Genomic DNA, 57671 nt, shown 5'->3' with positions numbered 1-57671 from the left:
TAATGCAGCCGCGCCTTCCAATTGCTGCATTGATTGCGCATCGGGCAGGACCTGTTGTTCAAGATTGAGGTTGATATCGTCCAACTGGTCGAGGAAGACTTCGCTGAAACGCTGCCCTGTCGTTTCCGCCAGCTCTTGCATGCGCAGCCTTGCCCGAATCGCCTGCTGGCGCGCCTCGGCATAAGCCTGAAACGCCTTCAGGTAACGATCGGATGATGTCGCGAGCGCCTCTATGAAGTCCTCTCCCAAAAGAGGCGTCGGCCCGACCTGTAGCAGGCGTAAAGAGTCCTCGACCTGCGCAGCGGATTCTCGTGACGCCAGCAAACCGAAATCCTTTTCTGCAAGTCGCGCCTGGGCCAGACCGGCTTTCTGGCGATCCAGCTCCCGTAACTGCAAGGTACTCGATTGCGTGACCCGCACTGAATACCAAGCGGTGAGCGCCATGCCCATCGTGCAGATCAGCACCAGACCGAAACCGAGTGACAATTTGCCACCGACACTGAGACGGTTCAGCAAAGCACCCAATAGAGAGCTTCTCACTTGCTCGACCTGGACGCGGCGATAAAGCGATTAGCCATCGACCGAACCCCTTTATTGTTTTAATTGGGGTCAAAGGTTGACGTGACACAGGGGGGCTGACCAATCGCTTGTCGGGATGCGACCTATCGGCAATCGCGATACCTGAAAAGTCGATAACGCGACGCCGGTCGAAGGTTCAAGCGTCTTGCGGGTCGTACTCGTTCACGTGGGTGACCTGGGAATGCAGCCGGCCCAACAACTCGACGAGGGTGTCCACTTCCGAGGCAGAGAGCCCGCTGAGCAAGCGCCGCTCTCGCTCCAGTGCAACCTTCAATACTCGTTCGTGCAAGGCTTTGCCGCTGTCCGTCAAGCTGACGGTGTAGCGCCGCGCATCCGTCGAATCCACTTGGCTGCGAATGTGCCCTGCTGCTTCCAGGGACTGGAGTGAGCGACTGACCGCGCTCTTGTCGAGCCCGATCGTCTGACAGATTCGGTTGGCGGTGATGTCATTTTCAACGGCGAGCATCGAAAGCATTCGCCACTCGACCACACCGATACCGAAGTGTTTGCGATAGCAATGCGAGGCCCCGGCAGAGAGTTTGTTGGACAAAAAATTCAACAGGGCTGGGACATAACGCGTCAGGTTCAGTTGGGATTCTGCGGACATTCGGTGAACACCTATCGGCGGAGCTTTTGAATATTAGTTGACACCGCAACTAAATAATCGGAGGATTTCTCAACCGAACGTCACGGGCGATTCGCTGCATGATATGCCGTCGCCGTGCCTCATAAAAATAATTATCAGGTGTTGGTCATGAAGCCCTCCAATCTCGTCGCCTTCTTCTTCCTCGCGCCAAAACCCGGCTGATCCGTCCCCGGCCAGTGCTCTAACCAATGCATTTTTTTCAGCAGCCACTTCAATGTGGAGGGACAAGTCATGCTTCAAGTCAACGTCACTCGCAAAGCAGACGAAGCCGAGGGCATCTGCAGTTTCGAATTATGTGCGGCCGATGGCAGTACGCTGCCAGCGTTCGAGGCCGGGGCCCATATCGACATTCACATTGCCGATGGCCTCACCCGACAGTACTCCTTGTGCAACGACCCAAGGGAACGTCACCGCTACCTGATCAGTGTGCTTAAAGACCCGAGCTCACGGGGCGGCTCCATCGCCATGCACGAGCAGGTACGGTCAGGGCAAACGCTGACCATCAGCGCTCCGCGCAACCTTTTTCCGCTTGATAGCTCGGCGCAACGACACCTGCTGTTTGGCGGAGGCATCGGCATCACCCCCATGCTGGCCATGGCTTGGGAGCTATCGCATCAAGGGGTCGACTTCGAGTTGCACTACTGCTTCCGTTCAAGCCAACGCGCAGCGTTCGTGCAGATGCTTGCTCAGACCCCTTTCGCTGATCGCATACGGTTGCATGACGACAGCGGCCCCCACATCCAGAAGCTCGATGCGTCTGCCCTGCTGAAAACCCCAGATGACGTCACCCATCTTTATGTGTGCGGGCCGGCCGGATTCATGAATTACATCCTCGATGCCGCGCAGAGCGCTGGCTGGCCGCAGGACCGGGTACACAAAGAGTTCTTCGCCGCCGACCCTGTTGATCAAAGCGCCAATGCGCCCTTCGAAGTTGAATTGGCAAGCAGTGGCCAGGTTTTTCGGATCCCTGCCGAACGTACGGTGTTCGAAGTGCTCGACGAGGCTGGTATAGCGATCGAGTCATCTTGCGAACAAGGCGTCTGCGGCACCTGCGTAACCCGCGTACTGAAGGGTATTCCGGAACACCGGGACAAATTCCTGACGGTGGCCGAACACGCCGCAAACGACCGCTTCACCCCCTGCTGCTCACGCGCCAGATCATCGCGCCTTGTTATCGATCTGTGATTTCAAAACAACAACATCAACCGTGCCTTCTGGAGAACACCATGAACACCTCCACTCTCCAACACCTTGCCGAAGAAATTCCGGCGCCTGCCTTGCCCAGCTTTCCCCTCAACCAGTGGTACGTCGCCGCCCTGGGTTGGGAGTTGAAGGACAAACCGGTGGGTCGGACATTGCTCAACAAGCCTGTGGTGCTGTTTCGCAAAGCCAACGGCGAGGTCGCGGCGCTGGAAGACCGCTGCTGCCACAGGGCAATGCCACTGTCGCACGGCACGCTCGAAGCATCGGGCATTCGTTGCGGCTATCACGGGTTGCTGTTCGATGAACTTGGAAAATGCGTCGAAATTCCGGGTCAGGATAAAGTCCCGAGCAAGGCCAGGGTTCCTGCTTATCACGTACGTGAGCAGGACCAGATCGTGTGGATCTGGTTTGGCAGCGTGACTCAACCTGAGCCGAACTGTGAACCACCGATTTACCAGGTTCACAGCAACGGCAAATACCTGTTTGACGGCAGCGTGTACCACTACAACGCGCCTTATCAACTGATTCACGACAATCTGATGGACTTGAGTCACCTGGGGTATGTCCATCTGCACACCATTGGTGGCAACGCCAGCATTCATATGAATGCGCGCATGAATGTGGAAAGTGATGACAACGTCGTCAGAGTCGTGCGCCACATGCCGGACTCTGTTCCACCGCCCACTTATACGGCCGCCTACCCATTCAAAGGTACCGTGGACCGCTGGCAGGAAATCGAGTTTCACGTCAGTCATCTGCGTATCTGGACCGGTGCGGTGGATGCCGGTACCGACTCACTGGATAACCCCGATCGCGGCGGCTTCCACATGCGCGGATTCCACGGCGTAACGCCAGAGACCGACACCACCACTCACTACTTCTGGACCATTGCAACCAACCCGGCGAGTGACCCGGAAGCCATCAAGGCCAAGGTCGTTGAACAAACCATCCTGACCTTCGATGAAGACAAGGAAGTGATTGAAGCCCAATACCAGAACATGTGCCGGTTCGGTGCGCGCCCGATGATCGACATACACGTCGATGTCGGCGCCAATCGCGCCCGCCGGATCATCGAGCAACTTCGCCAGTCCACCTGTTGAGTCCTTCAAACCAGACTCAACGCTCCCGGAATTTTTGCTGCTCCGAAGGCAGCACGTTGCACCGCTACATAACAACAACATTCCTCGAGGGAAAAAAGCATGTCAGGCAATCGTGGTGTGGTGTATCTCGGCGCTGGCAAGGTCGAAGTACAAAAAATCGACTATCCGAAAATGCAGGACCCGCGCGGTCGCAAGATCGAACACGGGGTCATTCTCAAGGTTATTTCCACCAACATCTGCGGCTCCGACCAGCACATGGTGCGCGGTCGCACAACGGCTCAAACCGGCCTGGTGCTGGGCCATGAGATCACCGGTGAAGTGATCGAGAAAGGCAGCGACGTCGAGAACCTGAAAATCGGTGACCTGGTGTCCGTACCGTTCAACGTGGCTTGCGGGCGCTGCCGTTCCTGCAAGGAGCAACACACCGGCGTCTGCCTGACCGTCAACCCGGCCCGCCCCGGTGGTGCTTACGGTTATGTCGACATGGGCGACTGGACCGGTGGCCAGGCCGAATATGTGCTGGTGCCATACGCCGACTTCAACCTGCTGAAACTGCCGGATCGCGACAAGGCCATGGAGAAAATCCGTGACCTGACGTGCCTCTCCGACATCCTGCCGACCGGTTACCACGGTGCCGTCACTGCTGGCGTCGGCCCGGGCAGTACTGTCTACATTGCTGGCGCTGGTCCTGTCGGCCTGGCCGCTGCCGCCTCGGCGCGTCTGCTCGGTGCAGCAGTGGTGATCATCGGCGACGTCAACACCATTCGCCTGGCCCACGCCAAGGCGCAAGGGTTTGAAATCGTCGACCTGTCCAAAGACGCGCCGCTGCACGAACAGATCGCCGCACTGCTGGGCGAACCGGAAGTGGATTGCGCAGTGGACTGCGTCGGCTTCGAAGCACGCGGCCACGGCCATGACGGCGTCAAACACGAAGCCCCGGCTACCGTGCTCAACTCGCTGATGGGCGTGGTACGGGTTGCCGGCAAAATCGGCATCCCTGGCCTCTACGTCACTGAAGACCCGGGCGCTGTCGACGCTGCAGCAAAAATGGGCAGCCTGAGCATTCGCTTCGGCCTCGGCTGGGCTAAATCCCACAGCTTCCACACCGGCCAGACCCCGGTCATGAAGTACAACCGCCAACTAATGCAGGCAATCATGTGGGACCGCATCAACATCGCCGAAGTGGTGGGCGTGCAGGTCATCAGCCTGGATCAGGCGCCTGAGGGATATGGCGAGTTCGATGCCGGTGTGCCGAAGAAGTTTGTGATCGATCCACACACATCTTTCAGCATGCCCTGAATGACAGGCTTCCCGACCGGACCAGGCGCGCCCGCGTCCTGAACCCGTCGCCGCCCCGGAGCCGTGTTGCCGGCTCCGAGGCGCCTTGCATGTACCACTGACCAACAAAAACAAAAAGGTATCGACATGTACACACTGCACCCCTTGCACAGCAGGGCGGCTTTGGCTGCCCGTCGTTCACAGCATTTCTCTACCCACCGCTGCGGAGTCTGACGCCATGAGCCAGACGATTGGGCAACAGCTGGACGAGAAACCCATGGTCAGCTTCCAGTGGGGCGTGATTGCGCTCTGCTTTCTGATCAACATGCTGGATGGCTTCGATGTATTGGTGATGGCCTTCACCGCGGCGTCCATTTCCGCCGAATGGGGCCTGAGCGGTATTCACCTCGGCTACCTGCTCAGTGCAGGGCTGGTCGGAATGGCAATCGGCTCGTTGTTCATTGCCCCCTGGGCTGATCGCTTCGGTCGACGTCCACTCATTCTGTTGTGTGTGGGTATCACCGGGCTCGGCATGCTGGCATCTTCGAAGGCGACGTCAGCCGAGATGCTCGCGGTGTTGCGCCTGATTACCGGACTCGGCATCGGTGGCATCCTGGCGAGCAGCTATGTCATTGCGGGAGAGTACGCCAACAAGAAATGGCGCAGTCTGGCCATCAGCCTGCAATCAACGGCCTACGCACTGGGCGCAACGATCGGCGGCCTCATCGCGGCGCAGATCATTCCGTCCCTGGGTTGGCGTTCGGTGTTCTTTTACGGTGGCGTAACAACGCTGCTGATCCTGCCGATCCTTGCATTATGGCTACCCGAGTCCCTGGCGTTCCTGTTGTCTCGCCAACCCAGGCGCGCGCTGGTGCGTATCAATGCCCTGCTGCAACGAGTAGCGATCACTGCCCTGGAGCAGTTACCCGCGGCGTTGCGCGAATCCAGGAAACCGCTACGCGCCACGTTTGCCGAGCTCTTCTCGCCGGCTCTACTGCGTTCAACCTTGTTGGTGTGGAGCGCGTTCTTTCTGGTGATGTTCGGTTTCTATTTCGTGATGAGCTGGACGCCGAGGCTACTGGTTTCGGCCGGCTTGTCGAACACCCAAGGAATCACTGGGGGTGTACTACTCAACGTCGGTGGCATTCTCGGCACTTCGCTGATCGGTTTGCTGGCGGCGCGCTTTCGTTTATCCCAAGTACTAATGACCTACCTGCTGGTCAATGCAGTATTCCTGGCCGTCTTTGTGCAATTCACTGCCAACCTGACGCTGGCCTTCGCCCTGGTGTTACTGATCGGTATTTTTGTCAACGGCTGCGTCGCCGGGCTGTATGCACTTACCCCTGGCATCTACAACGCCACCCAGCGCGTTACTGGCTTGGGTTGGGGCATCGGCATCGGGCGCGCCGGTGCGATTCTCTCGCCATTAGTGGCTGGCCGACTGATCGATGCGCAGTGGCAGCCCGCCGACCTTTACCTGTTGTTCGCCCTGTCCTTCGTCCTCGCCGCCCTCGCCGTTTGGCTCTTGAAGCCGCAAAAGATGCTCCAGCTCAACACCGTCAGTAACATCTGAGTCGACCGTCCATAACAATAAAAGCAGGACACATCACATGCAAAAAACCCTTGAATGGCCTTGGCGTTGCAGCCTGGGCATGGCGATAGCCTGCGCGTCTTCCACCGCCTGCGCAGGGTTCGTGGACGAGAGCAGCGCGACCCTTACCACGCGCAATTACTACCTGGACCGGGACTACAAAGGCGACAGCCCTTATTCGGCCGCTCGCGAGTGGGCACAGGGATTCATCCTCAAAGCCAACTCCGGATTTACCGGCGGGACCGTCGGCTTCGGCGTTGATCTCACGGGGTTGCTGGGACTCAAACTTGACTCGTCGCCCAATCGGACCGGCACTCAACTCCTGCCTTTTGACCCGACGACCCGAAAGGCCGAAGACGAATATTCTGAACTGGGCGTGGCGCTCAAGGCGAAAATCTCAAAGACCCGGTTATCCGTTGGAACGCAGTTCCCTGCCCTGCCGGTCATCACCGCGAGCCCTGCTCGTTTGGTTCCGCAATCCTTTCGCGGCGCGTACGCGATTTCCGATGACATCAATGGCCTTACGTTACACACGGGTCGAATGGATCGAGTGAACCTGCGTGATTCCACTGACTATCAGCCAATCACACTGGCGTCACCCAATGGCCGCTTCAAAAAGGGCGCCAGCTCGCAGCGTTTTGACTTCATTGGCGGCGACTATCAGTGGTCTGACACGTTAACCCTTCGCTATTTTCACGCCGAGCTAAAGGACCTGTACACCCAGGACTTTGGGGGCGTCATCCACCTGCTTCCCCTCGGCCCAGGCAAACTGAAGACAGATGTGCGGGTCTATAACAGTCAGGAAAACGGCCATGCCGAAGCCGGCAAGGTGGACAACTTGAACGTCGGAGCCATGTTCAGCTACCAGGTCGCTGCCCACACCCTGGGAATGGGTTACATGCACCAGACAGGCGACACGGCAATGGCCTACATCGCCGGCGGTGAGCCAACAGTGCTCAGCGACGGCACCATGAGTGCGGACTTCGTTAACCCGAAGGAGCGGACATGGGTGGTGCGATATGACTACAACTTCGCGGCCGTCGGTTTGCCGGGGTTGACCGGCATGGCCCGCTATCTGAGGGGGAGTAACATCGACCTGCCACACTTGGGAGGCAGCAATCTGACGGAGTCGTCGAAGGATCTCGAGTTGGCTTATGTCATACAGTCAGGCCCGGCAAAGGGTCTCGCGCTGCGCCTGCGCCATGCGTTGTATCGCAATGAGCAGAGCGCGGAATCGACATTCCGCAGTGATAACGAAACCCGGATTAACGTCGACTACACGCTTAAAGTCTGGTAGTTGATGGTCAAAAACCACACGCGAGGTCAAGGCATACTGAGGACTGAGCCCTGCGACGCGGGCTTCTATCCTAGATAGCCCGGCCTCAAATAAACGCCAACTCTGCTCGCGCCCCACGCACCGCAGCCATGTGCTGCTTGGTTTGGGGCAGCAGGTAGCTGAAGAAAAACCCGGCTGTTTCAAGTTTAACGGCACGCAGTGGATCGTCCTCAGGCAATTGCCGCGAGACCCTGGCCGCCCGCGCCCAGGCCAGCGCGAGCAGGGTCAGGCCGCAAAGCTGAAGGAAGCTCCCTGCAGCTCGATACGGGTACTCAATATCCTTGAGCGATCGTTCACGCACCTCGCGAACCAGCACGTGAAGCTCACCACACAGGTTCACCAATTGCTCAGCAAAGCCCGCGCACTGTGGCGTTTCGGCGCCCTGCCTGGACTCTTCGCGCAATTGCGCCAGCAACAGGCCAAATGTTTGGCCCTGATCGCCCAACACCTTGCGTAACAGCAGGTCGTTGGCCTGAATCTCGTTGCTGCCTTCGTAAATCATGGCGATGCGGCTGTCGCGCAGGGTTTGCTCGATGGCAAATTCGCAGACATAACCGTAACCACCAAACACCTGCAAGGCGTTGCTGGCCTGGCGAAAACCCTGTTCGGTAAAAAACGCCTTGATGATCGGTGTCAGCAGTTGCGCCAGTTGCCCGGCTTTTTGTCGAGCCAGTAGCTGTGGGTCATGTTCGGACTGGTCCAACAGGTGCGCGGCCCAATAGCCAATAGCGCGCATGCCTTCGCTGGTGGCGCGTAATTCGAGCAGGACGCGGCGCATAGCCGGATGGTAGTGGATCGGGTCGGCTGCCTGCGCCGCAACCCCGGCCGGTCTTGACGGTGCGCGCATCTGCAGCCGCTCACTGGCGTAGCTACGACAGTTCTGCCAGGCCGCTTCGCTGTGCCCCAGACCCTGTAGGCCTACATGAAGACGTGCTGAATTCATCATCACGAACATCGCCTTCAGACCGTGATTGACCTCGCCAATCAACCAGCCCTGGGCCGCTTCGAACACCATGGAACAAGTGGAGCTGCCCTTGATCCCCATCTTGTGCTCGATACCGTTGCAGGCCACGCCGTTGGCCTGACCCTGACTCAATAACTTCGGCACCAGAAACAGCGAAATCCCGTGGCTGCCAGCTGGCGCTCCCGGTACGCGAGCCAGCACCAGATGCAGGATGTTTTTGGTGAGGTCGTGCTCGCCGCCAGAGATAAACAGCTTGTTGCCGCTGAGCCGATAACTGCCGTCGTCCTGGGGGTCGGCGCGACAGCGTAGCAGGCCGACATCACTGCCAGCCTGGGGCTCAGTCAGGCACATGGTGGCCAGGCTTTCGCCACTGATTATTGCGGGAAGAAAGCGCTCCTGCAGCCACGCGTCTGCGTGGACCTTCAGACAAAGATAAGCGCCGTGGGCAATGCCGGTGTACATGGCCCAAGCGTGGTTACTGGCGTACAGCATCTCTTGCAGCGCCGCGTCGAGCACTTGCGGCAAGCCTTGTCCACCGAGCGCTTCGGCACAGGCCAGGGCCGGCCAGCCGCCTTCGACATAGGCCCGATAGGCCTCGGCAAAGCCATCCGGAGTGATGACCTGCCCCTCGGCCAAACGGCAACCCTGACGATCTCCAATGCTGTTTAACGGCGCCAGGATGTCACTACTGAAACGCCCGGCCTCCGTCAGCACCTGTACGGCCAGCGGTAAATCCAGCGCCTTGAATACCGAACTCCGACGCCACGCCCTGGGCGCCTGTAGCCAGTGCTCAAGAACAAATTGCATATCGCGCAAGGGCGCCTGATAGCTCCACATGTGAAACCTCATAGGGTAGAGAACAAGTGACATCCGTCGTTACGAGTGGGCTTCTAATGTCGCACGTGCCAGGACGGGTTCTCGATCAGCAGGGCCATACCCTGCCCGCCACCGACACAGGCCGCGGCAATCCCATAGCGCAAATTGTGCTCGCGCAGTTGCCGGGACAAGGTCAATACCAGGCGCAGACCACTGGCTGCCAACGGGTGACCGAGGGCCAGCGAGCCGCCCTGGACGTTGAGAAGGGAGCGGTCCAGCTCCAACTCCTGAGCCACGGCGAGGACCTGGGCTGCCTGGGCTTCGTTGATTTCAAAGCGGCCAATCTGATTCAGGCTCAGGCCGCTGCGCTGCGCCAACAGACGAATCGCCGGTGCAGGACCGATGCCCATGAACTCCGGCGCCACCCCCACCACAGCACTGGCCCGCAGCAAGGCTAACGGCGTATCGCGGCCAGCCGAAGCAGGTCCGACCAGCGCCGCTGCCGCACCATCGACTACCGCACAGCTGTTTCCGGCCGTTTGTACGCCTCCCTCGTGCACGGCGCGCAGCCGGGCCAAGGCGGCCAAATTTCCGTGTCGAGGGTGGCTGTCGTCACTCACCGAGTCGACACCACGTGGCAGGCGAATACCTCGAGATTGATAGCCTTTGAGTTCAAAGATTTGAGGAACTACATCAACAATCTCAGGCGCCAACCATCCTGCCCGCTGCGCCGCAAACGCTCGTTGATGGCTGGCACAGGCGTAGGCGTCCACGGCCTCGCGACTCAGCCCATAGCGCCGCGCCAGATTGTCGGCGGTGGCGATCATGTCCACCCCGGGAGCCGGGTCGTACAATGCTTCCCAGAGAAAGTCCTTGAACTGCACCCCGGCGCCAAGACGGAAACCGCCGCGATGGGTATAGGCCGCAATCGGATTGCGTGACATTGATTCGGTAGCCACGCACAGCGCCAGTTGCATGCCGCCATCCAGTTGCCTGGCAGCCTGGTGCAGCAGTTCGAATCCGGTGGCGCAGATACGCTGCACGCCCAGTGCCGGAACCGATTGCTCCACACCGCTATAGAGACCGATATGCCGTGGCAGCAGATAGGCATCGAAGCTGGCCTGGGCCATGGAACCCGCCAGCACGCTGTCTACCGCCAGCGGATCGACACCGCAACGCGCCAGTACTTCGCGCCCGACCTTGATGCCCAGGTCAATCGGCGAGACCTCGGCCAGCGCACCACCGAGGTCGACCCACGGCGTTCGCACCGCATCGAAAATCGCCGCGTCGGCATAGGCCGAATACTGCCCGCCACTGTTCATGACTTCGCGCCGGCGCGCAGGATCGTCGGATCGAGACCGCGATACAGGGCCTCGACCTGCTCCGCGCGCCACTGCAACACCGCTCGCTGATTGATCGAACCCTTGTCGGTGATTTCTCCGCGATCAATGGAGGCCGGCTCGTCGAGCAACGCAATCCATTCCAGGCGACTGGCATTGCCGCCGGCGTCGCGATTGAGCCGCTGCAACCAATCGGCGAACCACTCGCGTACCGGTGCGCTTGCCAACACCTGGGCGTCGCTGGCACGGGTCGTCAGCCCCGCCAGGACTCGGCATTCGTACATTCGCGGGAACACCAGCGCGCCGAGGCACTCACGGTCCGGCGCGGTCACCACCAGGTCCTGGACATAGGGTGAACCTTCCAGTACCGCACGATTGCGCAGCGGGCCGACACTGACGAACACCCCTGAAGACAGCTTGAAGTCCTCGGCGATGCGCCCATCGAACATCAACCCCAGTTGCGGGTCATGCGGGTTGGCTAACTTGAGCGCATCACCGGAACAGTAAAAGCCTTGTTCGTCGAACACCTCGGCCGTCTGCTGCGGCGACCGCCAGTAACCGGGCATGATGTGCGGCCCACGAAAGCGCCCTTCCAGCTTGCCGTCCTTCGGTACCAGACGGACCTCACAACCCGGCGCCGGCAAGCCGATATAACCGGCCATGGACAATGGCCCGGTTGTAAAAGTGCAGGATGGCGCGGCCTCGGTCATACCGAGCCCGGCCATCATCCGAATGCGTTCGCCACAGTGTTGTTCGGCTACCCGGTCCAGGCGATCCCAGACGCTTTGCGACAGCCCGGCAGCAGCGAAGAAGAACAGGCTGACGCGCTTGAAAAAACACGCCCGTAGCTCCGCGTCCTGTTCCAGGGCCGAGACCAGTTCTTCCCAGCCCTTGGGCACGGTCAGGTAGGCGGTGGGAGATATCTCCTTGAGGTTGCGCAGAGTCTGGGCAAACCCCTGCGCGGTAGGTTTACCGTCGTCCAGGTAAAAACTGCCGCCGTTGTAGAGCACGATGCCGAGGTTGTGGCTGCCGCCAAAAGTGTGGTTCCACGGCAGCCAGTCCACCAGCACCGGAGGCTCTTCGCCGAACACCGGAAAAGTCTGCAACAGCATCTGCTGATTGGCGCAAAGCATGCGTTGCGTGGTGATGACGGCCTTGGGCAGCTTGGTCGAGCCGGAAGTGAATAGAAACTTTGCAATGCTGTCCGGGCCGGTGGCGGCAAAAGCGGCTTCAGCCTCGGCGCCGCCCGGTTGTTCAAGCAAGCTGGAAAAGCTCGCCTGGCGGCGACCCGTGACCTGGCCACGGACGTTAATCAAAGGCGTATCGGCTGGTAACACAGCGTCGATGGCGCGCTGGTACGCTGGGGCGTCACTGACGAAAACAAGGCCTGGTTGCAGCAGGTCGCAAACGTGGCGCAGCTTGGAGAAATCCTGGGACAACAGCGAATAGGCCGGCGACACCGGGCAGTAGGGAATGCCCGCATACATGGCACCAAAGGCGACTTGCAAATGCTCGATGTCATTGCCCGAGAGTAGCACCAGGGGCTTATCGGCCGACAGACCATAGCGCAGCAGGCCTTGGGCGATAGCCCGGACACTGTCGAGCATTTGCGCGTAACTCACCCGACGCCATTCACCGTCATCCTGGCGGGCGGCGATAAAGGTTTGCTCGGGACGCACTTGAGCCCAATGCACCAGACGGTCGAGCAACCGCCTGGGCATCTCGGCCAACGGTTCCAGGGAGCGCATGTGCAGTACACCCTGCTGCTCCGTAACGTCGACCGGCGCGCTACCGATGGACACGTGGCGATAGCGCAGTGCGCTGGCTTCGGCATGTGATTGCAAATTGAATTCGGAACTCAAGTGCTTGTTCTCCGTCGAGGCACGCTAAAAACAAGCCACACACAGGTGACTCATCGTTAGCGTGGCAGCCGATGGCTGCAGCCTTGTTATTGTTATTTCGGCCTTGCACGCGAGTGATTCGCTTCCGGGGAAGTCGATGCCCGACGTGGCGACGCCTGTTCAGATCGGGTAGTGCCGCGGTCCATTCTGCAAGGTGACCCAACGCAACTGGGTGAAATGCTCAATGGATGCCTTGCCACCGAAACTCCCGTAACCGCTGGACTTGACCCCGCCGAAGGGCATTTGCGCTTCGTCGTGCACGGTCGGGCCGTTGATATGACAGATGCCCGACTCGACCCGTTGGGCCAAGGCAAGGGCTCGCCCGCAATCGCGGCTGAAAATCGCCGCCGACAAACCGAACTCGGAGTCGTTGGCCAAGTGCAGCAGTGCTTCGTCCCCCTCACCGCGCAGCACCACGGCCACCGGTCCGAACGACTCCTCGCGGTACAGACGCATGCTCGCGTCGACGCCGTCGAGCAGGGTCGGCTGCAAAATGCTGCCGTCCAGTTGCCCGCCGACCACCAGTCGCGCCCCCTTGGCCAAGGCATCGTCGATCAACCCCTTGATGCGCATACCGGCGCTTGCGTCTACCAGCGAACCTAACACTGAGCCCGCAGCCGCAGGATCGCCCGCGCGCAGGGTGGCAACCTTGGCCGCCAACTTGGCGACAAAAGCGTCGGCGACCTTGGCATCGACGATCAGGCGCTCGGTGGACATGCAGATCTGCCCCTGATTGAAATAGGCGCCAAAGGCGGCCGCCTCAACCGCAGCATCCAGATCGGCATCATCGAGTACCAGCAACGGTGCCTTGCCGCCCAGTTCCAGCAAAGCCGGTTTGAGGTGGCGCGCACAGAGCTCGCCGACAATGCGTCCGACATGTGTCGAGCCCGTGAAATTGACTCGTCGCACCGCCGGGTTGGCGATCAACCGCTCGACAATCGCCGCTGCATCCGCTGGTGCATTACTGATGACATTGACGACGCCATCGCCCAAGCCTGCGTCTTGTAATACCTGGCCGATCAAACGGTGCACCGCAGGGCTGAGTTCGGAGGCCTTGAGCACGACGGTGTTGCCGCAAGCCAATGGCATGGCGATTGCGCGTGTGGCAAGAATCACCGGGGCGTTCCATGGAGCGATGCCCAACACTACGCCGCAGGGTTGGCGCAGAGCCATGGCGAAACTGCCCGGCACATCCGAAGGAATGACTTCGCCATTGATCTGAGTGGTCATCGACGCCGCTTCACGCAGCATATTGGCCGCCAGCCGCACGTTGAACGCGTACCAGTTGGACATCGCGCCGGTCTCGCCTGCCGCCTCGATGAACTCGGCACTGCGCGCTTGCAATTGTTCGGCAGCCTTGAGCAAACGAGTCCGACGTTCATTGGGTGCCAGCGCAGCCCAAACGGGAAACGCCGTCTGCGCAGCGGCCACCGCGGCGTCGGCATCTTCCAGGGTGGCGGCCGCTACCCGCGACACCAACTCGCCGGTCACCGGGTTACGGCGCTCGAAGGTTCGACTGTCGCGAGCGGGGCACGACTGGCCGCCAATCAGCAGGGGCACGTCCAGCATGGTAATTCCTCTTTATAGACTTTAACGGGAATGCATAGGAACGATTTGAACGTAAGCACCTCAGCGTTTGTACGCTTGCAGGCCGGGCTTGATGCTCTTGTCGTCGAGGAATTGCTTCATGCCTTGTTCACGGCCGCCTTCGGTGTCAAGCAGGCGTGACTGATCGAGCTTGGCATACAGGTAATCCTCGTTCTGCTCCCAGGTCAGTTCACGGCAGCGTTTGAAACCATGCTTGGCCGCTCGCAGCACCACCGGGTTTTTCTCCAGCAGATTACGCGCCAGCTCCACGGTGACTTCGCGCAGTTGCGCCAGAGGTACGCTTTCATTGACCAGGCCCATCTGCGCGGCTTTCTGCCCACCAAATGTCTTGCCCGTCATGATGTAGTAAAGCGACTGGCGATGGCCCACGGTGTCGGCCATGGCCTTGCTTACCAGATTGCCCGGCGGGATACCCCAGTTGATTTCCGAAAGACCGAAGGTCGCTTCGTCAGCGCAAATCGCCAGGTCGCAGGCCACCAGGGGGCTGAAGCCGCCACCGAAACACCAGCCGTTGACCATGGCGATGGTCGGCTTGGCGTACATGCGCAACAGCTTCCATTGCCATTGCGAGGCTTCACGGCGGATTTTCTCCTGAAGAATCTCCGGGCCAGCGTCCACCTCGCGGAAGTACTCCTTGAGATCCATCCCGGCAGTCCAGGCTTCGCCCGCACCGGTCAGCACCAGTACACCGGCGTCCGGATCCTGTTCCAGCGTTTCCAGAACATCGATCATCTCGCGGTTCAGGGTCGGGCTCATGGCGTTGCGTTTTTCCGGACGGTTGAGGATGACCCACGCGATGCCTTCCTCGATTTCCACTTTGACCGTTGTCCAGCGACCTTCGTAGTTACTCATGACGATGCTCTCTTGTTCTGGGAGTGAAGATGACTGGAAATTAAATCACCAAATTAGTTATGTCAATTAACTATTAATTGAATTAACCATTTTTTGTCCTTCTGAAAGCCCTTGCTTTTTAGACGCCAAGCAACATTGGTCATAGCAATCACCGGTCAACGCCGGCAAAATAGATAGCCTTGTTAACTCCCAATACTCAGGACTCACCTGCAATGGCCAAGCCCTCCCCCCTCGCCGAATCGATCGAGGCACCGTCGACCAACGTCGAGATGCAGGCACCTCTCGATTCGGCGCTGAACGACCTGATCGGCTACGCCATGCGCCGCGCGCAACTCAAACTGTTCCAGAACCTGATTAGCCGCCTGTCGGCCCACGATCTGCGACCCGCTCAATTCTCGGCCCTGGCGATCATCAATCAGAACCCCGGCCTGATGCAGGCAGATCTGGCACGGGCACTGACCATCGAGCCGCCCCAAGTAGTGCCGCTGCTCAATAAACTGGAAAGCCGTGCGTTGGCAGTGCGTGTGCGTTGCAAGCCGGACAAACGCTCTTACGGGATTTTTCTTAGCAAGACCGGCGAGACCCTGCTCAAGGAACTGAATCAGATCGCCGCGCAAAGCGACCTGGACGCCACCGCAGCCCTGGACAATCAAGAACGCGAAGAGCTACTGCGTCTGCTCAAGAAGATTTATCAGGAGTGACCGCGCAGCGCCGACACGCCCCCCTCAAAAAAAGGAACGTGTCGGTGAGAGGCCTGGGTGACCCAAGGGTTACCAGATCGGCAAGGTGTAGATCACCAGAAACCGGGTCTGGTTTTCATCGCGAAATGCTGCACCGGTCGGGAAATCATTGCGGTAGATCGCCTTGCGCGCCACCAGTGCAACGTCTTTCAGCGGACCGCTCTGCACCACGTAGCCCAGCTCCATCTGAAACTCACGCTCCTTGCGGTCCTCGGCGTTGAAGGCTTGCAGCTCGATATTGTCAGCGCGCAGATAACGCAACCGGCCTCTCAGCCCGGGGACTCCGGACGCGGCAAAGTCATAGTCATAGATGGCCTGCCACGTGCGCTCCTTGGCATTGAGAAAGTCCGACGCCATGGTCAGCTCACTCATCCCCATCAACTCTGTTCCAGAGATGTACGGTGTCGCCGTGTCGCCACTGGAATGCATATAGCCGACACCAAAACGGTGCCCGCCATATCGGTAGCTGAACAGTCCGGAGACGTTGCGATTGTCCACTTCACCCGCTTTGGAACTGCCGTCCTCGCGACTGAAAAAACTGCGCAGGTCGCTGGTCAATACCCCCCCGCCCAGCGGCAGGTCATGCAATAACGCAAACGTGTCCTGCTGATACAAGTCGGCCACCTCGGCGTGGTAAACACGCAGGCTCAGCGCCTTGTTGACCTGATAATCGCCGCCCAGATAAGCCATGTGCGAGGTCGTGGCAGCAGCGTTGAACCTCCGATTGGGCGCAGCGATGGTCATCGCCTCATAGTTCGTGGAATTGCGCTTATCGATGCGATCGATGTACCCGGTGTTCAGCGTCAGGCCATCGATGTCCCTGGAGCTGAGAGTGGTACCGCGAAAGGTTTGGGGCAGCAGTCGCGAGGGACTGGCAAAAGCAAAGGGCAGGAAGATCGACACATCCCCGGACTTCACCGTGGTTTGAGCAAAACGCAGCTTGCCGGTCGGGGCCAGGCGCGAATAGTCATTCGCCGCTCGGTTGTCGCTGGCCGACACCGGCAACAACTCGGTGCCGCTACGATCCGGCGCGGAGTCGAGCTTGACCCCCAGCAGCCCCCGAACGTCCAGTCCGAAACCCAGCGGCCCTTCGGTAAATCCCGATTCCATGTTCATGATGAAACCCTGAGCCCACTCCTGGGCAGCGGTCTTGGTTCCATCGTCTTTGTATTGGCGATCCAGGTAGTAATTACGCAGGGTCAAGGTGCCATGGCTGTCTTCGATAAAGCCCGCGGCGCGCAGCTGGGTGGGCAGAACGCTTAAACCGAGCAGCGCCAGGAGCAACCTTCGGTTGATACCAGGCACACAGGTGGCTGACGTCGTCGCAACGGCGTCCAGAGGGAGTTTGGGCATGTCTGTTTTCCATTTTTATTATTGTCAGTGCTGCCAGGGAGCGCTGTGCAACCGGCTTCGCGAACAGAGAATGGAAACAGCCAATGACACCTGTCAATCGTAAATGACCGATAATCGAACATTAATATTATTATCTATTTTTATGATTAACTATTGATCAGCACCTAACTTATTGACCTAGATGGTGTTTTTACTATTTTTTCAATTTTTATTGGAACGCTTCATCTTTTAGTTATCTTTGTTATCTTAATAATCAGCAGCCAGCCCCAGTGCGATGTGGCGGCTCGACTCCACAAAAAAAATAACAATGAGGTTCACCCATGGACAGTCCATCGCGTCGTTCGACGCTGACAATCGCTTTGTGCTTTATCGTTGCGCTGATAGAGGGTTTCGATCTGCAGGCCGCCGGCACCACTGCCGCCGGGCTGCGCCAGAGTTTTGCCCTGGACCCGAAGATGATGGGCTGGGTGTTCAGCGCCGGGATCATCGGCCTGCTGCCCGGGGCATTTTTTGGCGGCTGGATCGCCGATCGCATCGGCCGCAAGAAAATCCTCGTCGGTGCAGTGCTGCTGTTCGGCTTGTTTTCCCTTTGCACTGCCTATGTCGGGAGCTACTCCAGCCTGTTGCTGGTGCGCTTCATGACCGGTTTGGGCCTGGGTGCCGCCCTGCCCAACCTTATAGCCTTGTGCGCCGAGGCCGTAAGCGAACGCAACCGCGGCACCGCTATCAGCGTCATGTATTGCGGCGTGCCCCTGGGCGGCGCGCTCGCTGCGGTAGTGGCGATGTTTTCCAGCGAACACTGGCAAACCACCTTCATCATCGGCGGCCTGGTGCCCTTGCTGGTGGTACCGCTGATGGCACTGCTGCTGCCCGAGTCCACCGCCTTCCGCCAGCAAAATTGCGCAACGGGCATCCCAAGGCCCTCCACCGCACAGGCGCTGTTCGGCGAAGGCCGCACACGCAACACGCTTGCCTTATGGATGAGCTATTTCTTCACCTTGACCGTGATGTACATGCTGCTCAACTGGCTCCCTTCATTACTGCTGGAACAGGGCTTCAGCAAACCACAGGCGGGCATGATCCAGATGCTGTTCAACATCGGTGGCGCCCTCGGCTCGCTGCTCGGCGGCCTGCTTCTGGACCGTTGCAACGGCCTGAAGGTCGTGCTGTTCGTGTATGTCGGGTTGCTGGCGGCGCTGGCCGGGGTCGGCCTGTCTATCGGCATCGTGCCAATGTCGATCGCAGGGTTTGCCGCCGGGCTTTTCGTCATGGCTGCGCAACTGGTGCTCTATGCCCTGGCACCGCCGTCCTACCCGACCGCAGTGCGTGCCACCGGCGTCGGCGCGGCCGTGGCCATTGGTCGCTTGGGTTCAGTGGCAGGCCCCTTGGCCGCCGGGCAACTCCTTGCCGTCGGTGCCGGCACTACTGGCGTGCTGTTGGCGACTTCACCCGGACTGGTGATCGCCGCCTTGTCGATCATCACCGTGATCGCCCGCTCCAGTTCTACCACTGAAGCTCCACTCAATACCGCCAGTTGAGCACCCCTTCGAAGTTTTCAACTTTCTAGCGAAATCAGGCGGTTTCACGACCGCCGTCCCCTCTTGAGCGTCAACGTGCACCGGATTTCACGCAGCGCCAATGGATCCTTTCTAAGTAACATCTACACATGATCGATAATCGAACACTTTGTGTTTAAGATAACTATCTGTTTTTAAACGTATTTATATATCTATAGGACAAAATACAACAACAACCTTTCCGCAATCACTTTTCAATGGATCCATAAATTGATTGACTGGCGCCGCACGGTGTCAGGTGTAGCGCCTGCCCGCTCATAAAAATAACAAGGGTGTCGTGATGAGTGATTTCTCTATCGGGTCCAGGCTTCGGCTTGCATCCAGCTTCGTGTGCCTTTCTCGCTTTACCTTTACCCACCCTCATGTCGAGGGGCAGCCATGAGTGTCGACCTGAAGAGCGTACTGGACGAGCAGCCAATGGCGCGTTTCCAATGGCTGGCCGTGGGAATCTGTATTGTCCTGAACATGATCGATGGCTTCGACGTGCTGGTGATGGCCTTCACGGCCTCATCGGTATCCGCGGAATGGGGCTTGAACGGTGCACAAATCGGCCTGCTGTTGAGTGCCGGACTGTTTGGCATGGCGGCAGGCTCTCTGTTCATTGCGCCATGGGCGGATCGCTTCGGTCGCCGGCCGCTGATCCTCTTTTGCTTGCTGCTTTCGGGGGTCGGCATGCTGTTGTCAGCCCTGAGCCAGACGCCAGTACACCTGGCGCTACTGCGTGGGCTGACCGGCCTGGGTATTGGCGGAATCCTGGCCAGCAGTAACGTGATTGCCAGTGAGTACGCCAATAAACGCTGGCGAGGGTTGGCGGTGAGCCTGCAATCCACCGGTTATGCCTTGGGCGCGACGCTTGGGGGCTTGTTGTCGGTGTGGCTGCTGACGCACTTTGGCTGGCGATCGGTATTCATCTTTGGTGGCGCCGCGACCTTGGCGGTGATTCCCCTGGTGTTGCTGTACTTACCTGAGTCGCTGGACTTTCTGATCGCCCGCCGCCCCGAGAATGCCTTGGTGCGCATCAATCGACTGGCCGCCCGCCTGGGCCAGCCCGTACTGCGCGAGTTGCCCGTCGCCACCCTGGCGCCGACTTCTGGCCGCGGCCGCCTGGCGCAGTTGCTCTCACCTGATTCACGGCGCACTACCCTGCTGATCTGGTTGTTGTTTTTCCTGGTGATGTTCGGCTTCTACTTCGTGATGAGCTGGACGCCGAAGCTGCTGGTCTCGGCAGGGCTATCGGCACAGCAAGGCATCAGCGGCGGCGTACTGCTGAGCGTCGGCGGAATCTTTGGTGCCGCACTGATTGGCGGCCTGGCCTCGCGCTGGCGGCTGACTCGCGTGCTGTCGCTGTTCATGCTGATTACCGCGGGGCTGCTGGTACTGTTCGTCGGCTCCGCGTCATCGGTATCGATGGCACTCGGTCTGGGTCTACTGATCGGGCTGTTCGCCAACGGTTGCGTGGCTGGCTTGTACGCCTTGTCGCCGATTGTCTATGACGCTTCGGTGCGCGCGACGGGGGTTGGTTGGGGCATCGGTATCGGACGCATCGGCGCGATTCTTTCGCCGACCGTCGCAGGACTGTTGCTAGACAGCGGCTGGCAACCCCTGCACCTGTATGGGGTGTTTGCCGTGGTTTTCGTCATCGCCGCCGCTGTGCTTCTGGCATTGCGGCCTGCCGCCCAGCCACAGCCTGGCGCCCAACTCAGCCGGGCCTGACACCTGTGCAATGAGGTAGCGGGGGCCGCCCCCGCTACTGACTACATCCTCCAGGAAAAAAAACAATAATGACTTACCTTTCTCTCCCTCCCCGGGCGCTGCTCGGCGGTGCAATCGCGCTTGCCCTGATTCCTTCGGCGCACGCTGAAAGCGGTGGTTTTTTTGAGGATTCCAAGACCAGCCTGATGCTGCGAAATTACTATTTCAATCGTGATTTCAACGATCCTGGCGCCAGCAAGAGCAAGATCGAAGAATGGGCCCAGGGCGCGATCCTCAAGTTCAGTTCCGGCTACACCCCGGGCATTGTCGGTTTTGGCATTGACGGTATAGCGATGCTGGGCGTCAAGCTCGACAGCGGCCCTCAACGCAGCGGTTCGGAGCTGCTACCGGTGCACGACGATGGTCACTCCGCCGACGACTACGGGCGCGCGGGACTGGCAGCAAAAATGCGTATTTCCGACACAGAACTGATGCTAGGCGAGCTCATGCCGGATATTCCCCTGCTGCGCTACGATGACGGACGCCTGCTGCCACAGACCTTTCAGGGCGCCATGCTGGTGTCCCGGGAGCTTCCCGGCCTGAACCTGCAAGCAGGTCAATACACCGCTGTGAGCCTGCGCAACTCTTCAGACATGCAAGACCTCTCGGCTTGGGCTGCACCCACCGTCATGTCGGACAGCTTCAACTATGCGGGCGCCGAATACCGCTTCAACGAACAACGGACCCTGATCGGCGCCTGGCACTCGCAGCTCGAAGACATCTATCAGCAAAGCTATCTGAACCTGCTGCATAAAGAGAAATTCGGTGACTGGACCCTCGGCGCGAACCTGGGCTATTTCATCGACAAGGATGACGGCAGCGCCCTGATCGGCAATGTGCAAAGCCATACCGCCTACGGATTGTTCTCCGCCAATCTGGGTGGCCACACGCTGTATCTGGGGCTGCAAAAGGTCAGCGGCGATACCGGCTGGATGTCCGTATATGGCAGCAGTGGGCGCACCCTTGGCAACGACATGTTCAACGGCAACTTCAGCAACGCCGACGAGCGTTCCTGGCAGGCGCGTTATGACTACAACTTCGTCGCCGTCGGCATTCCCGGCCTGCTGCTGATGACCCGCTATGGTCACGGCGACAACGCCACCACCAAGGCCGGCAGCAATGGCAAGGAATGGGAACGTGACACCGAGGTCAGCTACACCCTGCAAAGTGGCCCGCTGAAAAATCTCAGCATGCGGGTCAACAACGCTACCAACCGTCGTAGTTTCAACAGCGACTTCGATCAGACCCGCGTGATCGTCAGCTACCCGTTGTCACTCTGATCCTATCGCCCGGGGGCGCTTGTCGCCCCTGCATCTCCCCCCTCCTTGCGTTACTATGGCGAACCCCCTCTGGAAGTCGCCTGCATGAGCAAACCGGGTCAAATGGTGCTAGTCGCACTGCGAAAAATGATCGCCTCGGGCGAGCTGGCGGCCGGCGAACGGCTGATGGAGATTCCGACGGCGGAACGCTTCGGCGTCTCGCGCATGCCGGTGCGCATGGCCTTCCTTACCCTGGAACAGGAAGGCTTGCTGGTGCGCCATGGTGGACGGGGTTATCAGGTGCGCTCGGTGAGTGCCGAAGATATCGCCGGCGCCGTGGAAGTGCGCGGAGTTCTGGAAGGTCTGGCGGCTCGGCAGAGCGCTGAACGCGGATTGAGTGAGCAAGCACAGGCGGCGCTGCGCGAATGCCTGGTGCAAGGCGATACCTTGTTCGACAAGGGTTACGTGACTGAAGAAGACCTCGAGGTATTCCATGACCTCAACATGCGCTTTCACCATGTGATCGTCGAAAGCAGCGCCAACCCGGCGATTGCCGAAGCCTTGGCGCGCAACGACCATCGTCCCTTTGCTTCAGTGTCAGCGCTGGCGATCGACCGCCAGGATATGGCACGTGAATACCGGCGCTTCAACTTCGCGCACATGCAACACCACTCGGTCTTCGACGCACTGGTCAGCCGCCAGGGCGCACGCGCTGAGGCCATCATGCGTGAACACGCCAATGCCACACTGAGATACGCCGAGGTATTCGGTGCGATCAGCAACACCGATCGGATGAAGGTGATCGCGCGGGGCGAATGATTGACTGGTTCAGAGGTCCAGCACTAATAGCGCGGATTTGGCCCTTGAACAGCAGGGCGTGAACTGATCATTGGCCGCCTGCTCGTCTTCGGTGAGGAACAGGTCGCGGTGATCCGGCACCCCTTCCAGGACACGGGTCAGGCAGGTTCCGCAGACACCCTGCTCACAGGAAATGGCAATCTCGACACCGTGACTTTCCAGCACCTGGACCACCGTCTTGTCGGCCGGAATGTCGAACACCTGCCCACTGTTGGCCAGCTTGACTTGGAACGACCCATCGGCACTGGTATCCACCGGCGCCGCGGCGAAGTATTCACGGTGCAAGTGCTCGTCGCTCCAGCCCTGGGCCTTGGCGCTGTCGAGCACATGCTGCATGAACCCTGAAGGGCCGCAGACATACAGGTGCACGTCAGGCTGCGGATTGACCAGGACCTCGGCGGCATCCAGGCGCGAATCGGCCTCTTCATCGAAATGCAGGTGCACGCGATCGGCAAAGGAGGCCCCTTTGAGTCGCTCGACAAAAGCCGCCCGTTCACTGGAGCGAGCACAATAGTGCAGCTCGAAATCGGCACCATTGTGGGCCAGGTGCTCGGCCATGCACAGAATCGGGGTAATGCCGATACCGCCAGCAAACAACAGGCTGCGCCGCCCCTCGGCCACCAGCGGGAACAGGTTGCGCGGCTCACTGATGAACAGCCGATCTCCGCTGTTGATCAGCTCATGCAGACTCTGGGAACCGCCACGCGAGGCGACGTCTTTGAGCACGCCAATCAGGTAGCGATGGCGCTCTTGCGGGTGATTGCACAGCGAGTACTGGCGGATCAGTCCGCCGGGCAGGTGCACGTCGATATGGGCCCCGGCACTGAAGCCGGGCAATGCCCCACCTTGGGCACAGGTCAACTCGTAGCTGCAGATATCCAGCGCTTCGTTGTTGCGGGATGTCACGACGACTTCAATCATGGCGCACCTTCAAGACCGGCCACCGGAGTGGCCGCAAACAGGATCAATGGGAGTGGACTGGCCTGGCGCTTGAGCTAGTTGGCCGTGGCAATAAGCTCGACAGCTGGCGCGCGCTCACGGGCGATGAGGCGTTCCAGCACGCGCCGGGATTGCACACCACCGGCATCGATATTGAGCTTGAGCAGGTTGCGCTCGGGATTGGCCAGCAGGTTCTTCTGCTGCTGTTCGAGCATGTCCAGGTCTTCACTGAAAATCTTGCCCTGGCCCTCTCGGATGGTGGCCGTCAGTGCTTCGTCGTGGGGATTGAAATTGCGCGCCATGCCCCAGAAGTACCAGATCGACGTCTCGGTTTCCGGAGTAATAAAGTCGACCACGATGCTCGCGGCCTTGTACTGCGGCTCGGCGTTGTAACCGCCCTTGCCGGCGTGGGCCACGCCCACCTCGATCAACACGTGGCTGGGCGGACTGAAGCGGCAGATCTGCCAACGGTCTACCGGCACGTCGTCGGCCAGATTGTTGCCACGCAGGGCCATGCGCCAGAACGGCGGCGCCATGATGTTTTCCATGTGCCGCGCGGTGACCACCTCGTCACCCTGGACAGTGGTGACCGGCGCCACTTCATCGATCTCTTTCTGGCCAATACTCGAGGCGTGCACGTAGGTTTCGTGGGTGAGATCCATCAGGTTATCGATCATCAGTCGATAGTCGCAATTGATATGGAACAGCCCACCGCCGTAGGCCCACTCATCACTGACAGCCCATTCCAAATGATGGATCAGAGCAGGATCAGCCTTGTCCTGCTCCCCAGGCCAGACCCAAATGAAGCCGTAACGCTCTTCAACCGCGTAAGTCTTGTTGCACGGAAAGCCCCGTACGCGCTGACCTGGCATTTCGACGGTCTTGCCGTCACAGCCCATGACCAGGCCGTGGTAGCCACAAACCAGGTTGCCATTGTCGACATAACCAAGGGAAAGGGGCGCGCCGCGATGTGGGCAAAAATCCTCGACGGCGGCAACGCGCCCTTCAAGGCCTCGATAGAAAACGATTTTCTCACCGCATATTCGCCGCCCCAGTGGCTTTGAGGCGATCTCGTCGGGGGTGCAGGCAACATACCAGGTGTTTTTTGGATACATGCAGATCTCCAGCACAGGCTTGTTATTATGGATCCATTAAATTGCATAATCCTCACTGAAGTCAACATAAACGCATCAGGAAAACTTTAATGGATCCATAAATAATAATAGGCCGTGACACATCCCCCTTGCAGGACTGGCAATGACGAGGCTGCAATTCGAGATCGCAGGAAACACGGAGCACTGGTTGACGCATTCGACGCTGTAAGCGTGAAGCAGGATTGGAGGAAGTGCAGGCACGACTGGTGAGCGCGCAAGAGACACTGAGAATGCGAACCGAATGACGAGATCCATTCGGACGCTAATTTTATGGATGGGGTTGCCGCATTTCCTGGGATTCTCAATGCGCACAACAAAGGTGTACCGACAGATCAGTTGACTATTGGGGAGCCCTTCATCGCAGGCAACCACTGATGTGCTCAGGAGCGTCCTGAATGGCGGCTTGGGGTCGTTTTCTGCCTCTCACGACGGGCAGAAAACCGCCAAAAGCGGTCCTTCACGACGGCCATTTAAGACGTGAGGACGCCCCATCAATGCCAGAGCTCACGATTGTTCCAGCAAGGCAAACTACTTATTGATAGTGCACCCAAAAATGTTTTGGTCACTTCAACATCACAAGTACCCGCAAATATCATCTTACGCCTGCGCTTACATCCGGTGATGTTCCAGCAAGAAGTCCACGAACAATCGCACCCGCGCCGGCATTGCCGAGCCACCTGCGAACACCGCATGAATCGGTTCCTGGTCGCCAGGGTTCCAGGCTTCCAGCAGCGGTATCAGATCACCGCGCTGCAGATCTTCGCTCACGCTGAACTCGCCGATACGCGCAATGCCGGCGCCTACTCGCGCGAGTTGTGCCAGCGCTTCACCACTGCTGCATTCGATGTTGCCGCTGACCTTCAGGGAAAACTCTTTTCCTTCGCGGATGAACGGCCAGTTGGGTTCGGCACGCCGGAAGTTGAAGCGCAGGCAGTTGTGCCGAAGCAGGTCTTCTGGTTCCTCGGGGATGCCGTGGCGCTGCAGATACTCGGGCGATGCCACCACTACCTGGCCGGTGTCGCCGATCCTGCGCGCGGTCAGCGGGCTGTCGGGCAGATGGCCAAAGCGCACCGCGACGTCGGCCTGACCGCCGAGAATGTCGACGACTTCGTCGCCAAGGGTGAGGTCGACGACGATGTTCGGGTAACGGGCGCTGAATGCTGCCACCAAGGGAACGATTGCCAGCCGCCCATGGCCAAGGGCGGCGCTGACTCGCAATCGCCCCCTGGGTACGCCCTGGTCGGCGATGGCTTCTTCGACCTCGGCCATGTCGGCCAGGATACGTCGGGCGCCGCGCAGGAAAGCCTCGCCCTCGGCGGTGAAGGTGATCGCTCGGGTGGTGCGCAACAGCAGGCGGGTGCCAAGACGTTGTTCGGTACGCGCGATGATCCGGCTGACCGCCGAGGGCGTCAGCCCCAAGGCACGCGCCGCGGCCGATAGGCTGCCTTCCTGCGCCACGGTGGCGAACACGTCCATTTCTCCTGACCTGCCATTGAAGTCCACTTGTGCTCCTTACGCAAAGGTGATTGCCAGAAATGACGTCTAGTGCCTTAAAAGCCTGGATCGTAGCATTGGCGGCATAGATAAGGAGCCTTCCATGCGTATCAATCCACCCCTTGTTGCACTCGCCATTGGTGCCTTTGGCATCGGCGTTACCGAGTTCGCCCCCATGGGCATGTTGCCGGGCATCGCTGCGGATCTCGGCGTTTCCATTCCCGCCGCCGGTCTGTTGGTCAGTGCTTACGCTCTGGGCGTATTGCTCGGCGCACCGCTGATGACCCTGACCACCGGCAGGATTCCCCGGCGCTATCTGCTGATCGGACTCATGGCGATTTTCACCCTGGGCAATCTGATGTCGGCCCTGGCTACCGATTACTACAGCCTCATGGTCGCCAGGGTGGTGACCTCACTGAACCACGGTGCGTTCTTTGGCGTTGGTTCCATCGTCGCCGCCAGCGTGGTCGCCCCGGAGAAACGTGCCGGGGCGGTTGCGGCGATGTTCATGGGCCTGACCCTGGCGACCATCGGCGGTGTGCCGATGGCCGCCTGGTTTGGCGAACTGTTCGGCTGGCGCACCGCTTTCTGGGGAATTACCGGCCTCGGCGTGATGACCATGGCCGCGTTATGGTTCGCCCTGCCCAACCTGAAGGCGCCGCAAAGCGTCGGTGTAATGGCCGAAATTCGGGTACTGGGCCGTGGCCCGGTGCTGGGGGCGCTGGCCCTCACCGTAGTCGGCTCGAGTGCAATGTTTACCGTCTTCACCTACATCGCACCGATCCTCAGCAGCGAGACTCATGCGTCCACCGCCTACATCACCGCCATGCTGGTGCTGTTCGGCGTGGGATTGACGCTGGGCAACACGTGGGGCGGCAAGGCCGCTGACCGCTCGATAGATCGCACCCTGATCATTTCGCTGAGCGTGCTGATTCTCGTCTCGCTGGCGTTCACCGTACTGATGCGTTGGCCGCTGCCGACCGCCGTTGCCATCCTGATATGGGGTATCGCCAGCTTCGCCCTGGTGCCGCCGCTGCAGATGCGCGTCATGGAGGCTGCCAAGGACGCGCCCAATCTGGCCTCGGCGATGAACATCGGCGCCTTCAATTTCGGCAACGCGATCGGTGCGGCGCTCGGGGGAGCGGTGATCAATGCCGGGCTGGGTTATCCGGCGATTTCCCTGGCCGGAGCGGCAATGGCGGGTCTGGGGCTGCTGATGGTATTGGCGTTTGCCTGGCGTTCCAGATCGATTGCAGCTGCGGTGGCGTGACGATGATGTGAGGGGGCTGTAGTCACCCTTGATGAATGACGAGTAGCGGCCAAAAAGAGACAGTGGGCATTACCCACGCCAAGGCGCTAGCGTCAGCCCCTTCAATTCGAGGGCTACACCATGGATGCTATCGCCGACTACTCGAATGAACACCATCGCCGTTGCGTCGTGGAACTTGAGATGCCGTGAAAGCAGGTTTGTTGAGCGTCCGCTTCGGTCGATACGGCCCTTGGGGACAGGCGGCTATCGGCCAAAAGCGGTCAGTCGATATAGTCTCCCTCGGTGGCTATCTCGCCCTGCTCGAACTCGCCAGGCATACAACCCCAAGGGTGGAAAGCGCATGTCTTGCTGCAATGAAGGTGACGGTCACATTGAGTGTCACCTTCATTCGTTAGCGAGGCTGGTGGCCTCTGCTCCTATTTAGAGGGCCTTTTTTTCGGCGTTGAAGCCGTCGAAGTTTTCGAACACGCCCATGAAGCCCGGAATGCTCGCTTCACGCGCCCAGTCGCGCTGCAATTCGCAGTACATCTGTACGCGACTGATCAGTTTCGCCCCCGCCCGCTCCATGCGGCGCAATGCTGCGTCGTGCGCGGCAAGGGAGGTTCCACCGACCGCATCGACCGGAATATAGACCTCATAACCTTCTTGGATCGCGTCGAGTACCGGGAAGGCCAGACAGGCTTCGGTCCACAGCGCGGTCATGATCAGTTTGCGGCGCCCGCAGGCTTTAACCGCCTGCTTGAATTCGCTGTCTTCCCAGCTATTGATCGAGGTGCGGTCGTAGGTAGGCAAGTGGCCGAGCACGTCTTGCAGTTGCTGAATGGGCGGCTTGTTGCGACCGGTGCCGACGTTGACGGTCGAGTGAATGATGGGGAGATTGAAGTTAACCGCCGCCTTGGCGACGCTTGTGATGTTGAACACCAGTTCCTCGCGCGGCATCGAGCGGATCGAGGACACCTGGACCGGCTGGTAGTCGATGATGATAAAAGCCGAGTTATCCGGCGTCAGGAGTTGGTCGGTGTGGGGGTTGCGGATCGTTTCGCTCGTCATAGCTAGTCCTCGTTATGGATGTGATCCACGCGTGCAGTTGGGCTGGATATCTCACGCGCTGAGGCGACGATCACGAACCTGACACTGCTGCGAGTAAGGGGCGAGCCGTTAACAAGCCATGCGTCAGCGGCGTCGTTGCCTGTGAGCGGCATTTTGCTGTTCCCTTAAGCGCACCGGTAGTAGCATTGCTCGACTAGCTGTGCAGCGAGAAGGGGAACGCCGAATTGGATATCGAAGAGCTACGGACATTTGTCGAGGTTGCCGATGCCGGAGGCGTTTCGCCTGCTGCGCTTCGGCTTGGAGTATCCAAGTCGATCGTCAGTCGCAGGCTGGCGCGTCTGGAAACGGAGCTTAGCGTGCAGTTGCTGACACGGTCCACCCGTGGCGCGGCGCTGACAGAAGCCGGTGCTACGTTCCGCGAACATGCCGCCAAGGTGTGTGCCGAGATTGAATTAGCACGGGAAGCAATTCTGCCCGCGGGCCCCCTGCGTGGTCGTATGCGCGTTGCCGCACCGCTGTCTTTCGGACCGACGCATATCGCCCCGGTGGTGGCAGAGATGGCGCGCAGACACCCACAACTGAATATCCAGACCTGCTACACCGATCGCTTTGTAGATCTCATTGCCGAGGGATACGACTGTGGCATACGGGTTGGTTACCTTCCTGACTCCAACCTTATCGGCAGACGTGTGGGCCCGATCGGAGTCCAGCTGGTCGCGAGCCCAGGCTATATCAAGGTCTATGGCTCACCGCAACGGCCGGACGAACTGGCCTCCCATCAAGCCTTGATGCAGAGCACTGAGGCCTGGCAGTTTATGGATGGTGGCAAGGTTATTTCGGTTCGCCCTCAGGGGCGATTCAAGGCCGACAACGGCGTCGCGCTTGTCGCCGCCGCCATAGCAGGGCTGGGGGTCGCTTACCTGCCCGATAGCCTCACCCATGACAGCCTCGCCTCCGAGGCACTGGTGCCAATCATGACGAGTTATCCACCGCCTCCCGCGGGAGCGTATTTGGTCCGTCCTCCAGGTCAGCATCCCGCGCGGAAGATCCGTGTCCTCACCGAACTCCTGATCGAGTACTTCGGAAAGTCTCCACACTTTGCAGGGGCCGCCTCTACCTTTCCCCCCGAGTCTGCCTCATGACTGTTTCTGGCCGTTTTTGACTATCACCGCCGGCAGCTATGGGTCGATTTCTGCCCTTCACGACAGGCAGAAATCGGCCAGTAGCGGTCATCCCGGTTCTCCTGCTCAAAAAATTGAGCAGGCGTAGCTTTAGGTCAGTCTTCAGTCGCACAATCCAATCCGGATTACTCGGCGGGCTCAGCCAACGCATAGCGGTTTTCCAGCCAACGCCCCAAATCACCTGCTTCCAAAGGCCTGGAAATCAGAAATCCTTGAGCGATCCGATATCCCTGGCTTTGCAGAATGCGCTGCTGCGCCAATGTCTCGATCCCCTCGGCCACTACTCTTAATTGCAAACTTTCGCCGATGCGAATGACGGCCTCGCTCAGTGCCTGAGTAGTTGTGTTGTTTTCCAGATCATGCACAAAGCTGCGATCGAGCTTGAGTTCCTGGATCGGCATACGCCGCAAATAACTCAGGCTGGAATAACCCGTGCCGAAATCATCCATCGCCAGGCTGATACCCAGCGCATGCACCTCTTCAATCGTGGTCAGGGTGTCGGGATTGGTGTCCATCAGCACACTTTCGGTAATCTCCAGCGTCAGGTCCTTTGCCTGCAAACCATGTTGCTCAAGTGTCCTGGCGACGATGCTTGAAAGATTGCGATTATGAAAATTGGTCGGCGACATGTTCACCGATACGGTCGGAATCCGTAGCCCTTGCTTGCGCCAGGCAGCCAATTGGCGGCAAGCCTCACGCAATGCCCATAAGCTGAATTCACCGATCAAGCCGCATTCTTCCGCCAACGGAATAAAACACGCAGGCGAAACTTCCCCTAATTGGGGATGAGTCCATCGCGCAAGGGCCTCAATGCCATAAAGCTCGGACCCGTCAAGGTCGATCTGCGGCTGATAAACCAAATGCAGGGCTTCGCCATCAATCGCTTCACGTAAAGCCACTTCCAGACGCAAACGCCCTTGCGCCAGTTGATCCAGTCCATCACTGAAAAAGCACACACGCCCGCGGCCGCTGGTCTTGGCTTGATACATCGCCATATCGGCACGATGCAGTAACACCTCCATCGTACGACCGTCATCCGGAAACATACTGACGCCGATACTCATCGATGGATTGAGTGTCACTCCCGAGATCTGGCAAGGCGCGGTCAGCTGTGCTCTCAATTTTTCGATTACATGGGTGGCATGTGCCATCGTGCACTGAGGCAGCACCAGGACGAATTCATCGCCGGATAGGCGGCTGACAATATCGTTTTCCCGGCGACGCTCGGACAATCGATGAGCGATGACGCGCAAGAACTCATCACCGGCGGGATGGCCCAGGGAATCGTTGACCTGCTTGAATCGATCCAGATCGATGAATACCACGGCCAGACTCGATTTATGCCGAGAGGCTTGAGCGATAGCCTGTTCCGCCCGGGCATGCAACAAGTTGCGGTTGGCCAGTCCGGTCAGGTCGTCATAAAACGCCAGTTGGCGAATGTGCAGACGCGACTCTTCACGCTCCAGCGCCAAGGCGCACAAATGAATGCACGCCTTGACCAGCAGATGGTGAAGCGGTCCAGGCTCACGAGCGTCGCGGTAATAGAACGCGAACGTCCCCAATACGCGCCCATCGCTGGATTTTATCGGCGTCGACCAACATGCCTTCAGCCCGAGCGACAGCGCCAGGTCACGGAATCCGACCCAGAACGGGTGGGAGGCGATGTCGCTGACCATAACCGGTTCGCCACTGAACGCCGCCGCGCCGCAAGATCCGCATTCCGGCCCGATTGCCGTTCCATCCAGCGCCCGGGAATACGCGATTGGAAGACCGGGCGCGGCTAACGTATGCAATAACCCTTGCCTATCGACCTGCAATATTGTCGCGATCACTTCTGGCGCAATTCGCTGCACCTCCACACACGCCAAATTCATCAAGGTGTCCAGCGACTCTTCGCGAACCATCGCTTCGAGCATCTTGTGGCGCAACACTTCATGCATGCGCGTTTGGGTCACATCGATCATCACACTCACGGTGTTGGTCAGGTGGCCCTGAGCATCGTGAACCGGGTACGTTGTGATGTTGCACCACACCCGCTGGCCGTCGCGGTCATAGCCGAATTCCTGACCGTGATAGGCATTACCCTTTGTGAGCAGGCGGCGGATTGCGGCTACACGCGATTGCGTGAAGTACGGCGCCAGCACTTCGATGGGCGTTTTGCTGATGACGTCCTGGACACTGTAACCGAACATTTGCGTGAAGCCGTCGTTGACGTAAATGATCGCCCATGACGCGTCAGTGATGATAATTGCGTTCTCGGTGGTATCAACCACCAAGGACAACAAGTACAACCGATGTTGCTCTTCATGCTGCAGGGTAATGTCTTTGATAAACGCGGCGTAGAGGATCTGCCCTTGCGCCTCGATTTTGGAGATGGACATCGACCCCCATCGCCGGCTGCCATCCTTGCATTCGATCGACACATCTCGACTGGTACCGACAATTTTGTTGATTCCGGTGCGGCGGTTCGCTTCGATGTAGCTGTCATGCAGAGGTCGAATCAGTTTCGGGACCAGTTGTTCAACATTGCGGCCCATGACCTCGGCACTGTCGTATCCCCAGAGCTTTTGCGAAGCTGCATTAAACAGAATGATCCGGTTTTGGCTATCGATGACCACGACACTGTCAACGCTTTGCTCCAGGGTCTGGATGAAGACTTGCGAGAGATCGTTACGGTTCAACATAGCGGTGATCTACCGATTGCGAGGAAATGAGGGACTGGGTTCCTTCCCAAACATCAAACGCTGGGCGACAGGAACTCAGCCGCCTTTCGGATGCGGTCAATTCAAACGAATGAGGAGTTACTAGCGGGCTTGAAGGTGAGATTGGAACGGCACGACGAAAGGGCTGAGGCGTGCAGAAGGGCTTTTGGAGGCGATTGGAGGATCAGCATGCGGCCAGTCTCTTTATTAGTAAAAGTATCGGTCTTCTGCCGAAATCAATATGCCACTACTGCACCTCTAAAGGCTTGATTCAAATCAAAGGGCGAGCTGAAAAACGAGGAAAATTGAGCAACGGAATCGCAAGATCGTTGTGTCTGCCAACCCACCTTGCTCATGTCAAAACGGCACCCACTGATGCGGCAGCAATTGTCCGATATCGCTCTTGCGTCGGCAGATGCAAGAGCACATCCCTGAGACAGGCATAGGGCTCAAGCTGCAATCCAGAGCGTCGGCATTAGCCGACGCTCCGGCACAAGATGGGTCTGGACGAGGATTCAGGTGGAGACCGTCAAGAGTTTGTTGAGCCCGAGTTACACGAACGACTCATTCGACTATTTGTGGAAAGCGGGCCGGTCAAGGACATGGCTGGGGATTTTCAGATGAAAGTGCAATTGGCCGATTGATAGAGGCGTTTCAGATCGCTGCGGGTCAGGGTGTCAGGTATTGGTTTTCAGCCTGGTCCACAGCCGAGTAGTCAACCGTGCGATGGAAGCCGGTAGATCCTCGACGGTGAACAACTTGTCCATGACGTCTTTCGGCGGGTAGATCGCCAGGTCCTCTTTCACCGCTGGCACCACATAAGCATCGGCCGCCGCATTGGGGTTGGCGTAGTGGATGCTGTTGCTGATGTTGGCGATCACTTGCGGGGTCAGCAAGTAGTTCATGTAGGTGTAGCCGTTCTTCTCATGAGGCGCATTCTTGGGCATCACCACCATGTCAAACCACAGTGTCGAACCTTCCTGCGGAATCGAATAGGCAATGTCGATTCCGTTTTTGGCTTCCTTGGCGCTAGCGGCGGCCTGCACGATGTCGCCGTTGAAACCGATCACCGCGCAGACATTACCGTTAGCCAGATCGCTGATGTACTTCGAGGCGTGGAAGTACTGCACGTAAGGCCGGATCTTGAGCAGCGCCTGCTCGGCTTTCTTGTAATCCTGCGGCTCGTGGCTGTGAGGTGGCAACCCCAGGTAGTTGAGCGTGATCGGCAAGACTTGCGTCGGGTTGTCGATAATCGCCACGCCGCATTCGCTGAGCTTCTTGATGTTGGCTTCGTCGAAAAACAGGCTCCAGGAACGGGTCACGTCGGTATTGCCGAAGAGGGCCTTGATCTTCTCGACGTTGTAGCCGATGCCGGCGGTGCCCCACATGTACGGGTAGCCGTACTGATTGCCGGGATCGTTGACTTGCAGTTTTTGCATCAGCGCCGGGTCGAGGTTTTTCCAGTTCGGCAACTGGCTGCGGTCGAGCTTCTGGATAGCGCCGGCCTTGATCAGCCGAGACAGGAAGTGGTTCGACGGGCTGACCACGTCATAACCGGTGTTACCCGTCATTAACTTGGACTCCAGCACTTCGTTGCTGTCGTGGATGTCGTAAGTGGCCTTGATCCCTGTCTCCTTGGTGAAGGTGGTCAGGGTGTCGTCGGCGATGTAGCCGTTCCAGTTGGAGATATTGACGGTTTCGTCAGCGTAAGCGCCCGCGCAAAACGTCGAGAGAAGTGCCACCAGGGAAACTGTGTTGACGCGCATGTTCGATCACCTTCGTTATGAAGTGCTTTTATTGTGGGTGTTAACGGGGGGGTCAGACTTCAGATCGGGCTCGAGCGGCCTCTACGCGCATGCGCAGCATGGCACCGATGTCGAGAAAGGGTTTGGGCGGGAGCCAGCCAGGCTGGGCGCGTTCAATGACCGAATGCAGCATCGGCGATTCAGCCCCGGATGCCAGTTCCGCCAGCAACCGACCCCAAAGCGTGCCGCGCGCCACGCCAGAGCCATTGCACCCGGCCACGGCGAACACGCCCTCCTCGACCTTGCCAAAGTACGGTTGGCCGGAGCGTGAAGCGCTGAGGTGTCCGGTCCAGGTGTACTGGATGTCCTGCTCGCCAAGCATCGGAAAACGGCGCTGCAAACCCAGCACATGGTGCTTGCGCCGAGTCGACAACTCAGCGAGGGACAAGTCGTTTGAGCGGTACTCCGCGGTGTTGCGAATCATCACCCGACGATCCGGGGTCAATCGCACCGTGGCGCCCAGTGGCCGGGTGGACAGCACACCCCATGGCTCGACGGCACCGAGCGCCTGGAACTCTTCGTCACTGAGTGGCCGCGTCAAACTGGCGCTCAGTTCCATCGGGAAAGTACCGCTGTCGCTGATACCGGCACGGGAGATAAAGGCATTCAGGCAAATCACCACCTGCTTCGCTTCAATACTTCCATGACGACCGTTGGCGCGAATGCGGCCGTGGCTCGTACGCTCCAGACCGGTGATCTCGGTGTTTTCGAACAGCGTTACGTTCTCCGGGAGTGCGTCGAGCAAACCTTTCACGTACTTCGCCGGCTGCAGCAGTGCATTGCCATTGCCGCACCAGATCGCCGCCTGGTAGTGCCGGGTGCCCAGTTTCTGCACCAATTGCTCACCCTGCAGAAACTGCGCAGAAGCGCCCACGGCCCTCAGTGTTTGCAGCTTGGCCTCGACATCGGTCAATTTGCGCGGATCGCTGACCGCGAAACAATAGCCCGATTCACGGAAATCGCACTCGATGCCATGCAGGGCAATGCGTTTGCGCACTTCGTCGCTGGCAGCGCGGGAAATCGAGGTGTCCACCTGAAAGCCGGCAAATCCTGCGTTGCCCTGAAGTTCAGCAGTGGCCGGGTGTTCATGGGCCACGACGAAACCTGAATTGCGCGCGGAGGCGCCTTGCGCGGCTCGTTGCCGGTCGACAATGACGATGCGCGCCTGGGGATGCATGTCCGCGAGGGCGTGAGCGGCACACAGCCCGGTGATGCCGGCGCCGATGACCAGCCAATCCGTCTGCTGCCGACTGTTCAGTGGATCGCGAGCCGGTGAATCCCCGGCCTGCGCAATCCAGCCACATACGTTTTCCATGCACCACCTCTTTGACTGTCTTTGGCCAACCATCCAATTCCTTTAGCTCATGCACTATTCGCATGACTGGTTGGAGATGACGGTAGCTATGACTAGAATCTAAAGGGTGATCATGGCGACAACCAACGTTATTAAATCATCAAGGTATTCAGAAAACGCATGGATAAAATTCGCCACCTTCCGTCGCTCCAAGGCTTGCAGGCATTGGTGGAAGTCGCAGGCTCCGGCAGCTTTACCCAAGCAGCGCAGACGCTGTGCCTGACCCAAAGCGCCGTGAGCCGGCAAATTCAGCAGTTGGAAAATCACTTTGGCGTTTCGATGTTCGTGCGCAACAGTCGCAGCCTTCGACTGACCCCGGAGGGCGAACAGGTACTCGCCAGTGCGCGGCATATCCTCGAACAGCTGAAAGCCCTTGAGGATCGCCTGGCACCGCAAAAGCGCCCGTTCCGTATCCGTATGCACGTGTCGCTGGCGGTGCGTTGGTTGCTGCCGAAGTTGAGCGACTTTTATCGGTGTCACCCGGACGTTTCCCTGTCGATCGAAACCGTGGCGACCGAGGTCGTCGAGCCGGCCAGCGACAGCGACGCCTACATCCTTTATCTGCCCGAGCCATCGAGCGATCCATCCTGCCTGACGTTGTTCGAAGAAGCGCTGGTGCCGGTGTGCGCCCCTGGCTTTGGCAACTCAACCCATCCCCTGGAATCAGTGGACGATCTTGTACGCTATCCCCTGCTCCATCGTTCGGCGGACAAGCAAGCGTGGATTGACTGGCTGGCAGCCAATAACGGCAAGTCGCTGGAGGACTACCGGCACATCCACTTCAACCTCGATGAGTTGGCGCTTGATGCCGCCGCGCGAGGTCTGGGAGTCGCCATGACCGACATGACCCTGGCAGAAGAGTCCATCGAACGGGGCGTGCTGCTTGTCCCGTTCGGCCGCCCCTTGAAGACCGGAGGGGTCTATTCGCTCTGCCCGCAACCATCAGCCGCGTCTCATCCTGCGTGCTCGCTGATCATGGGATGGTTCGCCCAGCAGGCCGGGCAGCACCAGGGCGAATATTGAGTTTTAATACCCCCGTCCCAGATCAGTATTGCTCGCTGAAGAAGAGCTTCAGGTGAGCACTCAAGAAGAGCTTCAGGTGTGCTCAATACTGTTCAGGCGTGCTCAATACTGTGGCGAGGGGATTTATCCCCGTTCGGCTGCGCAGCAGTCGTAGAACCACCACATGCGGTGTACCTGACACCCCTCGGTTGCAGGTTCTGGGGCAGCTTCGCAGCCCAACGGGGATAAATCCCCTCACCACAGATAAATCCCCTCACCACAGATAAATCCCCCCACCACAGCTAAATCCCCTCACCACAGATAAATCCCCCCACCACAGCTAAATCCCCCCACCACAGATAAATCCGTTCGCCACAGATAAATCCCCTTACCACAGATAAATTCCCTCACCACAGATAAAATCCCCTTACCACAGGTTTAGGGCCAAACAGGCTCACCACCTCACCATCACTGGATCAGTTAACCCTTCACCACTCCCGGCCACCCAGCCCGATGCAAGGCGTTGAGCAGCGTCTCACGGTCCAGTCCCGGCACGGCGTGGCCGTTACCTTCTGCGGTATCCGCAGCTAACAAGGCATTGATAATGGCTTCTTCCACCGCTTCGGTGGCGGCCAGGAACAGCTCGCTGATGTGGTCGTTGTTGACCATGCTCAGGTGGTCGGTGGTCGGTGCGCGCTTGCGCTCATAAGCGGCCGGCGGCACCTGGTTACCGGTGGCAAAGGCGATGAAGATGTCGCCGCTGTGGTCTTCATTTCCACCACCGGTGCGGGCAAGGCCGAGGCTGGCCCGTTGCGCCAGCCGCGTACATTGGTGCGGCAACAACGGCGCGTCGGTGGCCAGGCACACGACGATCGAACCCATGCCCGGGTGCGGCAGCGAAGCCTTGAGGAACGGCGAGTCGATCTGTTCCATGTAGCGTCCGACCGGGTAGCCGTCGACGCGCAGTTCATTGCGGATGCCGTGGTTGGCCTGGACGATGGCGCCAACGGTCCAGCCGCCCTGCGCAGCACTCAGACGCCGTGACGCGGTGCCAATGCCGCCCTTGAATTCGTGGCAGATCATGCCGCTGCCGCCACCGACATTGCCCTCAGCGACCGGACCACCCACCGCCGAGCGCACCGCTTCGGCCACGTGCTCGACCTTGACGTGAAAGCCGTTGATGTCGTTGAGCAACCCGTCAAAGGTCTCCAGCACCACCGGCATGTTCCAGTAGAGCCGCCCGTCTTCCGGCTGCTGCTCGCGGTCCACCACGATCAGTGCGTCACGCACCACGCCCAGGCTGTGGGTGTTGGTGAAGGCAATCGGGCTGGTCAACAGGCCGGCCTCGCGAATCCACTCCAGGCCGGTGGCGTCGCCGTTGCCGTTCAACACATGGACGCCGGCAAAACACGGTTGCTGGCTGGTGGAACCGGCACGGGGTTCGATGACCGTGACACCCGTCAGGATGTCGCGACCGTTCGCGGTGCGTCCTCGCACATTGCTGTGACCGACCCGTACGCCCGGCACATCGGTGATGGCATTGAGGGGACCGGGTTGCAATTGGCCGAACTGAATATTCAAATCGCGGGCACGTGGCTTCATCGTCTCTTTCATGATCGTTCTCTTGTTTGTTTTTTTACGATGGTCGTGGCTGACCATCAGCAGAAATCGTGTCTACCCATCAAGCGCCGGTCTTGACCGTGTTCCAGGTGCGGGTTCGTACGCGTTCCATCTTCAGCGGGAGAGGCTCCAGCGGGAACAGCGTGTCCATGACTTCTTTGGATGGATACACCCCCGGGTTGTCGCGGATCTTCTTCTCGACCAGCGCGGTGGCGTCCTTGTTGGCGTTGGGATAGCTCAGGTAGTTGGATGAATCGGCAATGACTTCAGGGCGCAGCATGTAGTTGATGAAGGCCAAGCCTTGCTCCGGGTTTGGCGCATCGTTGAGCTGCACCAGACTCTCCACCCACACCGGTGCACCTTCGCGAGGAATGCTGTAGACGAGCTTGCGATCGTTGCCCGCCAGCTCGGAGGCTTTCTGTGCATCCGCGACGCCACCCGCCCAGCCCAGCACCACGCAGATGTTGCCATTGGCCAGATCAGAGATGAACTTGGACGAATCGAAGTAGACGATGTGTGGACGCAGCTTCAGCAGCAGCGCCTGGGCTTTTTTGTAATCGTCCGGGTTCTGGCTGTTATAGGGCAGTCCGAGGTAGTGCAACGCGATGGGAATAACTTCGCTGGGCGCGTCCAGCATGGCCACACCGCATTGACTGAGTTTGGCCAGGTTTTCTTCCTTGAAAATCAGGTCCCAGGAATTGACCGGCGCATCAGCGCCGAGTATCGATTTGACCTTGTCCGCGTCATAGCCGATGCCCGTGGTACCCCACAGATAAGGGGCCGCATAGCTGTTTTCCGGGTCGTTGCTGTGCAACTTGGCGAGGATATCCGGGTCAAGGTGAGACCAGTTGGGCAGCTTCGAGCGATCGAGTTTTTTCAGCACGCCCGCTTTGATCAGGTTCGGTAGCAGGTCACCACTCGCCACCACCACGTCGTAGCCGCTGCGGCCAGCCATGAGTTTGCTTTGCATGACGTCGCTGTTGTCGAACACATCGTACACAGCGCTGACGCCCGCTTCTTTTTCGAAGTCTTTCATGGTGTTCGGGGCGATGTAGTCATACCAGTTGTAGATATGAACACTGCGCTTGTCAGCCTCATCGGCTTCGGCGCAGACCAGGCCGAAACTGAACAGTGAGGCCAGCGCAAATTGCATGCAGCGAATGGGTTTCATGAGGGATGCTCCAGAGCGTTAGTGCCGAGTCCAGGGGTCCGGACACTGCTCCTGCTGGTGTGTGAATTATTGTTGTGGCAGCGTCAAAATCGGCGGTGAGGCGCAACACTCGCTGTGGTGTGGTTCTGCCCCTCGCGCCTGCATCAGGGGATCAGTAGTTCCCGTCGACCATCGTCGTGTTCGATCTGCTCGCCGCTCAGATGCAGGCGGCGATCACGCAGGTAGTCGTAGTCGCGGCGGGCGGTGCGGAGCAACTCCAGATCCAGCTCCACCACCTGACGGCACTCTTCGCGCCCTGCTTCGAACAACGTGCGTCCGAAGGGGTCGATGGCGGCGCTGCCACCGGCAAAAACCAGGCCTTCATCGCCGCCGCCGACTCGATTTACCATCACCGCAAATGCCTGGTTTTCCTGAGCGCGAGCCATGATCGCGGTGCGGTGGACAGGGCCGTAAGGGTCCATGTTGCCGTTCGTCACCAGTATCAACTCGGCGCCAAGCTGGCCGAGCGCCCGGGCACTCTCCGGCAACTCAATGTCGTAACAGATCAGGATGCCGACCCGGATGCCCTTCCAGAGCGCAGTGACATAACGGTCGCCTGGCTGGAACAGGCCGCGCTCGGACGGCCAAAGGTGCGTCTTGCGATAACGCAAGGCGATCCCTTCCGGGGTCACCAGCAAGGACGTGTTGTAGAACGTTCCGGCGTCATTCTCGGCCAGCCCCACCACGACTGAGACGTTCCGTTCGCATACGGCGCGTTGCACGGCCTGCACGCTTGACCCGTTCAGCGGCTCGGCGACTTCAGGGAGCTGTTGCGCGCTGGCAAACCCCATCAACTGGGTCTCTGGAAAAATCAGCAGATCGGTGTCCGCTGCGCAGGTAGCGATGGCCTCTAAGGTACGCGCCAGGTTATAAGCGGTATCGCCATCGCGACCGTTAATTTGTACAAGCTCAATCTTCATCAGTGATCCTTTCACGTGTCTGTAAACTCGCAATCGCCAACCTGAAAGCACCCGCCAGGGCTGAATGGAGTATGGAGAGCCATAAAGCGGAAAGTAATCACATCGATGGGGTAACCCCGTATGGGTAGAAACGTGAGCATTACCTTGCAGGACATGGCCTGGCACCAGGCGATTGGCAGGCTGATCGAGGCACTCGACCGTCCCGGTTTCTGGCTGGCCCTGGTGCGTCAGTTGGACAGGTACATTCCGGTGGACAGCTGGGTCGTGCTGATTTTCAGTAATGGCCGTCCGCAGGTGCTCGCAGAATGCCCGGGCAAGGATGGCGGACCAGATCCGCTCTTTCAGGATTACCTCAAAGGTCTGTATCTGCTCGACCCCTTTTACCTGGCTAATCGGGAAGCACCGCAAAACGGTCTGTTTTGGCTCGCCGACGTGGCGCCGGAGTGCTTCGAACAAACCGACTACTACCAGCGCTACTTCCGCCTGAATATCGTTGCGGACGAAGTTCATATCAACGTCCAGCTCGACGCGGAACGCACCCTCAGCCTGTCACTGGGCAGTGAGTGTCGCTTCAGTGCAGAGCAGGCCGCACTGCTCAACCTCATCCAGCCCTGGGTGGCCGCGTTGATGCGTCAGCGCACGGCATTCGAGCGCGAAACGCTGGAGCAGAACGCGGCGCCGACACCCGGCTGGCAGAGCCTGCTGGACTCCACTGATCAACAGTTGGAAACGCCGCTTTCCGCCCGCGAGCTGGAAGTCGGCCGGCTGATGCTCAGCGGCTGCTCGAACAAGGAAATCGCGCGCAAGCTGGCGATTTCTGCCGAGACGGTGAAGGTCCATCGCAAGCACATGTACAGCAAGCTCGGCATCAAATCCCAGACCGAGCTGTTCTCACTGTTCTTGAATGCGCAGAGCTGAGGCCGCCGCTCAATACCCGCCGACCTGATGCGGGTTTGTCACCTCCGCCGACAGCACCACATCAAAAAACGAGGTGATCAGTCGACTGGAGCGGCGTTCGGCCAGGCAATACAGGTAGGTCTCGGTGTACAGCGGATCGCCTTCGATGCGGATCGTGCGAATACGAGGGTCGGCGATGAACTCCGCTTCGGAGACCACCCCCAGTCCGATCCCGCGCACGACAGCCTCACGCAGTGCCTCACGACTGCCGATTTCCATGGCGATACGAGGCACCACCTGTGCCGCCATCAAGGCCTGCTCCAAAACCAGACGCGTTGTGGAGCCGGGCTCTCGTTGCAGCAGGCGCTGCCCTTCCAGCTCCTCGAGTCGCACTGAATCGCGGTGTGCGAAAGGATGTTCATGGTGGGCAAACAGGATGATGGCGTGACGCGCGTAATGCACGGCGCAGAGTCCTGGATCATCGTGCCGTCCGGCAAGTACCGCGATATCCGTCACGTAACTTTCGAGATCGGCCAGCACCTGCGCCGAGTTGCCCACCCGTATGGACACGTCGATGCGCGGATGCTGCTGAAGGTAGTGATCGACCATCTCGATCACATGAAAAGGCCCCACCGCCCCCAACTTGAGCTGACCACTGTCAAGCCGACCGGAGTCGCGCAGCAGGTTGTGTGCATCCAGATCCAGTGCCGCCATCGCCTGGGCAATCGGCAGTAATTGCCGCCCGACATCGGACAATTCAATGCGCCGCCCGCGACGATGGAACAGCTCCAGGTTGTATTGCCGCTCCATGCTCTGGACCTGTGTGGTGAGCGTGGGTTGGCTGAGCCCGAGTGCCCGCGCGCCGGCACTGAAACTTCCGTGACGTGCCACGGCAAGGAAGGCACGCATCTTGGCGGTCGACATCCATAGACTCCATCAATACTTAGCTGCAAAAACCCATATTGAATTGATCGTATGACTGTCACGTGACATTTCTAGCCTGTGGCAACTCCAACCCACTCCTGGAATGCCATGAACAACTTCTCCAGATTTTTACGTGTCGCCGCTGTTGCCTGCCTCTCAATCAGCGCTGCCTGCAATGCGGTCGCGAACGAAAAATTGAGAATTGGCCTGATCCCGTCGGAAGACTCCCAAGCGATGATCGAGTCGAGCAAGTTGGTGCTCGCCAGCCTTGAAGACAAACTCGGCATGCCCGTCGAACCCTTCGTCGCCACGGACTACAACGGCATCATCGAAGCCCTGCGCGCGGGCAAACTGGACGTGGCCTACCTCGGCCCTTTCTCCTACGTGCTGGCAACGTCGGTAGCAGACGTCGACGCGTTCGCAGTAGCCGTCACCAAAAAAACCGGTCAGAGCGCCTACAAGAGCTTGATCCTTGCTCGCAAGGACAGCGGCATTCAGCAACTGTCGGATCTGAAGAATCACACCTTCGCGTTTGTCGATCCCAGCTCTGCCTCGGGTCATCTGTTCCCCAAAGCCGGACTGGAACAGGCAGGTTTTGATCCCGCCAAACTGTTTTCACGGGTGATTTTCTCCGGCTCCCACGACGCCAGCATCCTCGCGGTAGCCAACGGCAAGGTGGATGCCGCCGCCGTCGCCGACCGCATTCTGGCCAATGCCGTGGCCCGAGGACTGGTGAAGCAGGACGACTTCCAGGTGGTGTGGAGTTCTCGTCCGATCCCGGAATCGCCCATGGTCTGGCGCAAGAACCTCGACCCGGCGCTCAAGCAAAAAGTCGCCGCGGCACTGGCCTCGATCAAGGACGTGCCGTGGGGTGACCAGGGCCAACTGGATGGCTTCCAGCCCACGAATGATGCTGCTTACGACGTCGTCCGCGAAACCGCCAAGGTGCTCGACCTCGACCTGCGGAGGCTCAAATGATCAGCATCCGCCAACTGACCAAGCACTACGGAGCCAACCCGGTTTTGCGCGGGATCGACCTGGAGGTGCAAGCGGGAGAATTCGTGGTGGTGCTGGGGCAGTCCGGCGCGGGTAAATCGACGTTGCTGCGGTGTATCAACCGACTGGTCCAGGCCGATTCCGGGACGCTCTCGGTGGCGGGTATTGACGCACTGGCCTGCCGCGACACCGCTGTTCTGCGACGCCAGGCGGCGATGATTTTTCAGCACCACAACGTCGTGCCACGTCTCAGCGTATTGAAGAATGTACTGACCGGCTGCCTCGGCGCGGTATCAACGCTCACCTCGATCCTGCAGTTGTTTCGACGCGAGGAAGTGGCGTTGGCCATGCAGTGCCTGGAGCGCGTCGAGCTGGCGCATAAAGCCCACGAACGGACCGATGCCCTGTCCGGAGGGCAGATGCAACGCGTGGGCATCGCCCGAGCCCTGGCACAACGCCCAAAAGTGATTCTGGCGGACGAACCGGTGGCCAGTCTCGACCCAAAGACGGCGCGACTGGTGCTGCAGTATTTACGCGACGCCACGCGGGAACTGGGGATTACGGTGTTGTGCAACCTGCATCAGGTCGATTACGCACGAGAGTTTGGCGACCGAATCGTCGGCCTGGCCCACGGAAAACTGGTGTTTGACGGTACCGCCTCCAGCCTGACCGAAGACGACTTGCAGCGCATTTACCCCGGCCAGACAACGCAAGCCCCAAGCACCTCCGCGAAAGCGGGCGAACTGATAATCCCTTGCGCGCAACTGAGGGTTTGAGCATGAAACAGCAACCTTATCTGTGGACGGTGGACCTGCCTCGCGGCCCCCGTGGCTGGTTGTCCACGGGCGCAATCGTGCTGGCGGTGATTCTGACCCTGCACTGGAGCGCCACCGGCGCGCAATTAAGCGTCGGGGAACTCGCGGCCGGATTGCCACAAATTGGTGATTTCCTGGCACGCACTGTTCCACCCGACCTGAGCATTCTTCCTCGCCTGTTGGCGCCCGCCGTGGAGACCCTGCAGATCGCCATTTGGGGCACATTGCTCGGTGTGTTGATGGCCATTCCGCTGTCATTTCTAGCGGCCCGCAACCTGAGCAGGAACCGGCTGGTCTTCCATACAACCCGGCAATTTCTGAATGTCACTCGCAGCATCAATGAACTGATTCTGGCCCTGATATTTGTCTCGGCGGTAGGCCTGGGGCCCTTCCCCGGCGTGCTGGCGCTGGCGTTGCATGGCGTGGGCATGCTCGGAAAATTCTTTGCCGAGAGCATCGAAGAGATCGACCAAGGCCCGATCGAAGCGCTTCAGGCGACCGGTGCACGGCCCTTGCAGGTCATCGTTTTTGGGGTTCTGCCGCAGGTCATCACCGCCTGGATTGCAGTGGTGCTGTACCGCTTCGAAGTCAATTTACGTTCGGCGACGGTACTCGGCATGGTCGGTGCCGGCGGGCTCGGATTCGAGCTGGTGAGCAGCCTGAAGCTTTTCAAGTATCAGGAAACGGCCACCTGCATCATCGTCATCACGCTCATGGTGATCGTCGCTGACGCAGTGTCGGGGCGATTGCGCAACGCGATCCAGCGTGGCGCTCACAGCTGAACACTTGCCCGGCAAACACGCACATTGAATCCAGTATCGGCTCAGCCGATTAACGCCTGCGAATTATCGATTTGAGCTGTTGTTGAAGCGCCCCGAGTATGGGGCCACTTCCAACAACAAAAACCAAGGACCCGCCATGATCGCCCGATTCCACAATCCAGTTGATACCCGATTCGGCTGGGGCAGCCTGCATCAACTTGCCGACATCACTGAACACCAGACAGTCGCCCTCGTGACCTTCCCCGAGGCGCGTGGGCTGGGTTTGGTCGATCGCATCCAGGACCTGCTAGGCGACCGCCTGGTGTATGTGATCGAAGATGTCCAGCCTAACCCTGACGTGGCCCAGCTGCGTGATACCTATGAACGTTTCTGGCAGGAAGCCGGCGACTGCCACGCGGTCATCGCCGTCGGTGGCGGCAGTGCCATCGATACCGCCAAGGCGTTGATCGTGGGCACTGAGTCGGGGCACTTTGATGAGTTGCTCGCGTTGCTGGCCACCGGCAAGCCCTTCGTCCCGGCGCGCAGCAAGATACTGATCGCGGCGCCCACCACGGCGGGTACCGGCAGCGAAGTGACACCTTGGGCGACGATCTGGGATTCGGCCAGCCACAAAAAATACTCGCTGCACCTTGAGTGCACCTGGCCCAAAGTCGCGATTGTCGACCCGCAGCTGATGCTGACCGTGCCTGGCGGCGTCACCGTCTCTACCGGGCTGGATGCCTTGTCGCATGCGCTGGAGTCGGTCTGGAACATCAATGCCAACCCGGTTTCGGACACCTTCGCCATCTCCGCCATTGCGGACATCCTCGAATGCCTGCCGCTCCTGCGTCGCGATCTGTCCAACAAGGAATTGCGCTCTCGCATGGCTTTGGCCGCCCTCAAGGCAGGACTGGCGTTTTCCAACACCAAGACCGCCCTCGCCCACTCCATCTCCTACGAGATGACGCTGCATTACGGCCTGCCGCACGGCATCGCCTGCTCCTTCACGTTGCCGCTGGTGCTAGGCCTGGCCTGGGGGCACGACGCCGCGCGCGACCGTACTCTGCAACGAATTTTCGGTAACGACCTGGACAAAGCCCAGGATCAGCTGCGTGAATTCCTGCACAGCCTGGGCGTGAAAACCGAGTTTTCCGACTATGGCGTGACGGCAGAGCAAGCCGAGCAAATGATTCTCTTCGCCATGCAAGGTGCTCGGGGCAAAAACTTTATCGGCTCCAAAGCCGCGTAGAGCCCACCCGGCACTGAACACCCGACAAGCACTGTCAGCGGCATGACGAGCCGCGACGATTTCCTGCACCCCTCAGAAAAGAGTGCATCCGCCGACACCAATAGGTGAGAGCGAACAATAATAAGGAAAAGATCATGAATCGTGCTCAAACCATGCCTGCTCTCGCTGAACGCACCGCCTCATTCCGAGTCGCTCAATGGCGCATGTTGCTGGCGGCGATGTTCTGCTATCTGTTTTTCTACACCGGTCGGCAAACCTTCGGTTTCGCCATTCCGGGCATTCAGGCCGAATTCGGTTTTACCAAGGAACACCTCGGATGGGTATCGGCCGCCATGCTGTGGGCGTATGCCATCGGTCAGGCCATCAACGGTAACCTGGCCGATAAATACGGTGGTCGCCGCATCATGACCGCCGGTGCCGTGTTGTCCTGCGCCGCCAACTGGGTGACCAGCTTCGCCAGCAATTTCGCCGCATTGATCCTGCCCTGGGGCATCAACGGTTATTTCCAGGCATTGGGGTGGGCGCCGGGCAGTCGACTGATCTCCAACTGGTGGAGTGCCGGTGAGCGCGGCAAGGTGTATGGCTTGTATGTGTTCGCCGCCGGTTGCGCCTCGGTCCTGTCCTATGTGACCTCGATCGTGGTGCTTGAGGTGATGCACCTGGAGTGGCGCTGGATCTTTCGGTTGCCCGTGCTGTTGATGCTGGCGGGCGGGATCATCTTCTATCTGGTGGCACGGGAACGTCCGCAGGACATGGGCTTCGAGCCACCCGCAGACACCGGGGTCGCTAACGCCGATGACAAGAACCACGAAGTGGCCCATGGCGAAGTCGAGACCTCTGCCCAACGCTACAAAGCCGTTCTGAAAAACTTCCGCCTGATCATTGCCGCGGTGTCCCTGGGTTTCCAGAACGCCGCTCGCTATGGCCTGATCGTCTGGGTACCGGTGCACTTTCTGGGTGCCGACTGGAAGACCGGCGACAGCATGATCGATCCGAAGTGGATCACCGTTGCCCTGCCGGTCGGCATGGCCATCGGCGCACTGAGCAATGGCTGGATTTCGGACAAACTGTTCGGCTCCAAACGCTACCTGGCGATCATGCTCTACATGGTGCTCGGCGCCGCCACCAGCCTGTGGATGTGGACCCTTGCACCGCACAGCGCCACTGGACTTATCGCGTTGTTCCTCTGCGGCTTCTTTGTCTACGGCCCGGCGTCGAGTTTCTGGGCGCTCTGCCCTGACCTGGTCGGAGCCAAGCGTGCCGGCACGGCAACTGGCGTGATGAACTTTTCGTCCTATCTGTTCGCCGGCCTGGCGGAACCCCTGATCGGCAGTATGCTCGACAGTACCGGCAATACGTCGTTGATCTTCGTCGTGGTCACGACCGCCTGCCTTTGCAGCGCAGTGGTCGCGCTGTTCATCCGGCGTTGAGCACAGGTTTGCGGCTCAGGAACAGGAACTTTTATGTACCAGTACCACAAGTGGCTACGTTCTTTTCATGCGGTAGCGAAGACCGGCAGTTTCACCCTCGCCGCCGAGTACCTGAGCGTCGGCCAGCCGACAGTCAGCGAGCAGGTCAACGCGCTGGAAAAGAAATTTTCCGTAGAACTGTTCCACCGTCGCGGCCGCTATATCGAAATGAGTTCGGCGGGCCACAAGCTGTATGCGATCACCCAGGGCCTGTTCGGCCAAGAGGATGAAGCCGTGCAACTTTTACAAAGCTTCAAGCTACGCAAGACAGGCATGTTGCGCTTGGGGGCCGTGTCCCCGCCCATCGCGATGAACCTGACGTATGAACTGATGCAGCGCCACCCCGACATCGAACTCGAGACCTCGTTTTCACCTGAAAAGGAGACGCTGGACCGGCTCTTCAACTTCGACATTGATGTGGCAATTCTGGCGTTGTCCGAATTTGATGAGCGTTTTGATACGCAGCTTTATCGGCGCTACCCGATCATTGCCGTCGTGCGCGAAGACCACCCCTGGGCCAGTCAGAAAGAGGTGCACGTCGAGCAGATCAGCAACGAGAAATGGGTGCTTCGGGAGAAAAGCTCACGCACTCGTCAGCTGGTGGAGGAAAGCTGCAAGCGCCTCGACGTTTCGCTCAACTGCGTGATGCAGTTGAACAGCCGCGAAGCCATCGTGCATGCCATCGCCAAGGGCATCGGCATCGGGTTTGTCTCTGCCGTCGAGTACACCGAAACCCCCGGTACAAAACCGATCACGTTTGTAAATCACCCGTTTTCCATCGACTACCACCTGTGCTGCCTCGGTATTCGCAGAAACCGGCCAATGATTTCGGAGTTGTTCGACGCGGGTTCAACCGTCGTTATTTGATTCTGTAAGGCACTTCAGCACTCGATACGCCTACTTCTCACTGTTGAGAGGGACGGCCTTCCCCTACCCAAACGTGGAGATTCACCATGCATTACCAACAACCTGCACAACTGCAAGCCGTGGTCCTGGACTGGGCAGGCACCGTCGTCGATTTCGGTTCCTTCGCCCCTACGCAAATCTTCGTCGAAGCCTTCGCCGAGTTTGGCGTCGCGGTTTCCCTCGAGGAAGCGCGCGGCCCCATGGGCATGGGTAAGTGGGACCACATCCGCACGCTGTGCAACCAGCCACAGATCGCCGAACGCTACCGCGCGGTGTTTGATCGCCTGCCGACCGATGAAGACGTCACCGCACTGTATGAACGATTCATGCCACTGCAAATCGAGAAGATCGCGCTGCATTCGGCGCTGATTCCCGGTGCCTTGAACACCATCGATGCACTGCGCGAACAGGGTTTGAAAATCGGTTCCTGTTCGGGTTATCCGGCGGTCGTCATGGAAAAAGTGGTGGAGCTGGCGCGCCACAACGGCTACGTCGCCGACCACGTGGTAGCGACCGACGAAGTGCCTAATGGCCGCCCACACCCGGCCCAGGCGCTGGCTAACGTGATCGCCCTGGGCATCAGCGACGTCGCCGCTTGCGTCAAGGTCGATGACACCTGGCCCGGCATCCTCGAAGGTCGCAGCGCCGGCATGTGGACGGTTGCGCTGACGTGCTCGGGCAATGCCCTGGGTTTAACCTACGAACAGTACAAGGCTTTGCCCGCCGACCAACTGGCAGAAGAACGCAGCCGCATCATCAAGATGTTCGAAGGCGCTCGCCCGCATTACCTGATCGACACCATCGTCGATTTGCCGGCGGTCATTGAAGACATCAACTCGCGTCTGGCGCGCGGTGAAACCCCTCAAGGTTCCTGAGCCTGCCAGGGCAATGACAGTGGCCGTCCCGGCGGACGGCCACGACTCAAAACCTGTCGCTAGCCCCTCAATTCCCACGGTAAGTGGAAAAGCCATACGGGCTGAGCAGCAACGGAATGTGGTAGTGCGGCACCGTGCCGTCCACTTCGAAAATGACCGGGACTTCCGGAAAGAAGCTGGCAATTTTGTGTGCTGTAAACCATTCACCGGTTTTGAACGTGACGCGGTAAATGCCTTTCTCCAGCGCCTTGCCCTCTGGATAGAACGCCGGGATACGGCCTTGTTCGTTGGTCGATGCGGTATTGAGCATCTCCCAGCCCTGGCCATTCTTCTTTTCCAGGGTCACGTTAACGTCCGGGGATGGCAGTCCGTCCTGCAGGTTCAGCACGTGAACGCTCAGGGGATTGGCCGCTGCCGATGCCAGCGAAGACAGAATGCTCAATACGGCGCCTGCAAAAAACAACTTCAATACGTTCATGTTCATCTCTTCAGTGAGTGGTCGGTAGGATTTTTGCAATGGCGGCCAGTGCGCAGCCTTCGTCGAATGCAGCTCCGCCGGCACCCGCGACACCGAGCGCGCCGATAACTTCTCCCTCGAACAGCAACGGCACACCGCCGCCGAGCAGCAGTAGCTCACTTACTGTGTTGAGGTTTTCGGCGTCCGCCGTACTGCGGGCACGCTCGGCCAGCAGCCGGGTGGGCGTCTTGGTCGACAGGGCGGTATAGGCCTTGCGTTGTGCCGCCAGGGTGTTGTGCGGGCCGACGTTGTCGTCGCGTTGCAGGGCGACCAGATTGCCGCCACGGTCGACGACCGCCACCACACCTGTTCTCCCCTGCGCATGGCAGGCCGACAACGCTGCATTGGCCAGATTATTGGCCGTCGCCAACGTGACATCCTTGCGCTGCGCAACCTGAACATCGGTGGCCGCAACGGCAAACGTAGAGCTCATCGCCAATGCGAGCAGCCATGGGGTTGATCCGGTGATACGCATGTTTTTTCCCTTGTCTGAGCCTGACTGGCCAACAGGCCGGGATAATGAACCGCTTGTTCCGTCAGAATGATTGCCTGCGGATTACCAATTTGTAATGTGCAAACACGGCAGATCGGCCTAGCCTGTATCCCGGTTCCGGAGGAAAAAATGCGTATCCTTGTCGTTGAAGATGAAGCGAAAACTGCCGACTACCTGCACAAAGCGTTGAGTGAGTCCGGCTATGGGGTGGAGATCGCCCTGAACGGTCTGGATGGCCAGCACCTGGTGCAGGAAAGTGAATACGACCTGATCATTCTTGACGTGATGCTGCCGGGCCTGGACGGCTGGCAATTGCTGCAGATCATCCGGCGCAAATGGCAGACGCCGGTATTGTTTCTCACCGCTCGCGATGCCATCGATGATCGGGTCAAGGGGCTGGAACTGGGCGCCGATGATTACCTGGTCAAACCCTTCTCCTACGCAGAGCTCCTGGCCCGCGTGCGCACCTTGCTGCGCCGGGGTCCGCCCCGTGAGGTCGAGCAGTTCCAGGTGGCCGATCTGAGTCTGGATCTGTTGCGGCGCAAGGTCACTCGCAACGGCCAGCGCCTCACCCTGACCAACAAAGAATTTGCACTGCTGCATCTGCTGCTCAATCGCGAGGGAGAGGTGCTCTCGCGCTCGCTGATCGCCTCGCAGATTTGGCAGATGAACTTCGACAGCGACACCAACGTGGTGGACGTGGCCATCCGCCGACTGCGGGCCAAGGTCGACGACCCTTTCCAGCTCAAGCTGATCCATACCGTTCGCGGCATTGGTTACCTGCTTGAGGTGCAATCTTGAAACTAATGCCCCGCGCCCTGAGTCTGCGCCTGGCCGCCATGTTCGCCCTGGTCAGCATGCTGCTGATGGGCGCTATCGGGTTTTATCTGTATCAATCGTTGCAGCGCGAGATTGCCTGGCGCGATGACCAGGCTTTGCTCGGACGCTTGCAACGCATGCAAGCGTTGATCAGCGACAGCGACAGTATCGAAGCGCTGCGCGGCCGGCCCAAGCTCTACGAAAACATGCTGGGCAACCGTGACAATCTGCTGTGGATTGTCGATGGCGCTGGCAAGGTGTTGATCGAAATCAACCCTGCCCATTTGCCTCTGCCCTCCTTGCAGGCGGCCCCTGTGGCGCAACTGGGTGACGGTCAATACGCTGAGCCCGTCCGGCTTGCCTGGCTGGATGTGGCCAACGGCGACCGACCTCTGACCCTGATTGCCGCCAAGCTGTTGAGTGAGCGCGAGCAGATGCTTGGCGCTTACCGACTCAAACTCTGGCTGGCCCTGTCCGTCGGCGCCCTGCTCGCCTTTGCACTCGGAGGGTGGGTAAGTCAGCGCGGCTTGCGCCCGGTGCGCCAACTGGCTGCGCGGGCGGCTGGTATTGATGTTCAGCATCTGCATTTGCGGCTGGATGACTTCAATGAAGTGAGCGAACTGCGAGAGCTCAGCAAAGCCCTCAATCAGATGCTGGCGCGCCTGGAAGACGGGTTTGCCCAGCTCTCGCGCTTCTCGGAAGACCTTGCCCATGAGATGCGCACGCCGTTGAGCAACCTGATGGGCCATACCCAACAGACCCTCCGGCACGGTCGCACGATTGATGAGTATCAGAACCTGCTGGTGTCCAATCAGGAAGAGTACGAACGTCTGGCTCGGATGATTGACAGCATGTTGTTTCTCGCACGCACCGAGCAGTCGCATATTTCGATCAAGCCCGAACAGTTCGACCTGCACGATCTCAGCACGCAGTTGTGCGACTACTTCGAAGGCGTGGCGCAGGAGCGCGACATTCAGATTATCGACCACACCTGTGGTGAGTTGATGGCCGATCCGATCCTGGTCCGCCGAGCAATGGCCAACCTGCTTGCCAACGCCCTGCGCCATGCAACGCCCGGTACTGAAGTGACCCTTGCAAGCGCCACCTGGGAAGACCGGCTTGAGCTCAGCGTGCACAACCAGGGCGAGCCGATTGCCCCGCAACACCTGCCGCGTTTGTTCGAGCGCTTTTACCGGTGTGATCCATCGCGCAATCAACCGGACGATTCCGGTGGCCTGGGCCTGGCAATCGTCCGTTCGATCATGCACATACACGGTGGCGGCGTGAGCGTTGACAGCGCTGAAAGTGGCACTCGCTTTTGCCTGAAATTTCCGCTGAAAAAAGGCTCGTCCGAATCTTAGGCGCCTGCAGGAAACCCGGCGCCCTCAATGTGATAAACCATCGGCTCACTGGAAAAATAGTCCTCCAGTCCCATCATGAACAGCCGATGGTCTTCACTCGCTTCGAAGCCCGGTGTGTGATCCTCGAGTGATTGCCATTGCACGATCAGGTTGAATTGCTCGGGCGTTTCGATCCCTTGCGCGAGCATGTGGCCGCCGTAACCCTTTGCGCGGCAGAGCAGCGGCGCGACCTCGGCAAATGCCCGTCTGAAGGCTTCGATGTGTTCTTTGTGAACGGGGAGCAGCGCGATTTCATAAATCATGGCGTTCCTTGAATTCAGGTTTAACGATTGAAAAAACACAGGGTCGAGGTGAGCCTACGGCGCGATTGAAATCGCGATCTTCCCCTGGATACCGTTGTTGGGAGTCTCCAGCCGGGCATGGGCGAGCGGAATATCGGCAAGCGAATAGACCGCGCCAACGTGTGGCCGCAACTGACCGCGCTCAATCAACGCGCTCAACTCATCCAGCTTGCCGCGGTTCTGTCGGGTGAACACGAAGTGATAACTCGCGTTCTTGCCCCAGGCCTGAACGACGTTTTGTGGCTGTGCGATGTCCACAATCGAGACCACGCGGCCCAGTTGTGCGAGCACGTCGGGGCTGCGCGACAAGGTGTTGCCGCCAATGGTGTCGAACACCACATCGACGCCGTGGCCACCGGTCTCCCGATTGATGGCGTCGACATAATCTTCCTTCTCATAGTCGATGATCACGTCAGCACCTAACCCTCGTACGAACTCGGCGTTCGCGTCGCGCACGGTCGTGAACACCCTGGTGCCCATGGCTTTGGCCAGCTGGATCGCCACATGACCGACGCCTCCCGCGCCGCCGTGCACCAGGATGCTCTCCCCTACCCTGAGCGCCGCTCGCACGACCAATGCTTCCCACGCCGTCCCGCCCACCAGGGTCAGGCTCGCCGCCTCGAGGTGGCTCAGCGAAGGGGGCTTCTTCCCGACAATGCTTTGGTCAGCAACGTGGTACTCGGCATAGCTCCCCGGGCCGTCGAATATTTGCGGGGTGTACCAGACTTCGTCGCCTGGAACGAAACTCGTCACACCCGGGCCGACGGCTTCGACAACGCCCGAGACGTCATGCCCGGTAATGGCCGGCAGTTGCACCAGGTCAGGGTAATCGCCTCGTCGAACCTGGAAATCCAAAGGATTGATGGAGGTGGCGTAGACCCGCACCAGGACTTGTCCCGCGTGAGGTACTGGTTTTGGCACGTCGCGCAGTTCGAACGATTCCGGGCCACCAAATGAGTTGAGTATCAGCGCTTTCATTGTGCATCCTCGTTTCGACAAAAAGGGATATCGAGATTTTTCGATATGCAAGGGTAAAAAAACGGGCCGTTCTTTCCCTATGGTTCCAACATCTTGTGCATACTTGTTTCGATAAAACGGGATATCGGGATTTACCGATTTAGTAGCGTAAAAAATTACAGCTCTTTGCCGATGATCTCGGCAAGCAAACGGATGGTCGCTTCATTGCGCTTGTAGTACGTCCACTGACCGATGCGCCTGACTTCGACCAGGCCCGCTCGTTGCAGGGTCGCCAGATAGTCAGACACCGTCGACTGCGACAGCCCGACGCCTTCCTGAATACTGCTGACGCAGACGCCCACCGTATGAACGTCACCTTCGTCCTGAGGAGGAAAGTGCTTCACGGGGTCCTTCAAACCTTTGAGGATTTCAAGTCGCGTACGGTTTGAGAGGGCTTTGAATATTTCGAGTAATTCCATGGAGCGATCATATCGAGATTTACCGATATGTCAATGCGGAAAATCAAGCTACGCGACGAACAACATGCGGGGTCGCATGACGCCGAGCCGGTAGCGACCGGATTGACGCGCGCGCCTAAAAGTTATCCCGGCCTCACCTTTGGCTATAGCCATAAGTTTTTTTCAGAAGGCAGAACGCCGGATGCGCCCTAGGATGCCAACGCAATTGTCCTCGGACAGTTACCCAGTGATGAGCCGTGTGGCGACAGTCCCGGCCTTCCTTGCACAGCATGTTCAGGCGGAGAGCCTTATGAATAAAACAACAAAAGGCGCAGGGGATTTTCGCCCTCATGCCCTGGCACTGGCGGGTGCCCTTTTCGCACTACCGGCACAGGCCGCCAGCTTCAATATCGGGGAAATCGAGGGGCGTTTCGACTCGTCACTGTCCATCGGGTCCAGTTGGGCCATGGACGACGCCGACGCGAAGTTCATCGGCAAAGCCAACGGCGGTCGCGCGTCCACACGCACGAGTGACGACGGTCGCCTCAACTTCAAAAAGGGCGAGACGTTCTCGAAGATCTTCAAGGGCGTACATGACCTGCAGCTGAGCTATGGCGAAACCGGCGTGTTCCTGCGCGGCAAGTACTGGTACGACTTCGAGCTCAAAGATGAGCACCGTCCGCTGTACGACATCGATGACAGCGGACGTGACCGTGCGGCCAAGGGATCAGGATTCGAATTGCTGGATGCCTTCGTTTACCACAACTACTTGTTGGGCGATTTGCCCGGCAGTGTGCGCGCCGGCAAACAGGTGGTGAGCTGGGGCGAGAGCACCTTTATCGGCAACAGCATCAACGCGATCAACCCCGCCGACGCGGCCTCGCTGCGCCGTCCCGGTTCGGAGATCAAGGAAGGCCTGATCCCGGTGAATATGCTGTACGTCACCCAGAGCCTGACGGAAAACCTGTCGGTGGAAGCCTTCTACCAACTGGAATGGGAAAAGACCGTTCTCGATAACTGCGGCACCTTCTTCGGCGGCGATACCGCGCCCAAGGGCTGCGACTACGGTATGACCACAAACGGCAGCGACTTTGACCGCGATGGCCCCGCGTATGGCTGGGTACCCCGTGGCGCAGATCAGGACGCTCGTGACAGTGGCCAGTTCGGCGTGGCGCTGCGCTGGATGGTGCCGGAGCTCAACGACACCGAGTTCGGTTTCTATGCCCTGAACTATCACAGCCGCACACCTGAAAGCATGTGGACCGCCAGCAATGCCACCGGCGTCGGTGCCATTCTTGGCGCCCCGGGCCCTTCCACCGCCAGCTACTACCTGAAGTACCCGGAAGATATCCGTCTGTTCGGCATCAGCTTCGCCACCACCACCCCCGACGGCACCGCGTTGTCCGGTGAGATCAGCCACCGGCCAAACATGCCAATGGCACTCAACGGCACCGATACTTCCACAGCGGCGAGCATCGGCCAGCTCTACACCTTGGGCAACATGAACGGCCTGGCCATCTTTGACACCGACTGGGCAGACAACCGCTATAGCAGCCTGGTCCAGGGTTACAAGCGCATGCCTTTCACCCAGGCCCAGATCAGTGGTGTGCACACATTCGATCAGGTGCTGGGGAGCGACCGTCTGACGCTGATCGGCGAAGTCGGCTACAGCCATATCGGCAACCTCGGTTCGGCCGACGGCTCTGACCTGCGTTTCGGTCGCAGCAGCGTCTACGGCATGGGTGCGCTGCCCTCTTCTGCCTCTGCCAGCCTCCCCGGCGTTGGCACGATACGCGGCGAAAGTCTGTGCAAGGCCGTGCTCAATTCCGCCAATCCCGACCAGTGCACCGACAAGGGGTTCTACACCCAGAACTCCTGGGGTTACCGGCTGCGCGCCGTGCTGGATTTCAACAACGCCATCGCCGGCATCAACCTCAAGCCGAACCTGGCGTTCGCCCATGACGTCGAGGGCTACGGCCCGACTTTCACCGAGGGCAACAAGTCGGTAAGCGTCGGGCTGGATGCCGACTACCTGTCCAAGTACACCGCGAGCCTGAGCTACACCGACTATTTCGGTGGCGACTTCAACACGAACACTGACCGCGATTTCCTCGCCTTAAGTGCCGGCATGAATTTCTGAGGGGTATGCACATGATGTTTTTCCTTTCCAAGACCCAACGCCTGAGTGCCGGCAGTCTGTGCCTGGGCCTGCTGCTGACCCATCAGGCACTGGCGGCAGTCCCGCAAGAGCAGATCGCCCGACTGGGCAAAGACCTGACGCCCATCGGTGCGGAGCGGGCCGGCAATGCCGACGGCAGTATTCCTGCGTGGACCGGCGGCATCGGACCTGACGCCGGCCGGCGTGACGCCAGCGGTTTTCTCAGTGATCCCTTTGCTGCAGACAAACCACTGTTCACCATCACCGCCGCCAACGTTGCGCAATACCAGGACAAGCTGACCCCAGGCCAGCTCGCCCTCTTCAAGCGCTATCCGGATACCTACCGCATCCCGGTCTATCCGACCCGGCGTTCGGTCAGCCTGCCCCAGGATTTTCTCGACACCAGCCGCCTCAACGCCGCCAACACTCAACTGGCTGAAGGCGGTAACGGCTTGCAGAATTTCCGCAGCGGCGGACTGCCTTTTGCCGTACCGCAGAACGGTATGGAAGTGATCTGGAACCACATCGGTCGCTACCGCGGCCTGGCCTTCGAGCGGATGGTCGTGCAGGCGTCGCCGCAAACCAATGGCAGCTTTACCCCGAGCCAGATCAAGCAGCAACTGGCCTACCCCGCCGGCCTGACTGACTACTCCCCACAGGAGATGGCCAACGTCCTCTACTTCTACCGCGAAGAGTTCCTCTCCCCGGCGCGCATGGCCGGTGGGGTGTTGCTGGTGCACGAGACCATCAATCAGGTCAGCGAACCGCGTATGGCCTGGCAGTACAACGCCGGTCAACGCCGTGTACGCCGCGCGCCGCAGATTGCGTATGACAGCCCGGGCGCCGAAGGCATGCGAACCATGGACGACTTCGACATGTTCAATGGCTCGCCGGATCGCTTCGATTGGGAGTTGGTGGGCAAGAAGGAAATGTACATCCCCTACAACAGCAACAAGATGGGTTCGCCTACGTTGAAGTACAGCGACATCATCCAGGCGGGTCACCTCAACCCCGAGCATGCACGCTACGAGCTGCACCGGGTCTGGCATGTCAGGGGCACGCTCAAGGAAGGCCAGCGCCACATCTATTCGCGTCGGGATCTGTTCATCGACGAGGACAGCTGGCAAGCCGCCGAAGCGGATGCCTATGACGGCCGCGGGCAGTTGTGGCGCGTCTCTGAAGGGCACGGCATTTTCTTCTATGACCAGAAGATCCCGCAGT

General features: G+C 59.2%; 48 protein-coding genes (1 of these 48 cut by a window edge). 25 read left to right on the top strand and 23 right to left on the bottom strand.

What is annotated here, in order from left to right; translation table 11 throughout:
- Positions 1-715: 715 nt before the first annotated feature.
- Complete coding sequence (locus AC3ZVB_RS14685; RefSeq protein ID WP_162438954.1) at positions 716-1186, bottom strand: MarR family winged helix-turn-helix transcriptional regulator; 471 nt, start codon at positions 1184-1186, stop codon at positions 716-718.
- Between the two features lie 270 nt (positions 1187-1456).
- Between AC3ZVB_RS14685 and AC3ZVB_RS14680 the strand changes: the two genes are divergently transcribed.
- The 5 genes from AC3ZVB_RS14680 (at position 1457) to AC3ZVB_RS14660 (ending at position 7694) form a co-directional block, all read left to right on the top strand.
- Positions 1457-2410, top strand: a complete 954-nt coding sequence (locus AC3ZVB_RS14680) for a PDR/VanB family oxidoreductase (RefSeq protein WP_490146925.1) — start codon at positions 1457-1459, stop codon at positions 2408-2410.
- Between the two features lie 41 nt (positions 2411-2451).
- On the top strand, positions 2452-3528 hold the full coding sequence (locus AC3ZVB_RS14675) for a Rieske 2Fe-2S domain-containing protein (protein WP_490146924.1): 1077 nt from the start codon (positions 2452-2454) through the stop codon (positions 3526-3528).
- 99 nt (positions 3529-3627) lie between these two features.
- Complete coding sequence (gene fdhA, locus AC3ZVB_RS14670; RefSeq protein ID WP_490146923.1) at positions 3628-4827, top strand: formaldehyde dehydrogenase, glutathione-independent; 1200 nt, start codon at positions 3628-3630, stop codon at positions 4825-4827.
- A gap of 217 nt (positions 4828-5044) precedes the next feature.
- Positions 5045-6379: an MFS transporter gene (locus tag AC3ZVB_RS14665; protein ID WP_490146922.1), complete on the top strand. Its 1335-nt coding sequence runs from the start codon at positions 5045-5047 to the stop codon at positions 6377-6379.
- Between the two features lie 37 nt (positions 6380-6416).
- On the top strand, positions 6417-7694 hold the full coding sequence (locus tag AC3ZVB_RS14660) for an OprD family porin (RefSeq protein WP_490146921.1): 1278 nt from the start codon (positions 6417-6419) through the stop codon (positions 7692-7694).
- Positions 7695-7779: 85 nt separating this feature from the next.
- Here the strand turns inward: AC3ZVB_RS14660 and AC3ZVB_RS14655 are convergent, their stop codons facing one another.
- The 5 genes from AC3ZVB_RS14655 to AC3ZVB_RS14635 form a co-directional block, all read right to left on the bottom strand.
- The gene (locus AC3ZVB_RS14655; RefSeq protein WP_490146920.1) at positions 7780-9534 is read right to left on the bottom strand and encodes an acyl-CoA dehydrogenase family protein; all 1755 of its coding nucleotides are present in this window, start codon (positions 9532-9534) and stop codon (positions 7780-7782) included.
- A 53-nt stretch (positions 9535-9587) separates the two neighbouring features.
- Entirely contained in the window at positions 9588-10835 is a 1248-nt protein-coding gene (locus AC3ZVB_RS14650; RefSeq protein ID WP_490146919.1) for a thiolase family protein, read from the bottom strand.
- Positions 10832-12715, bottom strand: a complete 1884-nt coding sequence (locus AC3ZVB_RS14645; RefSeq protein ID WP_490146918.1) for a feruloyl-CoA synthase — start codon at positions 12713-12715, stop codon at positions 10832-10834. The genes AC3ZVB_RS14650 and AC3ZVB_RS14645 overlap by 4 nt, the downstream gene beginning before the upstream one ends.
- A 159-nt stretch (positions 12716-12874) precedes the next feature.
- Positions 12875-14323 (bottom strand): aldehyde dehydrogenase, encoded by a 1449-nt coding sequence (locus AC3ZVB_RS14640; protein ID WP_490146917.1) that lies wholly within the window; start codon positions 14321-14323, stop codon positions 12875-12877.
- A gap of 60 nt (positions 14324-14383) precedes the next feature.
- A complete protein-coding gene (locus tag AC3ZVB_RS14635) occupies positions 14384-15214 on the bottom strand; it encodes a p-hydroxycinnamoyl CoA hydratase/lyase (RefSeq protein WP_162438944.1) in 831 nt (276 codons plus the stop codon).
- Positions 15215-15426: 212 nt separating this feature from the next.
- Between AC3ZVB_RS14635 and AC3ZVB_RS14630 the strand changes: the two genes are divergently transcribed.
- Complete coding sequence (locus AC3ZVB_RS14630; protein WP_490146916.1) at positions 15427-15915, top strand: MarR family winged helix-turn-helix transcriptional regulator; 489 nt, start codon at positions 15427-15429, stop codon at positions 15913-15915.
- Positions 15916-15984: 69 nt separating this feature from the next.
- Here AC3ZVB_RS14630 and AC3ZVB_RS14625 read toward each other — a convergent pair whose 3' ends face one another.
- Complete coding sequence (locus AC3ZVB_RS14625; protein WP_490146915.1) at positions 15985-17307, bottom strand: OprD family porin; 1323 nt, start codon at positions 17305-17307, stop codon at positions 15985-15987.
- Between the two features lie 320 nt (positions 17308-17627).
- Between AC3ZVB_RS14625 and mhpT the strand changes: the two genes are divergently transcribed.
- The 4 genes from mhpT (at position 17628) to AC3ZVB_RS14605 (ending at position 22714) form a co-directional block, all read left to right on the top strand.
- Positions 17628-18845 (top strand): 3-(3-hydroxy-phenyl)propionate transporter MhpT, encoded by a 1218-nt coding sequence (gene mhpT / locus AC3ZVB_RS14620; RefSeq protein WP_490146914.1) that lies wholly within the window; start codon positions 17628-17630, stop codon positions 18843-18845.
- 417 nt (positions 18846-19262) lie between these two features.
- On the top strand, positions 19263-20597 hold the full coding sequence (locus tag AC3ZVB_RS14615) for an MFS transporter (RefSeq protein ID WP_490146913.1): 1335 nt from the start codon (positions 19263-19265) through the stop codon (positions 20595-20597).
- Positions 20598-20665: 68 nt separating this feature from the next.
- Complete coding sequence (locus tag AC3ZVB_RS14610; protein ID WP_490146912.1) at positions 20666-21916, top strand: OprD family porin; 1251 nt, start codon at positions 20666-20668, stop codon at positions 21914-21916.
- A gap of 84 nt (positions 21917-22000) precedes the next feature.
- The gene (locus AC3ZVB_RS14605) at positions 22001-22714 is read left to right on the top strand and encodes a GntR family transcriptional regulator (protein ID WP_162441132.1); all 714 of its coding nucleotides are present in this window, start codon (positions 22001-22003) and stop codon (positions 22712-22714) included.
- A 9-nt stretch (positions 22715-22723) separates the two neighbouring features.
- Here AC3ZVB_RS14605 and AC3ZVB_RS14600 read toward each other — a convergent pair whose 3' ends face one another.
- From AC3ZVB_RS14600 to AC3ZVB_RS14590, 3 genes are all read right to left on the bottom strand, one after another.
- Positions 22724-23674, bottom strand: coding sequence for a PDR/VanB family oxidoreductase (locus AC3ZVB_RS14600; RefSeq protein WP_490146911.1), 951 nt, complete (start codon positions 23672-23674; stop codon positions 22724-22726).
- A 74-nt stretch (positions 23675-23748) separates the two neighbouring features.
- Positions 23749-24807 (bottom strand): Rieske 2Fe-2S domain-containing protein, encoded by a 1059-nt coding sequence (locus tag AC3ZVB_RS14595; RefSeq protein ID WP_490146910.1) that lies wholly within the window; start codon positions 24805-24807, stop codon positions 23749-23751.
- A gap of 648 nt (positions 24808-25455) precedes the next feature.
- Positions 25456-26349, bottom strand: coding sequence for a LysR family transcriptional regulator (locus tag AC3ZVB_RS14590; RefSeq protein ID WP_490146909.1), 894 nt, complete (start codon positions 26347-26349; stop codon positions 25456-25458).
- A 94-nt stretch (positions 26350-26443) separates the two neighbouring features.
- Between AC3ZVB_RS14590 and AC3ZVB_RS14585 the strand changes: the two genes are divergently transcribed.
- Positions 26444-27610, top strand: a complete 1167-nt coding sequence (locus AC3ZVB_RS14585; RefSeq protein WP_490146908.1) for an MFS transporter — start codon at positions 26444-26446, stop codon at positions 27608-27610.
- Positions 27611-28030: 420 nt separating this feature from the next.
- On the opposite strand, the gene AC3ZVB_RS14580 is transcribed toward AC3ZVB_RS14585, so the two are convergent.
- Positions 28031-28660, bottom strand: coding sequence for a hydrolase (locus AC3ZVB_RS14580; RefSeq protein ID WP_194692264.1), 630 nt, complete (start codon positions 28658-28660; stop codon positions 28031-28033).
- Between the two features lie 224 nt (positions 28661-28884).
- Between AC3ZVB_RS14580 and AC3ZVB_RS14575 the strand changes: the two genes are divergently transcribed.
- Positions 28885-29802, top strand: coding sequence for a LysR family transcriptional regulator (locus AC3ZVB_RS14575; RefSeq protein WP_490146907.1), 918 nt, complete (start codon positions 28885-28887; stop codon positions 29800-29802).
- Between the two features lie 164 nt (positions 29803-29966).
- Here the strand turns inward: AC3ZVB_RS14575 and AC3ZVB_RS14570 are convergent, their stop codons facing one another.
- From AC3ZVB_RS14570 to AC3ZVB_RS14560, 3 genes are all read right to left on the bottom strand, one after another.
- Positions 29967-32525 carry an EAL domain-containing protein gene (locus AC3ZVB_RS14570; protein ID WP_490146906.1) on the bottom strand — a complete coding sequence of 853 codons (2559 nt, stop codon included), beginning with the start codon at positions 32523-32525 and terminating at the stop codon, positions 29967-29969.
- Positions 32526-33220: 695 nt separating this feature from the next.
- On the bottom strand, positions 33221-34309 hold the full coding sequence (locus AC3ZVB_RS14565) for a polyamine ABC transporter substrate-binding protein (protein ID WP_162439765.1): 1089 nt from the start codon (positions 34307-34309) through the stop codon (positions 33221-33223).
- Between the two features lie 52 nt (positions 34310-34361).
- Entirely contained in the window at positions 34362-35663 is a 1302-nt protein-coding gene (locus AC3ZVB_RS14560; RefSeq protein ID WP_490146905.1) for an NAD(P)/FAD-dependent oxidoreductase, read from the bottom strand.
- 159 nt (positions 35664-35822) lie between these two features.
- Here AC3ZVB_RS14560 and AC3ZVB_RS14555 point away from each other — a divergent pair, with 159 nt between their 5' ends.
- Positions 35823-36725, top strand: coding sequence for a LysR family transcriptional regulator (locus AC3ZVB_RS14555; RefSeq protein ID WP_490146904.1), 903 nt, complete (start codon positions 35823-35825; stop codon positions 36723-36725).
- A gap of 459 nt (positions 36726-37184) precedes the next feature.
- Here AC3ZVB_RS14555 and AC3ZVB_RS14550 read toward each other — a convergent pair whose 3' ends face one another.
- The 3 genes from AC3ZVB_RS14550 to AC3ZVB_RS14540 all read right to left on the bottom strand — a co-directional run bounded on the left by AC3ZVB_RS14550 (position 37185) and on the right by AC3ZVB_RS14540 (position 40454).
- Positions 37185-38306 carry a DmpA family aminopeptidase gene (locus tag AC3ZVB_RS14550; RefSeq protein WP_490146984.1) on the bottom strand — a complete coding sequence of 374 codons (1122 nt, stop codon included), beginning with the start codon at positions 38304-38306 and terminating at the stop codon, positions 37185-37187.
- A 79-nt stretch (positions 38307-38385) separates the two neighbouring features.
- Positions 38386-39495: a polyamine ABC transporter substrate-binding protein gene (locus tag AC3ZVB_RS14545; RefSeq protein WP_490146903.1), complete on the bottom strand. Its 1110-nt coding sequence runs from the start codon at positions 39493-39495 to the stop codon at positions 38386-38388.
- Positions 39496-39638: 143 nt separating this feature from the next.
- On the bottom strand, positions 39639-40454 hold the full coding sequence (locus AC3ZVB_RS14540) for a carbon-nitrogen hydrolase family protein (RefSeq protein ID WP_490146902.1): 816 nt from the start codon (positions 40452-40454) through the stop codon (positions 39639-39641).
- A gap of 132 nt (positions 40455-40586) precedes the next feature.
- Here AC3ZVB_RS14540 and AC3ZVB_RS14535 point away from each other — a divergent pair, with 132 nt between their 5' ends.
- Positions 40587-41372 carry a helix-turn-helix transcriptional regulator gene (locus AC3ZVB_RS14535; protein ID WP_490146983.1) on the top strand — a complete coding sequence of 262 codons (786 nt, stop codon included), beginning with the start codon at positions 40587-40589 and terminating at the stop codon, positions 41370-41372.
- 9 nt (positions 41373-41381) lie between these two features.
- On the opposite strand, the gene AC3ZVB_RS14530 is transcribed toward AC3ZVB_RS14535, so the two are convergent.
- Positions 41382-42275, bottom strand: a complete 894-nt coding sequence (locus AC3ZVB_RS14530) for a LysR substrate-binding domain-containing protein (RefSeq protein WP_490146901.1) — start codon at positions 42273-42275, stop codon at positions 41382-41384.
- Positions 42276-42383: 108 nt separating this feature from the next.
- On the opposite strand from AC3ZVB_RS14530, the gene phnD reads away from it, so the two are divergent.
- From phnD to phnX, 7 genes are all read left to right on the top strand, one after another.
- Positions 42384-43253, top strand: a complete 870-nt coding sequence (gene phnD / locus AC3ZVB_RS14525; protein WP_162439771.1) for a phosphonate ABC transporter substrate-binding protein — start codon at positions 42384-42386, stop codon at positions 43251-43253.
- Positions 43250-44047, top strand: coding sequence for a phosphonate ABC transporter ATP-binding protein (gene phnC / locus AC3ZVB_RS14520; RefSeq protein WP_490146900.1), 798 nt, complete (start codon positions 43250-43252; stop codon positions 44045-44047). Before phnD ends, phnC begins: the two co-directional genes overlap by 4 nt.
- A 2-nt stretch (positions 44048-44049) precedes the next feature.
- A complete protein-coding gene (phnE, locus tag AC3ZVB_RS14515; protein ID WP_162439773.1) occupies positions 44050-44868 on the top strand; it encodes a phosphonate ABC transporter, permease protein PhnE in 819 nt (272 codons plus the stop codon).
- Between the two features lie 136 nt (positions 44869-45004).
- A complete protein-coding gene (psrA, locus tag AC3ZVB_RS14510; protein WP_490146899.1) occupies positions 45005-46096 on the top strand; it encodes an iron-containing alcohol dehydrogenase PsrA in 1092 nt (363 codons plus the stop codon).
- A gap of 134 nt (positions 46097-46230) precedes the next feature.
- Positions 46231-47526 (top strand): MFS transporter, encoded by a 1296-nt coding sequence (locus AC3ZVB_RS14505; protein ID WP_490146898.1) that lies wholly within the window; start codon positions 46231-46233, stop codon positions 47524-47526.
- Between the two features lie 33 nt (positions 47527-47559).
- Positions 47560-48432, top strand: coding sequence for a LysR substrate-binding domain-containing protein (locus AC3ZVB_RS14500; protein ID WP_490146897.1), 873 nt, complete (start codon positions 47560-47562; stop codon positions 48430-48432).
- Between the two features lie 86 nt (positions 48433-48518).
- On the top strand, positions 48519-49346 hold the full coding sequence (gene phnX / locus AC3ZVB_RS14495; RefSeq protein WP_490146896.1) for a phosphonoacetaldehyde hydrolase: 828 nt from the start codon (positions 48519-48521) through the stop codon (positions 49344-49346).
- A gap of 67 nt (positions 49347-49413) precedes the next feature.
- Here phnX and uraH read toward each other — a convergent pair whose 3' ends face one another.
- Together uraH and AC3ZVB_RS14485 are read right to left on the bottom strand one after the other, a co-directional pair.
- Positions 49414-49824, bottom strand: a complete 411-nt coding sequence (uraH, locus tag AC3ZVB_RS14490) for a hydroxyisourate hydrolase (RefSeq protein ID WP_490146895.1) — start codon at positions 49822-49824, stop codon at positions 49414-49416.
- Between the two features lie 10 nt (positions 49825-49834).
- On the bottom strand, positions 49835-50338 hold the full coding sequence (locus tag AC3ZVB_RS14485) for a GlcG/HbpS family heme-binding protein (RefSeq protein WP_490146894.1): 504 nt from the start codon (positions 50336-50338) through the stop codon (positions 49835-49837).
- A 147-nt stretch (positions 50339-50485) separates the two neighbouring features.
- Between AC3ZVB_RS14485 and AC3ZVB_RS14480 the strand changes: the two genes are divergently transcribed.
- Together AC3ZVB_RS14480 and AC3ZVB_RS14475 are read left to right on the top strand one after the other, a co-directional pair.
- Positions 50486-51157 (top strand): heavy metal response regulator transcription factor, encoded by a 672-nt coding sequence (locus AC3ZVB_RS14480; RefSeq protein WP_490146893.1) that lies wholly within the window; start codon positions 50486-50488, stop codon positions 51155-51157.
- Positions 51154-52536: a heavy metal sensor histidine kinase gene (locus AC3ZVB_RS14475; protein ID WP_490146892.1), complete on the top strand. Its 1383-nt coding sequence runs from the start codon at positions 51154-51156 to the stop codon at positions 52534-52536. Before AC3ZVB_RS14480 ends, AC3ZVB_RS14475 begins: the two co-directional genes overlap by 4 nt.
- On the opposite strand, the gene AC3ZVB_RS14470 is transcribed toward AC3ZVB_RS14475, so the two are convergent.
- The 3 genes from AC3ZVB_RS14470 to AC3ZVB_RS14460 form a co-directional block, all read right to left on the bottom strand.
- Positions 52533-52838, bottom strand: coding sequence for an antibiotic biosynthesis monooxygenase family protein (locus AC3ZVB_RS14470; RefSeq protein WP_194692282.1), 306 nt, complete (start codon positions 52836-52838; stop codon positions 52533-52535). The two genes, AC3ZVB_RS14475 and AC3ZVB_RS14470, sit on opposite strands and share 4 nt — an antisense overlap.
- 54 nt (positions 52839-52892) lie before the next feature.
- Positions 52893-53855, bottom strand: coding sequence for a zinc-dependent alcohol dehydrogenase family protein (locus AC3ZVB_RS14465; RefSeq protein WP_490146891.1), 963 nt, complete (start codon positions 53853-53855; stop codon positions 52893-52895).
- A gap of 155 nt (positions 53856-54010) precedes the next feature.
- Positions 54011-54313, bottom strand: coding sequence for an ArsR/SmtB family transcription factor (locus AC3ZVB_RS14460; RefSeq protein ID WP_162439784.1), 303 nt, complete (start codon positions 54311-54313; stop codon positions 54011-54013).
- 289 nt (positions 54314-54602) lie between these two features.
- On the opposite strand from AC3ZVB_RS14460, the gene AC3ZVB_RS14455 reads away from it, so the two are divergent.
- Entirely contained in the window at positions 54603-56432 is a 1830-nt protein-coding gene (locus AC3ZVB_RS14455) for a DUF1302 domain-containing protein (protein WP_194692284.1), read from the top strand.
- Positions 56433-56443: 11 nt separating this feature from the next.
- Positions 56444-57671, top strand: the 5' portion of a protein-coding gene (locus AC3ZVB_RS14450; RefSeq protein ID WP_235992899.1) for a DUF1329 domain-containing protein. The gene runs 149 nt beyond the window's last position; 1228 of the gene's 1377 nt are visible here — the first part of the coding sequence; the start codon lies at positions 56444-56446; the stop codon falls past the right edge of the window.

It is taken from the genome of Pseudomonas sp. MDV22-iso1 (assembly GCF_058145095.1).
The sequence above is the reverse complement of the archived record's forward strand: the minus strand, read 5'-3'. Positions and strand labels throughout refer to the sequence as shown.

Coding starts and splice junctions, on each gene's coding strand:
- AC3ZVB_RS14505 (WP_490146898.1), top strand. CDS start 46,231: ATGAATCGTGCTCAAACCATGCCTGCTCTCGCTGAACGCACCGCCTCA.
- AC3ZVB_RS14460 (WP_162439784.1), bottom strand. CDS start 54,313: ATGGAATTACTCGAAATATTCAAAGCCCTCTCAAACCGTACGCGACTT.
- phnE (WP_162439773.1), top strand. CDS start 44,050: ATGAAACAGCAACCTTATCTGTGGACGGTGGACCTGCCTCGCGGCCCC.
- AC3ZVB_RS14600 (WP_490146911.1), bottom strand. CDS start 23,674: ATGATTGAAGTCGTCGTGACATCCCGCAACAACGAAGCGCTGGATATC.
- uraH (WP_490146895.1), bottom strand. CDS start 49,824: ATGAACGTATTGAAGTTGTTTTTTGCAGGCGCCGTATTGAGCATTCTG.
- psrA (WP_490146899.1), top strand. CDS start 45,005: ATGATCGCCCGATTCCACAATCCAGTTGATACCCGATTCGGCTGGGGC.
- AC3ZVB_RS14560 (WP_490146905.1), bottom strand. CDS start 35,663: ATGGAAAACGTATGTGGCTGGATTGCGCAGGCCGGGGATTCACCGGCT.
- AC3ZVB_RS14610 (WP_490146912.1), top strand. CDS start 20,666: ATGACTTACCTTTCTCTCCCTCCCCGGGCGCTGCTCGGCGGTGCAATC.
- mhpT (WP_490146914.1), top strand. CDS start 17,628: ATGGACAGTCCATCGCGTCGTTCGACGCTGACAATCGCTTTGTGCTTT.
- AC3ZVB_RS14465 (WP_490146891.1), bottom strand. CDS start 53,855: ATGAAAGCGCTGATACTCAACTCATTTGGTGGCCCGGAATCGTTCGAA.
- AC3ZVB_RS14530 (WP_490146901.1), bottom strand. CDS start 42,275: ATGTCGACCGCCAAGATGCGTGCCTTCCTTGCCGTGGCACGTCACGGA.
- AC3ZVB_RS14615 (WP_490146913.1), top strand. CDS start 19,263: ATGAGTGTCGACCTGAAGAGCGTACTGGACGAGCAGCCAATGGCGCGT.
- AC3ZVB_RS14550 (WP_490146984.1), bottom strand. CDS start 38,306: ATGAAGCCACGTGCCCGCGATTTGAATATTCAGTTCGGCCAATTGCAA.
- AC3ZVB_RS14455 (WP_194692284.1), top strand. CDS start 54,603: ATGAATAAAACAACAAAAGGCGCAGGGGATTTTCGCCCTCATGCCCTG.
- phnD (WP_162439771.1), top strand. CDS start 42,384: ATGAACAACTTCTCCAGATTTTTACGTGTCGCCGCTGTTGCCTGCCTC.
- AC3ZVB_RS14500 (WP_490146897.1), top strand. CDS start 47,560: ATGTACCAGTACCACAAGTGGCTACGTTCTTTTCATGCGGTAGCGAAG.
- AC3ZVB_RS14625 (WP_490146915.1), bottom strand. CDS start 17,307: ATGCCCAAACTCCCTCTGGACGCCGTTGCGACGACGTCAGCCACCTGT.
- AC3ZVB_RS14660 (WP_490146921.1), top strand. CDS start 6,417: ATGCAAAAAACCCTTGAATGGCCTTGGCGTTGCAGCCTGGGCATGGCG.
- AC3ZVB_RS14555 (WP_490146904.1), top strand. CDS start 35,823: ATGGATAAAATTCGCCACCTTCCGTCGCTCCAAGGCTTGCAGGCATTG.
- phnC (WP_490146900.1), top strand. CDS start 43,250: ATGATCAGCATCCGCCAACTGACCAAGCACTACGGAGCCAACCCGGTT.
- AC3ZVB_RS14630 (WP_490146916.1), top strand. CDS start 15,427: ATGGCCAAGCCCTCCCCCCTCGCCGAATCGATCGAGGCACCGTCGACC.
- AC3ZVB_RS14680 (WP_490146925.1), top strand. CDS start 1,457: ATGCTTCAAGTCAACGTCACTCGCAAAGCAGACGAAGCCGAGGGCATC.
- AC3ZVB_RS14640 (WP_490146917.1), bottom strand. CDS start 14,323: ATGCTGGACGTGCCCCTGCTGATTGGCGGCCAGTCGTGCCCCGCTCGC.
- AC3ZVB_RS14540 (WP_490146902.1), bottom strand. CDS start 40,454: ATGAAGATTGAGCTTGTACAAATTAACGGTCGCGATGGCGATACCGCT.
- AC3ZVB_RS14605 (WP_162441132.1), top strand. CDS start 22,001: ATGAGCAAACCGGGTCAAATGGTGCTAGTCGCACTGCGAAAAATGATC.
- AC3ZVB_RS14480 (WP_490146893.1), top strand. CDS start 50,486: ATGCGTATCCTTGTCGTTGAAGATGAAGCGAAAACTGCCGACTACCTG.
- AC3ZVB_RS14580 (WP_194692264.1), bottom strand. CDS start 28,660: ATGACGAGCGAAACGATCCGCAACCCCCACACCGACCAACTCCTGACG.
- AC3ZVB_RS14685 (WP_162438954.1), bottom strand. CDS start 1,186: ATGTCCGCAGAATCCCAACTGAACCTGACGCGTTATGTCCCAGCCCTG.
- AC3ZVB_RS14485 (WP_490146894.1), bottom strand. CDS start 50,338: ATGCGTATCACCGGATCAACCCCATGGCTGCTCGCATTGGCGATGAGC.
- AC3ZVB_RS14470 (WP_194692282.1), bottom strand. CDS start 52,838: ATGATTTATGAAATCGCGCTGCTCCCCGTTCACAAAGAACACATCGAA.
- AC3ZVB_RS14650 (WP_490146919.1), bottom strand. CDS start 10,835: ATGAACAGTGGCGGGCAGTATTCGGCCTATGCCGACGCGGCGATTTTC.
- AC3ZVB_RS14595 (WP_490146910.1), bottom strand. CDS start 24,807: ATGTATCCAAAAAACACCTGGTATGTTGCCTGCACCCCCGACGAGATC.
- phnX (WP_490146896.1), top strand. CDS start 48,519: ATGCATTACCAACAACCTGCACAACTGCAAGCCGTGGTCCTGGACTGG.
- AC3ZVB_RS14570 (WP_490146906.1), bottom strand. CDS start 32,525: ATGTTGAACCGTAACGATCTCTCGCAAGTCTTCATCCAGACCCTGGAG.
- AC3ZVB_RS14565 (WP_162439765.1), bottom strand. CDS start 34,309: ATGCGCGTCAACACAGTTTCCCTGGTGGCACTTCTCTCGACGTTTTGC.
- AC3ZVB_RS14655 (WP_490146920.1), bottom strand. CDS start 9,534: ATGTGGAGCTATCAGGCGCCCTTGCGCGATATGCAATTTGTTCTTGAG.
- AC3ZVB_RS14545 (WP_490146903.1), bottom strand. CDS start 39,495: ATGAAACCCATTCGCTGCATGCAATTTGCGCTGGCCTCACTGTTCAGT.
- fdhA (WP_490146923.1), top strand. CDS start 3,628: ATGTCAGGCAATCGTGGTGTGGTGTATCTCGGCGCTGGCAAGGTCGAA.
- AC3ZVB_RS14675 (WP_490146924.1), top strand. CDS start 2,452: ATGAACACCTCCACTCTCCAACACCTTGCCGAAGAAATTCCGGCGCCT.
- AC3ZVB_RS14585 (WP_490146908.1), top strand. CDS start 26,444: ATGCGTATCAATCCACCCCTTGTTGCACTCGCCATTGGTGCCTTTGGC.
- AC3ZVB_RS14665 (WP_490146922.1), top strand. CDS start 5,045: ATGAGCCAGACGATTGGGCAACAGCTGGACGAGAAACCCATGGTCAGC.
- AC3ZVB_RS14635 (WP_162438944.1), bottom strand. CDS start 15,214: ATGAGTAACTACGAAGGTCGCTGGACAACGGTCAAAGTGGAAATCGAG.